A 57,671-nucleotide genomic window follows, 5' to 3' on the forward strand; every position below is an offset into this window, starting at 1 on the left:
GGCGGGCTTCCGGCAGCAGTACGCGCGTCACCAGCTGCCAGGTCGTCGCCCCCATCGCCTGGGTCGCTTCGATGACGCCACGATCCACCTCACGCAGCGCGGTTTCCACCAAGCGCGCGTAGAACGGGGCCGCACCGATCACCAGCGGCACGATCGCGCCCCGCACGCCGAGCGAGGTGCCCATCAGCGCCAGCGTGACCGGGATCAGCACGATCATCAGGATGATGAAGGGCACCGACCGCAGCAGATTCACCACCAGTGCCAGTCCACCATAGGCAAAGGGGCGCCGGCGCATCCGCGGCGCGCCGAACAGATACAACAGCACCCCCAACGGCAGGCCGATGGCCAGCGTCAGCGGCAACGAGCCCGCCAGCATCAGCAGCGTATCCAGCGTGGCCTGGCCGATGTCGGCCCACTTGCCCGCATCGAGATGGCGGAAGAACCCGCCGTTGCTTGCGATGATCATCGACGCAGTTCCTCCACGTGCACGCCCGCCGCACTGAATGCTTGTTGCGCAGCCGCTTGGTCACCGCCGACCAGCGATACGATCAGCTGGCCATACGGGGTGTCCTTGATGCGGTCGATGCGACCGGACAGGATGTTGTAGTCCACCCCCGTCTGCCGGGCGACACTGCCCAGCAGGGGCTGGTAGGTGTCCCCGCCAAGAAAGGTCAGCCGCACGATGGTGCCGCCCACGGTATCGAAATCACGGTGCAGGGTGCCCTCATCCACGTGCTCGGACTCGCTGACGAACCGACGCGTCGTCGCGTGTTGCGGATGCAGGAACACGTCGGTGACTGGACCGGTCTCCACCATGTGCCCCGCATCAAGCACCGCCACCCGGTCACAGACCCGGCGGATCACATCCATCTCGTGGGTGATCAGCACGATGGTCAGGCCGAGCTCGCGATTGATCTTCGCCAGCAATGCCAGCACCGAGGCCGTGGTCTGTGGATCCAGCGCGCTGGTGGCCTCGTCGCACAACAGGATCTGCGGCCGGGTGGACAACGCACGGGCGATACCGACACGCTGCTTCTGTCCCCCGGACAGCTGCGCGGGATACTTGTCGGCGTGATCCTGCAAGCCCACGGTCTGCAGCAGCTCGGCGACGCGCGCATCGATTTCCGCGCGCGGCGTGCCGGCCAGTTCCAAGGGAAAGGCGACATTGCCGGTCACGGTGCGTGAGGACAGCAGGTTGAAGTGCTGGAAAATCATGCCGATGCGCCGCCGCAGCGTGCGCAGCCCCTGCGCATCCAGCGCGGTGACGTCCTCGCCGTCGATCAGCAGGCGCCCACCGGAAGGCTCTTCCAGGCGGTTGATCAAACGGATCAGGGTCGACTTGCCGGCACCGGAGTGGCCGATGATGCCGAACACCTCGCCTGCCTGGATGGTCAGGTCCAGCGGCTGCAGCGCACTGACGGCGCGGCCAGCCACGGCATAGGATTTGTGCAGGCGCTGGAACTCGATCACGGGGTCGACTCACCAAGGGGGCGAACAGGGGGCGTGCAGCCTATCAGCACGGGCGCAGCAGCGCCCGTACCGGCAGATCGAATGATATTCCGTCTGCTTCTAAGCAACCGTGATCGACCGTCGTTTACGGCGCTGCCGGGTACGTCAACGGCCGGTGGCGATCCGCCCGCAATGAAGATATGCGTTGGGCGTCGCTCGCCGGTCGTTGCGGAACTCTTCGCCGGCTTTCTGTCGCGTCACGACCAGCGCTCGTTTGATCGCAGCGTATGCCGGGCCGACGCGCGCGCACTTGGCCGCGAAGATGCGAAGCCGGAGGTCCGGCCGACGCTGCCGGATGCCGCGCCCGCTCCCATCCGCAGCAACATGCTTCGCCTGAGATCACCGTTGGCGGTGGCCATCGGACTGCTGATGGCCAGCCGGGTCGCACCGGCGGCCGCAGTAACCGAGGAGGCCGGCCTGATGACCGTGCAGGCAGCCTCGTCGGCGTCAGGGTCGGCGATGGCCTGCGGGCGGCCGACGCTGGCCACTTTGGTCGGTGCCCGTCTCTACCCCGGTCCGTGGCTGGGTGCGCTGGCCGAACTGGAACTGGGCGGCACGCAGCGACCCGGGCCGGTCCCGACAGCGCTACGAAGCATCCGGCAAAAGCGCAGCGTGTCCGGACCACAGCATCCGATGCGCCCGCGCAGCCGACGTCTCGCCCCCCTGATCGAACAATGCCGGACGATCCGCCCCTTGCAGCAAACGCTGCCCCATGTGGAAAACGCGTTGGCATCCGTTGCCCGGCCCGACGACATCGCCCTCCTGCGGGGCCACAAACTACGCGCGCTGGGCGGATGCCTTGCTGAAGTGCGCAAAAACCTCAACACCATGCAATCGCGACTGCAAGGGCTCAGGCAGACCATTGCCCAGCGCGATCCAACACCCACAGGCATCGATATCCCGCGTATCGCGGCACTTGACCGGCTGATCAAGCGGGTCGAACGACTGTCGACGACGACGGTCGCCACGCTGCACATGGTCAACCAACGCATCCTCGATGCGATGGACTGATCCCGCTGATCGGTTGGGTGGGCCCGATCCACCCCGCTCACGCTGCCTGCGTGGCCGCCTCAGGGATGGTCCAGCGGCATCGGCGGGGCCTGCCGGTTCACCCGCTCCCGGTGCAGCAGGTAAAGCCCGGAGGCGACGATGATCGCCGCCCCACTCCACGTCCAGGCGTCAGGTAACTGCTGCCAGAACAGCAGATCCCAGCCGATCACCCAGACCAGCCCGGTGTACTCCAGCGGGGCGATCATTGATGCCTCGCCCAGCTGGAATGCCCGGGTCAGGGCGATCTGCCCGAGCGCCCCCGCCAGCCCCATCCCCGCCACCAGCGGCGCATCGGCCAGCCGCATCGGCACCCAGTCCGACCAGGCCAGCAAACCGGCACCGAGGGCCATGATGACCAGAAACCACACCACCATGGACTGGGACGTATCGGTACGGGTCAGCAGGCTGACGGTGATCGCCGCAATGGCGTAGGCCGTCGCGGCGACCAGCACCATCAGGCCCGGGATGGAGATGAATCCGTCCACGCCCGGCCGCAGCACCACCACCACGCCCAGCAGGCCGATGCCGATGGCCACCCACCGCCGTGGTCCCACCCGCTCGCCCAGCAGCGGCACCGACAAGGCGGCGATGATCAGCGGCGCGACGAAGTAGATGCTGTAAGCGGTGGAAAGCGGCAGATCGCGCAGGGCGAACACGAAGCAGCCGATCATGACCATGCCCAGCACGCCGCGCAGCAGGTGCAGGCCCCAGCGGCGCGGGATCAGCGAACGCGGGCCGGCGCTGGCCAGCACCCAGACCAGCACGAAAGGCAGCGAGGCGGCACCGCGCAGGAAGGTCACCTGTAGCGACGGATAGCCGGTGGAGAGCTGCTTCATGCCAGCGTCCATCAGCGAGAAACAGGCGACCGCGCCGATCATCCAGGCCACGGCACGCGAAGGAGAGCGTTGCAGGTTCATCGCCCATTATCGCGCCTGTTCCGGCAGGCTTCCAAGGCCGGTAGGTAGAATGGGGGGACTGACTACAGGAGCACCCCATGCCTTCATTCGACGTTGTTTCCGAAGTTGACACACACGAGCTGACCAATGCGGTGGATCAGGCCAACCGCGAGCTGACCACCCGATTCGACTTCAAGGGCGTGGATGCCAAGTACATCCTGGAAGACGAGGTGATCTCGCAGTCCGCTCCCAGCGATTTCCAGCTGCAGCAGATGACCGACATCCTGCGTGCCCGCCTGTCAGCCCGCAAAATCGACACAAAGAGCCTGGAATTCGGCGACGTGGAAACCAACGTGGCCGGAGCACGGCAGAAAATCACCGTCAAGCAGGGCATCGAACAGAAGATCGCCAAGAAGATCGCTGCCACGCTCAAGGAAGCCAAGCTGAAAGTGGAAAGCCAGATCAACGGCGACAAGCTGCGCGTGACCGGCAAGAAGCGCGACGATCTGCAGGATGCGATGGCCCTGCTGAAGAAGACCGACTTCGACCTGCCGCTGCAGTTCGACAACTTCCGCGACTGACGCATAAAAAGGGGACGGAGGGGATTAAGTCGTTTTCGACCAACAACGCTGGCCGAAAACGACTTAATCCCCTCCGTCCCCTTTTTTCCGCAACAATGACGTCCCCCGCCAGCTTGTCGAGCCCGCCATGACCGAGTACGCGTTTCCGGCCGAAGGCCAGCCTTCCGAAGATCCCATCGCGGCCACGCGGCTGTGGCTGGAACGGATCGTGATCGGCCTGAACCTGTGCCCGTTTGCCAAGGCGGTGTACGTGAAGGAGCAGGTCCGCTACGTGCTCAGTGATGCGACCACGCCGGAGGCGCTGGTGGAGCAGTTGGCCGAAGAACTGGTGCTGCTGCGCGATGCCTCGCCGGAGCAGATCGACACCACGCTGATCATCCACCCGGACGTGCTGACCGACTTCCTGGACTACAACGATTTTCTCGACAACGCCGACGCCGCGATCGAAGCGCTCGACCTGCAGGGCATCCTGCAGGTGGCCAGCTTCCATCCGCAGTACCAGTTCGAGGGCGTTGCCGCCGACGATGCCAGCAACTACACCAACCGCGCGCCCTACCCCATCCTGCACCTGCTGCGCGAAGACAGCGTGGCGCGCGCGGTCGATGCCTTCCCCGATCCGGACGTGATCGTGGAGCGCAACATCCAGACGCTGGATCGGATCGGCGTGCAGGGCTGGTGGCGGCGCCTGCGCGGCGAAGACCTGTCGTGAGCATCGTGCCCGCCGTTGCGCCGTGGCCGACCGCCCCGCTCGCGGGCAAGGTGGTGCTGGTCACCGGCGGCGCCAACGGCATCGGCCGCGGGATCGCCCAAGCGGTACTCGGTGCCGGGGGCCAGGTGATGATCGGGGACCTGGATGTGGACGCCGGCAAGGCATGTCTGGCGGAATGGAATCGCCCCGCCGACGCCGCGTTCCGCAAGCTGGACATCACCAGCGAGTCGAGCGTGCGCGGCTTCATCGAAGCGGCGCTGAAGCGTTTCGGACGGATCGACGGCCTGGTCAACAACGCCGGTATCGCCAGCGCGCACGGCACGCCGCTGGCCGACATGACGTGGAGCGAATGGCAGCAGCGTCTGTCCTCGCTGCACGGCGCCTTCCTGTGCAGCAGACACGCGCTGCCCGCCTTGGCAGCCGATGGCGGTGGCGCCATCCTCAACATCGCCTCTACCCGTGCGCAGCAGTCCGAACCGCACAGCGAAGCCTACGCCGCGGCCAAGGGCGGGCTGCTGGCCTTCACCCACGCCCTGGCGATCAGTGCAGGGCCGGCCGTGCGGGTCAACAGCATCAGCCCTGGCTGGATCAGCACGGGCGCATGGCAGGCGCCCGCGCGGCGACGCACGGCCAAGCTCTCCAAGGCCGACCACGCGCAGCACGCGGTGGGCCGCGTCGGCCAACCGGAAGACATCGGTGCCCTTGCCGTCTACCTGCTTTCAGACATGGCGGGTTTCATCACCGGGCAGGACCATATCGTCGATGGCGGCATGACCCGCAAGATGATCTACGTCGACTGAGAAGGAGCGGAGGGGGTCACGTCGAAACTGCCACTGAGGCCAGGCCAACTGCGGCCTGACTGGCCCGAGTACCTTTTTCTGAAAGCAGCGTATCGCGACTTGCACCATCTTGGTTGGCGCAAGGGAAGGCCGCGCTGTGATGTCCACATGCGCGCACCGTGAATGGACCTCCGATACAACGCAGTGATCACTCCATGAATATCGCCCCCCCTTCCCCCACGTCCTCCGCTCCAGACACTGCGGCTGCAGGCACACATGCCTCTGCCCCAGCGGAGGCCCTTGCCGGACGCGGCCAGATCATCGTGATGCCTACCGTCATCCGCAATGCGGAACTGTCCCCGCCTGTGAGATCCGACCACGGCTTCACTGCAGGAGAAGTTGAGCCGGGAATGCGATCCATACCTGACGCACAGCTCGTCCACCAGGCTGCCATGACTGGGGACGTCGACCTGCTCAGGTCAAGCCTGGACCTTGGCGCGGATGTAAATGAAAAAGGCCCACGTAACACTACCCTGCTCATGGTGGCGGCGTCGGCGGGCCAAGCACACAGCGTGAGACTGCTGCTTGATCGTGGTGCAGACCCACATGCCAGATGTGCGCACGGCCTCACCGCCTTTGAATATGCGTCTGATTATCAGCATGAGGCGGTAAAAGCGATGTTGAAACCAGGAGCGCGCCCGACCGCGGTGGTGCACCCAACCGTCCGCATGCGGATTTCGCCGCACCAGTAGATATCGAGCCAGGCCTAGGAGCCTCAGCCATCGCAGATGGTTGCCCACCGGGCTGCCATCTTCGGCAACCTCGCCGTGCTCGAATCAAGCCTGGTGCAGGGCGCGGATGTAAACGAAAGGGACCGCTTAGGCACTACTCTGCTCATGGTGGCGGCGTCCGCCGGCCACGAAGACAGCGTGGAACTATTGCTTGAACGCGGTGCGGATCCACATGCGACGTGCACGCACGGCAATACCGCCTTGACCTATGCCTCGAATTATCAACACGAGGGCGTAAAAGCTGCGTTGGAAAGAGCACTACACAGCGGCCCCGCCTCCTTTCCGTAGGAAACAGTAGGGCATGCAGGACGCGCAAACGCCGGCAGGCATTGGCAGACCTGCCGGCGTGCTTGCTTCTTCTACGGCATTGCAGCTGGCAGTGCGCCGCCCACGCACGTCGCTCGGCCTCATCCAGCCGCCCGCCACGCGTAAGCGGCGAAGCGCGCCACGTAGGTCAGCCTTGCTGCGCCATCCCCGAGTGCCGCAGCAGCGCATCGATACTCGGCGCGCGGCCACGGAACGCGTGGAAGTTCTCCGCCGCACTGCGGCTGCCGCCGCGACCCAGCACTTCGTCGCGGAAACGTGCGCCAGTCGCCGCCAAGGCGTCTGGCGCCTCTTCGAACGCCGCATACGCATCGGCACTCAGCACTTCGGCCCATTTGTAACTGTAGTAACCGGCCGCATAACCGCCGGCGAAGATATGGCTGAACTGATGCGGGAAGCGATTCCACGCAGGCGGATGGTTCACCGCGACTTCCGCGCGAACGCGATCGAGCAGGCTCAGCACCGTGTCCTGTGCCGGTGCGAACTGGCTGTGCAGCAGCATGTCGAACAGGCCGAATTCCAGCTGCCGCACCGTGGTCATACCGCTCTGGAAATTGCGCGCCGCCAGCATCTTTTCATACAGCGCGCGCGGTAGCGGCTCAGCGCTGTCCACGTGCGCGGTCATGGCCTGCAGGTGTGACCATTCCCAGCAGAAGTTCTCCATGAACTGACTCGGCAGCTCGACCGCGTCCCACTCCACGCCGTTGATGCCAGCTACGCCCAACTCGCCGATGCGGGTCAGCAGCTGGTGCAGGCCATGGCCCATTTCGTGGAACAGCGTGGTGACCTCGTTGTGGCTGAAGGTAGCCGGCTTGCCGGCCGTACCACGGCCGAAGTTGCACACCAGGTAGACCAGCGGGGTCTGCACGCTGCCATCGGCACGCACGCGGCGGTTGCGGCAGTCATCCATCCACGCGCCCCCGCGCTTGCCTTCGCGGGCGTACAGATCCAGATAGAACTGTCCGACCAGGGCACCCTGGGCATCCAGCAAGCGATAGAACCGCACATCCTCATGCCACACCGGCGCGACGTCCGCTTCCACGCGCAGGCCGTACAGCTGTTCGATCACCGCGAACAGGCCAGCCAACACCTTCGGTTCGGTGAAGTACTGTTTTACCTCCTGCTCGGCATAGCTGTAGCGTGCCTGCTTCAGCTTGTCGGCAGCGTAGGCAAGGTCCCAGGCCTGCAGGGAGTCGATGCCCAGCTCTTCACGGGCAAAACGCTCCAGCTCGGCTCGATCCTTGGCCGCATGCGGCTTCGCACGCGCCGCGAGGTCACGCAGGAATCTCAGTACATCGGCGGGCGCCTGCGCCATCTTGGTGGCGATGGAGTAATCGGCATAGGAGTCGAACCCCAGCAGCGCCGCCAGCTCGGTGCGCAGAGCGAGAATGCGCTCGATGTTTGCACTGTTGTCCCACCCCGCATCGCCGAATTCGGAGGCGCGCTGCGCACTGGCGCGGTACAGCGTTTCGCGCAGCGTACGGTCGTCGGCGTAGGTCTGCACCGGCAGGTAACACGGCATCTGCAGGGTCAGCTTCCAACCGGCGAGGCCCTCTTTCTCTGCCGCTGCACGCGCGGCCGCACGTACATCGTCCGGCAACCCGGCCAATCGCGCAGCATCTTCAACGTGCAGCGACCACGCATCGGTGGCATCGAGGACATTCTGCGAGAACCTGGCCGAGAGCGAAGACAGTTCTTCCTTGATCGCGCTGAAGCGCTGCTGCGATGGCGCATCCAGTTCAGCCCCGCCCAGCCGGAAGTCTCGCAGTGCGTTGTCCAGCACCTTGCGCTGCGCTTCATCGAGACCCTGCGCCACTGCCGGCACGGCCAACGCTTGGTACTGCTGGAACAGCTTGAGGTTCTGGCCGAGTGCACTGCCGAAGCGTGTCACCCGTGGCAGGTTCTCGTTGTAGGCCTCGCGCAGCGCCGGCGTGTTCATCACCGCCTGCAGGTGGCCCACCTGACCCCAGGCACGCCAGAGTTTCTCGGTGGCATCGTCCAGCGGCACCACGAACGACGCCCAAGTCACCGGATGCACGTTCTCTGCCGCGGTGACGGCGGCCTCCGCCTCGGCCAGCAGCACGTCCAGCGCCGGACCGACGTGTTCCGGGCGGATGGCGTCGAAACGGGGCAGGCCGGAAAAATCGAGCAATGGGTTGGTGGTGGTCATCAACGGCTCCAGGTACGGGCGCCACGCAGCGTGGCATCCCCTCCCATATGGCATCGCCGTGGGCCGATGGCAAGAGCACGGCGAGCGCCGCCGGCATTCCGCCGACGGGCTGCGTGCTTCAGGCCTTCGTCGCTATTCCAGGTGACTGACCGGCAGCACCGGCAGCGATCCACCGGCCATGACGCCTTCCAGCACGGCGTCTGCACCCACCACATCGATACCCATGCGCTCGTACCACGCCCGATCGTAGTAACTGTGCGCGTAGCGCTCGCCGCTGTCGCAGAGGATGGTGACGATGCTGCCGCCGCGCCCCGCATCGCGCATCCACTGCGCGGCCTGCAGTACGCCGATGAAATTGGTGCCCGTGGACCCGCCGACACGGCGTCCCAGGCTGCGGCTGACCTGACGCATCGCCGCCAGCGCCAGGGCATCGGGCACTTTGACCATCGCATCTACGCTGGTCGGAATGAAACTGGGCTCTACCCGTGGCCGGCCAATGCCTTCCACCCGAGAGCCGCCTTCGCAGGTCAGGTGCTTCCACGGCTCACCCGCCAGCGCGGCGCGGTAACCGTCGTAGAACACGGACACTTCCGGATCGGCGCAGAGGATGCGCGTGTTGTGCCGACGGTAGCTGACGTAGCGACCCAGCGTGGCCGCGGTGCCGCCGGTGCCCGGGCTGCAGACGATCCATTCCGGGATGGGATGCGGCTCTTCGGCCATCTGCTTGAAGATGGATTCGGCAATGTTGTTGTTGGCGCGCCAGTCGGTGGCGCGCTCGGCGAACGTGAACTGGTCCATGAAGTGCCCGCCGGTCTCGCGCGCCAGCTGCTCCGACGCGGCATTCAGGCCGCAGGCGCTCTGCACCAGATGGCAGCGGCCACCGTGGAACTCGATCGCCGCGATCTTTTCCGGCGAGGTGGTGGCCGGCATGACCGCAATGAACGGCAACCCCAGCAAGCGCGCGAAGTACGCTTCGGATACCGCGGTGGAGCCACTGGACGCCTCGATCACCGGTCGGCCCTCGCGCAGCCAGCCATTGGTCAACGCGTACAGGAACAGCGAGCGCGCCAGCCGATGCTTCAAGCTGCCTGTGGGATGGCTGGACTCGTCCTTGAAATAGACATCGATGCCGGGAAAACCGGGCAGATCCATCGGGATCAGATGCGTATCGGCCGAACGATTGAAATCGGCCTCGATCTTGCGGATGGCGGCTGCCACCCATTCACGCTGCGACATGGCGGGGTCTGATGTCCGTAGTGGAGCGGTGCGGAACCGACATTCTACGCCGGGCCGTCGTCATCCGCCCGCCGGTAGAATGGGCGTTTCGGCCCTGACCGGCCCGTCTTGATAAGGAGTCCCCATGACCCTCGCTACCCTGCGCACTGTTCCCGGCGTCGCCGCCCAGCCTCCGGCAGAAACAGCCGGCTTCGTCTTCAACCACACGATGCTGCGGGTGAAGGACGCCACGGCATCGTTGGATTTCTATACCCGTGTACTGGGCTACCAACTGCTCGACAAGCGCGACTTCGCCGAAGCGCAGTTCAGCCTGTACTTCCTGGCCCTGCTGCCCGCCGACACGGCGGTTCCGGAAGACGACGCGGCCCGCCGCCTGTGGATGGCTGGCCTGTCCGGCGTGCTGGAGCTGACCCATAACCACGGTACCGAGACCCAATCCGGCCCGGTCTACCACGATGGCAACAGCGACCCGCGTGGCTTCGGTCACATCTGCGTATCGGTGCCGGACATCCAGGCGGCCTGCCAGCGCTTCGACGACCTGCAGGTGCCCTACCAGAAGCGTCTGGAAGATGGCCGCATGAAGCACCTGGCGTTCATCAAGGACCCTGACGGCTACTGGGTCGAAATCATCTCCAACGCCTGACCCCGAAAAAGGGGACGGAGGGGATTAAGTCGTTTCTGGCATAGCGGTGCCAGAAACGACTTAATCCCCTCCGTCCCCTTTTTTTGTTGGCGTCAGTGCGCCGCCAGGTAGATGTCCTGCAGTACGGCTTTCTCGAGCTCCAGCTCACCCAGCAGATTCTTGACGATGTCACCCAGGCTGAGGATGCCTACCAGCGTCGTGCCATCAGTGACCATCAGGTGGCGACGACGCGAGTACGTCATCAGCGACATGGCCTGCTTCAGGGTCGCCTCGGGGGCGATGCCTTCCAGGCCGGTGGAGGGCACGCTCGAGATCACCCGGCGGCCGGCCTGCGGACCATCATCGGCAACGCAGCGCACGATGTCCTTCTCGGAAATGATGCCAACCGGTACACCGTCCTTCATCACCACCAGGGCAGCGATCTTGTTCGCACTCATCTTGTGCGCGGCTGCACCGATGGTGTCTTCCATATCGATGGTGATGACCGTTTCTTTCTTGGATTGCAGAAGCTCGCGAACGTTCATTCTTGTTTCCTGTTGCAGTTCACTGATTCAAAAAATGGGCTCTGCCGGTGCGCCCCCACCGCGGGACCGGACCTTGCAGCGCACGTCTGGTGCAACGCGAACGAGGCAGGTTCAACGACGCGACCCACACCCCGGCCAGCTCGATTCTACGACTGCGACCATCGGTCACTATCGGCTTGGATAGGACTGTATGTCGTGGAGACTTGCCAACAATCCAGAGAATGGCACCGCGGATGAAACCGCCGCTGAATATCGGCGGTGACGTGCACTCAAGATTGGTCGACCGCTGCCGCCATGCGGACAGAACGGTGCTGTTCTGTCCCAGTTCGCGCGCAGTGGACCGCGTGACGCGTCTGGCTCGACGCGGCTGATGCCTGCACCGATGACATGCAGCGTCCTGCCTCCGCCTGCTGCAGCGCCATGGATTACACCTCCGCCGGCCCCCATTGTCTGGGCAGCGCACGGTACGTGATGCCGTTGCTCCCCCTCCTCCCCCGGATTTTTTCCATGTCCCGACTGTTCTCTCCGTTCCAGCTGAAAGGCGTGACCCTGCGCAATCGCATCGCGGTGCCGCCGATGTGCCAGTACTCCGCCGTCGATGGCGTGCCCAACGCATGGCACCTGGCGCATTACACGGGGCTGGCCCGTGGCGGTGCCGGCCTGGTCATCGTGGAAGCGACCGGCGTGTCCGCAGAAGGTCGCATCACCCCCGGCTGCCTTGGCCTGTGGAATGACGCCCAGGCTGACGCACTGGCCCCGATCGCCGCCGCCATCGCCGAGACCGGCGCGGTACCGGGTATCCAGATCGGCCATGCCGGACGCAAGGCCAGCGCCAACCTGCCGTGGGAAGGTGACGACCATATGGCCGAGGACGATGCGCGCGGCTGGCCGACCCTGGCGCCGTCGGCAATCGCTTTCGGTGGTGGCCTGTCCAAGCTGCCGCAGGAAATGACCCTGGACGACATCAAGCGCGTGCAGGCGGACTTCGTATCGGCCGCCGAACGGGCACGCGATGCGGGCTTCAAATGGCTGGAACTGCATTTCGCGCACGGCTACCTGGCGCAGAGTTTCTTCTCCGCCTACAGCAACCAGCGCGATGACCAGTACGGTGGCAACTTCGACAACCGGGCCCGCTTCCTGCTGGAAACGGTCGCTGCCGTACGCGCGGTGTGGCCCGCCGATCTGCCGCTGACCGCACGCATGGGCGTCATCGAGTATGACGGCCGCGATGAAGAGACCGTCGCTGAATCCATCGAACTGGTACGGCAGATGCGCGAACGCGGGCTGGACCTGCTCAACGTCAGCATCAACTTCGTCATCCCGACCGGCGTGGTGCCGTGGGGCACGCCGTCCTTCCTGGCGCCGATTGCCCAGCGCGTGCGCGATGAAGCCGGCATCCCAGTGGCCGTAGGCTGGTGCGTGGATGGCGCCGAAGCGGCCGAAGACATCGTGCAGAAGCAGCAGAGCGACCTGGTGATGATCGGTCGCGCACACCTGGCCAACCCGCACTACCCGTACCAGCTGGCGCAGGAGCTGGGCGTCGAGAACCCCGCCTGGACCACCCTGCCCGCCCCGTACGCCCATTGGCTGGCGCGCTACCGCGGCCCAGGCCGCGCCTCGGCCCAGTAAGCGAACGACAAAAAGGGGACGGAGGGGATTAAGTCGTTTTCGGCCTAGAGGCCGAAAACGACTTAATCCCCTCCGTCCCCTTTTTTATTCGACGGTCACGCTCTTGGCCAGGTTGCGCGGCTTGTCCACGTCGGTGCCGCGGGCCAGAGCGGTGTGGTACGCCAGCAGCTGCACGGGGATCGTGTGCACGATCGGGCTGAGCACGCCGGCATGGCGCGGCGTGCGGATCACGTGCACGCCTTCGGATTCGACGAAATTGCTGTCCTGGTCGGCGAACACGAACAGCTCACCGCCGCGCGCGCGCACTTCCTGCATGTTGGATTTGACCTTCTCCAGCAGGCTGTCGTTGGGTGCGATCACCACCACCGGCATGTCTTCGTCCACCAGCGCCAACGGACCGTGCTTGAGCTCGCCGGCCGGGTAGGCCTCGGCGTGGATGTACGTGATTTCCTTCAGCTTGAGCGCGCCTTCCAGCGCGATCGGGTAATGCAACCCACGGCCCAGGAACAGCGCACTGCTCTTGCGCGCGAAGCGTTCGGCCCATGCAGCGATCTGCGGCTCCATGTTCAGCGCATGCTGCACGCTGCCGGGCAGGAAGCGCAGCTGCTCGAGATACTCCGATTCCTGCGCCGCATCGACGCGACCCTGCAGCTTGCCCAGCACTACGGTCAGCTGGAACAGCGCCGCCAGCTGGGTCGTAAACGCTTTGGTCGACGCCACGCCGATTTCCGCACCGGCACGGGTGTAGCAGACCAGTTCGCTGGCGCGCGGGATCGCGCTTTCCGGGACGTTGCAGATCGACAGCGTATGCAGGTGGCCCAGCGACTTGGCGTACTTCAACGCTTCCATCGTATCCAGCGTTTCGCCGGACTGCGAAATCGTCACGATCAGGTGCTTGGGATCGGCATACGCCGCGCGGTAGCGGTACTCGCTGGCAATCTCCACGCTGCACGGCAGGCCGGAAATGGATTCGATCCAGTAGCGCGCGGTCAGGCCGGCGTAATAGCTGGTGCCACATGCCAGGATCTGCACGCCGGTGATGCCCGACAGCACCGCCTGCGCGTTCTTTCCGAACAGTTCCACCGGGAAGCCACCGGCGTCGATCGCCGCTTCGATGGTGTCACCCAGCGCGCGCGGTTGTTCGTGGATTTCCTTCTGCATGAAGTGACGGTACGGGCCGAGCTCCAGCGAGGCCAGCGACACATCAGACAGGTGGACATCGCGCTGCACGGGAGCATCGTCGTGGCCATACACCTGCACGCCGTCGCGTCGTACGTCGGCGGTGTCGCCCTCTTCCAGGAAGATCACCCGCCGCGTGGACGAGATGATCGCCGATACGTCCGAGGCAACGAAGTTCTCGCCGTCGCCGATGCCGACCAGCAGGGGGCAGCCCATGCGCGCGCAGACGAAGTGATCGGGCTCGGCACGGCTCATCACTGCCAGCGCATAGGCACCGGTCAGTTCCTTCACCGTGCGCTGCAGCGCGGACAGCAGGCTGTCGCCGCCCTTCAGGTGGTGGTGCATCAGGTGGGCGATGACTTCGGTATCGGTCTGCGACTCGAAGACATAGCCGAGCGCACGCAGCTTTTCACGCTGCTCTTCGTGGTTTTCGATGATGCCGTTGTGCACCAGCGCCACGCCCTCGCTGATATGCGGATGCGCATTGGCTTCGGTCACCCCGCCGTGGGTGGCCCAACGGGTATGGCCGATGCCCAGCACGCTGCTGAAGCCCTCTGCATCGGCAGCGGTGGCCATCTCCGAAACGCGACCGGTCCGGCGCACGCGGCGGATATCCGGCTGCTCACCCTGCTGCAGCACCGCGATGCCGGATGAATCGTAGCCGCGGTATTCCAGTCGCTTCAGTCCTTCGATGAGGACAGGCACCACATCACGACCCGCAATCGCACCCACGATCCCGCACATAGACGCACATCCTTTGGTGTTGAGCTCCGCATTCTAGCGTGGCTCTCCCTGCGCCTCTGTGTGTCCGCTTAACGAAAGTGTCCGGCCCGGTGTCCGCGGACAGGCGGACACCGCGGCACAAACCGTAACTCCCTGATCCAAAAGGACCGAACAGTTGGCACGCTCTCTGCTTCCCTGAAGGCAGACCGACCACCCAGGCCCTTCGATGATCCGCGACACTTCCGCCCAGGACCAGATTGTTTCCACCCGTGCGACAAGCGGCCGCGCCGCGCTGGTGCGCCGCTACCGCTGGCCGGCACTGGCCGCCGTCCTGGTGCTGGCCGGGATCGGTTTCGCGGTGCACGGATGGCTCAACGCCAGCCGTTCCTTCGACAGCAGCCGCGTGCGCGTGGCCGAAGTGCAGCGGGGCGACCTGGTACGCGACATCGCCGCCGAAGGCCGGGTGATCGCGGCCAACAGCCCGATCCTGTACGCCATCTCCGCCGGCACGGTGAACCTGAAAGTGGTGGCCGGCGACGTGGTCAAGCAAGGCCAGGAGCTGGCCGTGATCGACAGCCCGGAACTGCGCAGCAAGCTTGCCCAGGAAGAGGCCGCGCTGGCTGGGCTGGAAGCGGAGTCCAGCCGTGCCGCGCTGGATGCCACGCTGACCCGGGCCAAGTCGCGCAAGGACACCGACCAGGCGGGTATCGAAAAGGTCGCTGCAGAGCGCGACCTGCAGCGCTACCAGCGCGGCTTCGATGGCGGCGCGGTGCCGCAGATCGATCTGGCCCGTGCGCAGGACAGCCTGAAGAAGGCCGATATCAGCCTGCTCAACGCGCAGACCGATGCCAGCCTGCAGGGCCAGGGCGCCGACCTGGACGCACGCAACAAACGCCTGCTGGCCGACCGCCAGCGTGCGGTGGTATCGGAAGTGAAACGGCAGGTGGATGCGCTGACCCTGCGGGCGCCCTTCGATGGCCAGGTCGGCCAGGTGCAGGCCGTGCAACACACCAACCTGATCGCCAACGCACCGGTGCTGGGCGTGGTCGATCTGTCCAACTTCGAAATCGAGATCAAGGTGCCGGAGAGCTTCGCACGCGACCTGGCGATCGGCATGCCCGCCCAGTTGACCAGCGGCAGTGGCGAACCCTTCCCCGGCGAAATTTCCGCCGTCTCGCCCGAAGTGGTCAGCGGTGAGGTCAACGCGCGCGTGCGTTTTGCCGACAAGCAACCGGCCGGCCTGCGCCAGAGCCAGCGGATGTCGGTGCGGGTTCTGCTGGACACCCGCAAGGACGTACTGAAAGTAGAGCGCGGCCCCTTCGTCGAGCAAAGCAGCGGACACGCCTACGTGATGGAGGGCAGCACCGCCGTGCGCCGCCCCGTCGAACTGGGCGTGAGCAGCCTGGGCGAAGTGGAGATCCTGTCCGGCGTGCAGCCGGGTGATCGCATCGTGGTCGCCGGCAGCGACCTGTTCAAGGACGCCGAGCGCGTTTCCATCAACTGATCCATCCCCTAATCCTGGAGAGAACCATGCTTGAGATGCGCGCTGTCGCCAAAGTGTTCCGTACCGAACAGGTGGAAACCCATGCCCTGCGTTCGCTGGATCTGAAGGTCAACGAGGGGGAGTTCGTCGCCGTCACCGGCCCGTCGGGGTCAGGCAAAACGACCTTCCTCAACATCGCCGGCCTGCTGGAGACCTTCACCAGCGGCACCTATCTGCTGGATGGCCAGGACGTCAGCCAGCTGGGTGATGATGCACGCAGCCGCCTGCGCAACCAGAAGATCGGCTTCATCTTCCAGGGGTTCAACCTGATCCCCGACCTCAACCTGTTCGACAACGTGGACGTGCCACTGCGTTACCGCGGCATGTCCTCGGCCGAGCGCCGCGAGCGCATCGAAAAGGCACTCGGCCAGGTCGGCCTGGGTTCGCGCATGAAGCACTATCCCAACGAATTGTCCGGTGGCCAGCAGCAACGCGCCGCCATTGCCCGCGCCCTGGCGGGCAGCCCGCGCCTGCTGCTGGCTGACGAACCCACTGGCAACCTGGACAGCCAGATGGCCCGTGGCGTGATGGAACTGCTGGAGGAAATCAACGCCGCCGGCACCACCATCGTCATGGTCACCCATGATCCAGAGCTGGCTGCGCGCGCGCAGCGCAACGTGCATATCGTCGACGGCCAGGTCACCGACCTGCTGCGCGAACCGGTCCTGGCCACCGCCCGGCGCGTGGCCGCGGTCAACGAGTGAGGTCCGCCATGTTTGCTTACTACACCCGGCTGGCCCTGCGCAGCTTCCGTCGTAACAGGGTGCTGACCGCCCTGATGGTGGTCGCCATCGCGCTCGGCATCGGCGCCTCGATGACCACCCTCACCGTATTCCATGTGCTGTCCGGCGATCCCATTCCCGGCAAGAGCGACCGTCTGTTCTACGTGCAGGTCGACCCGCGTCCGCGTGCCGGCTTCGTGCCCGGTGAAGAGCCCGAAGAGCAGATGACCCGGTTCGATGCCGAAGCGCTGTTGCGCGACAAGAAAGGGATCCATCAGGCGGTGATGACCGCCGGCGGCGCGACCATCGTGCCGCAGAACAGTACGCTGAAGCCGTTCTCGCTGGACTCGCGTTACACCTCGGCCGATTTTTTCCCGATGTTCGATGTGCCCTTCCAGTATGGCAATGGGTGGACGGCCACCGACGATGAAGGCCGCAGCCGCGTCGCGGTTCTGTCCAAGACGCTCAACGACAAGCTGTTCAACGGGGCCAACAGCGTGGGCCGCGAAGTCAACGTCAGCGGGCATTCGATGCGCGTGGTCGGCGTACTGAAAGAATGGCAGCCCGAGCCGCGGTTCTTCGATCTGTCCACCGGCGCCTACGGCAACGAAGAAGACGTGCTGCTGCCGTTCTCCACCTCCGTCGAGCTGAAGCTGGGCAGCAGCGGCAACATGAACTGCTTCGGCGAAGGAGCGCCCAATGGCAGCAGCTCGGACCTCAATGCACCGTGTACGTGGCTGCAGTACTGGGTGGAACTGGATCCGGCCAAGGTCGATGACTACCGGCAGTACCTGCTGAACTATTCCGACCAGCAGCGTGCCGCTGGCCGATTCCAGCGCCCGGCCAACGTCAAGCTGTCCTCGGTGATGGAATGGCTGGATTTCAAGAAGGCCGTTCCCAGTGACGTACGGCTGCAGCTGTGGCTGGCGCTGGGCTTCCTGGTGGTGTGCCTGATCAACACGGTCGGCCTGCTGCTGGCCAAGTTCCTGCGCCGCAGTGGCGAAATCGGCGTGCGCCGCGCGCTTGGCGCCAGCCGCGGGCAGATCTTCCTGCAGTGCGTGGTGGAGGCGGGCGCGGTGGGCGTGGCCGGTGGCCTGCTCGGCATCCTGCTTGCGTTGGCCGGGCTGTATGCCGTGCGCCAGCAACCCGTGGAGTACGCAAAGCTCGCTCATCTGGACGGCACCATGCTGCTGCTTGCACTCGGCCTGACCCTGTTCGCCAGCCTCGCCGCCGGCCTGTTGCCGGCGTGGCGCGCCATGCAGGTCACCCCCGCCATCCAGCTTAAATCGCAGTAAGCACGAGACCAAGGAACCTGCATGGACATCCGCCCCATCCTCAGCACCCTGCGCCGGCACAAGACGGCCGCCTCGCTGATCGTGCTCGAAGTCGCCCTGACCTGCGCCATCGTCTGCAACGCGCTGTTCCTGGTCAGCCAGCGCATCGACAAGATCAGCCAACCCAGCGGCGTGGCCGAAAAAGAGCTGATCGTGGTGCGGGTCAGCGGCATCGGCAAACAGACCGATGCCATGGCCCGCACGCGCGAGGACATCGCTGCCCTGCGCGCCGTGCCAGGGGTCACCCAGGTGTCGCGCGCCAACCAGTTGCCGTTCCGCAACAACTCCTCCAACAGCGGCATCGCGCGTACACCCGAACAGGAGCGCCCCACGATCCACGCGGCCATGTACAGCTTCAACGAAGGGGCCCTGTCCACGCTCGGACTGAACCTGATTGCCGGACGCGACTTCCTGCCCAGTGAGTACGTGGACCGCGAGAAAGCGCAGAGCGGCGAAGGCGCGGCTAAGGCGGTGCCGGTGATCATCACCCAGGCGGCCGCTGACGGCCTGTCGCCGGGACAGACGGCACTGGGCAAGACGTTCTATTCCGGCGACCAGCCACTCAACGTGATCGGCATCGTGCAGCACCTGGCCACGCCCACCGGCTGGGGCGACAACACGGCGATGTCGCTCATCATGCCGCTGCGGACCGACTTCACCGAAGGCGTCTATCTGCTGCGGTCCGCCCCGGAGCGTCGCGATGAGGTGCTGAAAGGCGCGCTGGCCGCGTTGGAACGCAACGATCCCAACCGCCTGGTCCGCGAGAAACTGACCTATGAGGACCAGCGCAACGACTTCTTCAAGAATGATCGCGCCATGGTCGGCTTGTTGATCACCGTCTGCGTTGCCCTGCTGGTGGTGACCGCATTGGGCATCGTCGGCCTTGCCAGCTTCTGGGTACAGCAGCGCAGCAAGCAGATCGGCATCCGCCGTGCGCTGGGAGCGACCCGCGGGCAGATCCTGCGCTACTTCCAGACCGAGAACTTCCTGCTGGCCACGGTCGGCATCGTGCTCGGCATGCTGGCGGCGTATGCCATCAACCTGGCCCTGATGAATACCTATGAGCTGCCCCGCATGCCGCTGATCTACCTGCCCATCGGCGCCGTGCTGCTGTGGCTGCTGGGACAGATCGCGGTGTTCGGGCCGGCGCGGCGCGCCGCTGCGGTACCGCCGGCGGTGGCCACCCGCGGCAGCTGAGGCACGGCTGGCGCGGCTTGTATATCCTGCTGCCATGATGTCCGTAGCGCCGCGCCCCGGCCGGCGCCTACGTTCCGCCGAGCACGGCTCGGCGCTACCAGAAGCTGCTCAATGCCTGCGATCCTGATCATCGACGACAACACCAGCGTGGCTACCGCGCTGGACGTGCTGTTTTCCCTGCATGACATCGATACCCTCCAGGCCACCTCGCCCGAACAGGGGCTGGCGCTGCTGCGCGAACATCCGGTGGATCTGGTCATCCAGGACATGAACTTCACCGAGGACACGACCTCGGGCGAAGAAGGCGAAGCCCTGTTCGCGCGCATCCGTCAGGCGCACCCTGACCTGCCGGTGATCCTGTTGACCGCGTGGACCCATCTGGGCAGTGCGGTGGATCTGGTGAAGGCAGGGGCCGCCGACTATCTGGCCAAGCCCTGGGATGACCGCAAACTGCTGACCACGGTAAACAACCTGCTGGAGCTGTCCGAGGCACGCCGCGAACTGGACCAGCGCCGCCAACGGGAGCAACGCCAGCGCACCGATCTGCAGGCCCGCTACCAGCTGTGCGACGCGGTGTTCGCCGATGCCGCCAGCGAGCGCGTCATCGCGCTGGCTTGCCAGGTGGCGCGCTCGACGTTGCCGGTACTGATCACCGGTCCCAATGGCGCAGGCAAGGAGAAGATCGCGCAGATCATCCAGGCCAATTCGCCGGTGGCCAAGGGCCCCTTCGTCACCGTCAACTGCGGCGCACTGCCCGCCGATCTGATCGAAGCAGAGCTGTTCGGCGCCGACGCCGGCGCGTACACCGGTGCCAACAAGGCGCGCGAAGGCAAGTTCGAAGCCGCCGATGGGGGCACGTTGTTCCTCGATGAGATCGGCAACCTGCCCTTGGGCGGCCAGATGAAGCTGCTGCGCGTGCTGGAAACGGGCCGCTTCGAGCGGCTGGGTTCGAACCGCGAACGGCAGGTCAAAGTGCGCGTGGTCAGTGCGACAAACGCGGATCTTGCCGCGATGATCCGCGAGGGCACCTTCCGCGAAGATCTGTACTACCGCCTCAATACGGTCGAGCTGGCGTTGCCGCCGCTGGCTGAGCGGACCGGCGACATCGCACCGCTTGCCGAGCACTTCCTGAGCGATGACAAGCCGCTGTCACCTGCGGCCCTCAGCGCCCTGCAGCGCCATGCATGGCCTGGCAACGTGCGCGAGCTGCGCAACGTGATCCAGCGTGCCGAGCTGCTGGCGACCGGTCCGCGCATCGAGGTAGCCGACCTCAATCTGCCACGCGCAGCGGCCAACGTACGTAGCAACAGCGCGGCGCTTGACCCGGATCGCAAGCGCATCGAAAGCGCGCTTGCCAGCAACCACGGCATCATCGCGCAGGCCGCGGCGGAGCTCGGGCTGAGCCGACAAGCGTTGTACCGTCGGATGGATCGCTACGACATCCCCCGCGAATGAAGCCGCGCTCCCTCACCGTGCGCTTGTTCCTGCGCCTGCTGCCGGTGCTCGCCCTGGCGGCGGCGCTGCCGTGGCTGCTGGCCTACTGGATGGACCACGGCTGGGCCGTCGCGCTGCTCTCCGGCATCGTCCTGCTGTCGTTGATGTGGATCAGCCTCAGCCGCGCCATCGCGCCGGTACGTTCGGTGATGCGCGCGTTGTCCGGCGTGGTCAGCAGCTACAAGGACGGCGAGTTCAATTTCAGCGTGCACTGGTCGGCACAGGATGAGCTGGGCCATCTGGTGCAGGCGCACCGCGAGCTCGGGGATGTACTGCGCGAGCAGCGGCAGTCACTCGTGCAGCGCGAACTGCTGCTCGACACCATGGTGCAGAACACGCCGGTGGCGATGCTGTTGCTTGCCGCAGGCGGTGACGGCGTGCAGCGTGTGGTGTTCTCAAACTTGGCCGCACGCAAGCTGCTGCACGGCGGGTACAAGCTGGAAGGCCAACGTCTGCTGGAACTGTTGGAGCAGATGCCGCTGGCGCTGCGCGACGCCATCTCGCGCGGCGGCGACAGCCTGTTCGCCGTGCGCGAGGAAGAGAGTGATGACGACGATGACGAGCAGATCTACCATCTGTCGCGGCGCGCGTTCCACCTCAATGGGCGACCGCACGACCTGCTGCTGATCCGCTTGCTGACCGCTGAACTGCGGCGGCAGGAAGTACAGACCTGGAAGAAAGTGATCCGGGTGATAAGCCATGAGCTCAACAATTCATTGGCTCCCATCGCCTCGCTGGCGCACTCCGGCGGTGAACTGGTCAGGCGCGAACGCTTCGACCGCCTGCCGGAGATCTTCTCGACCATCGAAGATCGGGCGCGTCACCTGGAAGGCTTCATCCGGGGCTATGCGCGCTTTGCCAAGCTGCCACACCCGCAGCTGCAGACAGTGCACTGGGCGCCGTTCCTGGCCAGCCTGCAGCAGCAGATCCCCTTCCAGATGGATGAGATTCCCGACGACCTGCACAGCCGCGTGGACATCGCCCAGCTGGGGCAGGCGTTGTTGAACCTGGTGAAGAACGCGCATGAGGCGTGTGCCGAGTCTGATCCCCCCAACGACGACGTGCGTGTGCAGCTGACCCGCCTGCCGCAGTGGATGCGGCTGGACGTGCTGGACCGCGGCAAGGGCATGAACGAGGCCGTCCTGCAGAACGCATTGATGCCCTTCTATTCGACCAAGCGCAACGGTACCGGGCTGGGCCTGGCGCTCACGCGGGAGATCATCGAAGCGCACGGTGGGCGTATCGCGCTGCAGAACCGCACGGACGGCGGCCTCTGCGTGTCGCTGCTGTTGCCGGTGAACTGACGGCAAGGGGTTGCGGGCGTGGGGGGAGCCTGGGAGGTGGTGCGTGGATGTGGACGTGGGGCGTGAACCATGGGACGTCACGCTTGGTAGAGCCGACTGAAGTCGGCTCTACCGGGGCTGCCCTGCAGCCGACTGAAGTCGGCTCTACCTGCCTACTTCTTCTGCGGGCGCTGCCAGCCTTCAACCACCTGCTGGCGCACGCGCGCGACGGTCAACTGGCCGTCCGGCGCGGTGCGCGTAATCACCGATCCCGCGGCAATGGTCGCGCCCTCGCCGACGAGCACGGGCGCCACCAATGAGCTGTTGGATCCGATGAAGGCGTTGTCACCGATCGTCGTCTGTGACTTGTTCACCCCATCGTAGTTGCACGTGATGGTGCCCGCGCCGATGTTCACCTTGCTGCCGATCACCGCGTCGCCCAGATAGGTCAGATGGTTGGCCTTGCTGCCTACGCCCATGCGGACGTTCTTGGTTTCCACGAAGTTCCCCACGTGTGCCCCGTCGGCCAGCACGGTGCCCGGACGCAGCCGCGCGAAGGGTCCGATCTGCGCCGCGCCCTCGGTCACCACGCCTTCGATGTCACAGTGCGCGCGCACCTCGGTACCCGGGCCCAGCTTGACGTTCTTCAACCGCGTGAACGGTCCGATGACCACGCCATCTGCCAGCTCGACGCGTCCTTCGAGGATCACGTTGACGTCGATCTGCACATCACGGCCGACGGTCACATCGCCGCGGATGTCCAGCCTTGCCGGGTCCAACACGCGGGCACCCTGCTCGCACAGCGCACGCACCGCACGCTGCTGCCAGGCGCGCTCAAGCTGGGACAGCTGCCACGGATCATTGGCGCCTTCGGCATCCTGCGGATCCGCCACCAGGGACATGTCGGCCGCGGTGTATTCATTGGCAGCGAACGCGAACACGTCGGTGAGGTAGTACTCACCCTGCGCATTGGCGTTGGACAACTGTGAAAGCCAGCGCCGCAGGGCGGTGGATTCGGCGGTGATGATGCCGGTGTTGATCGTACGGATCCGGCGCTGCTCCTCGCTCGCATCTTTCTGCTCCACGATGGAGCCGACCTTGCCCTCTGCGTCGCGCACGATGCGACCGTAGCCGGTGGGATTCTCCATCTCCGCTGCCAGCACGGCCAGCCGGCCTGGCTGCGCCAGCAGGTCGCGCAGGGTCTGCGCACGGATCAGCGGCACGTCGCCGTACAGCACCAGTACCTGCGCGGCGTCAGGCACGTCCGGCATGGCCTGCGCGACCGCATGGCCGGTCCCGAGCTGCTGCACCTGCTCCGCCCAAAACAGGTCGGGCTGGTCGGCGAACCGCGCACGCACGGCGTCCCCGCCATGACCGTAGACGATGTGGATCGCAGCGGGCTGCAGTTCGCGTGCCGTTGCGATCACGTGCGCCAGCATGGGCTGGCCCGCGACCGGCTGCAGCACCTTCGGCAATACCGACCTCATGCGCTTGCCCGCGCCGGCGGCCAGGATGATCACGTGCAGGGCTTGGCTCATGGAATAACGGTGTCCGCAATGGTGTGCCGACATTCTAGAACGCAGCCCGTTAACATGCGTCACGCGCCCTGCATCCCGTGTCCATGTCCCTGCTCCGCCAAGGTGGTTCCTACCTCGTCGTCGGCCTGGTCCAGCTTCTGCTGGACTGGTGTGTGTTCGTGGCGGTGACCGCGATGGGCATGCCGGTGGTGCCGGGCAATGTCATCGGTCGCGCCAGCGGCATGCTGCTGGGCTTCTGGCTCAACGGGCGTTATACGTTCGCCGATCAGGACAGGCAGCGGCTGGGATGGCGGCGCTTCGTGCGCTTCATCGGCCTGTGGGCTGCGGTCACTGCAGTGAGCACGGTGCTGGTCGCCGCCGCCCACGACGCATTGGGACTGCAGTACGCCTGGTTGGCCAAGCCGTTGGTGGAAGGCCTGCTGGCCGCGCTGTCGTTCCTGTTGATGCGTTGGCTGGTGTTCCGCTGAAGCAAGAGTGCTTCCGGCACCGCGTGCAACAGCCGCCGACCATGGGTCGGCGCTACCACGGCGAGGCCCACGCGCAGAGTCCGGTAGCGCCGAGCCGCGCTCGGCGAGCGCACCGCGCGGTGCTTCACCCACCAACGCCAACAGCCGCCGAGCGTGGCTCGGCGCTACCACGGCGAGGCACACGCGCAGAGTCCGGTAGCGCCGAGCCGCGCTCGGCAAGCGCACCGCGCGGTGCTTCACCCACCAACGCCAACAGCCGCCGACCATGGGTCGGCGCTACCACGGCGAGGCCCACGTGCGGATGCGCCCGGGACGCCGAGACGGGACCGCTACCGGCCCAGGCGCGCCGCCAGGCCTTCGCGCCACAACTGCAGGGGGCTGAATCGCAGTGTCACCTCGTGCGTGCCCGCGGGTACGCAGACGGCACGGAACAACCCGTTGGCGCGCAGCACGTCTGTCGCCTCCCCGTTGATCTCCGCCCTCCAGCCCGGGGCGATCACATCGTTCACCACCAGCCACGCGGGCGCGTCAGCGTGCATCCGCACCGTCATCGTGCTCGCCGCGTGGTGCTGTTCCAGCACCTGCAGCACACCGCCTCCGGCCTCCGGGCAGAGGCCCCGCTGCGCACCTTGCGGCAGCCACAGCGCGGCGCCGAAGTCGGTCTCGTTGAAGGCCGCCGCGGGCGGCAGGTCTTCGTCATGCCAGCGCACCTGGCGCGGGTTGAGCAGGCGCGGCAACACGCTGTCACGACGCAGATACTGCAGTTGATCATCGTGGGCGCGCGAGCCGGGGAAGGCACCTGGCGCGAGCACCCACCGCACACCCAGCAGGTCATACAGGGGCGCGTTGAAGTCCGCGGTCCACGGGGTGTCCGGTTTTTCCTGCACGTTCTCCAACGGATCGCCGGGCATGCCGACCATCCGCAGGTAGCGGGCATCCAGCAGCGGGTTATAGCCATTGGCCAACGGCAGCGCGTGCACGGCCGCACCGTTCGTCAACGCACCGATGCCGAAGACCAGGGCACGCTGCGGCCCGGAGGCGGTGCGCTGCGCGGACAACAGCTGGTACGCACTCTGCGCCGCGCCAGCGCGACTGGCGGTAAGGACGGGACGGGTCGCACTGCGTGCGTTGAATGAGGTGCTGACGTTGAACACCAGCAGATCGAGCAGAACCAACCCGAGCACCCAGCGTGCGGGCGCACGATGCCGACGCAGCTGGTGGACGGCCAGCGTCCCCAGCACCGCACTCAGCGCGATCCAGGCAAACCCTGGCAACCGGCCAGTGCTGACGATCAGCCAGCCGCTGGCCACCGCCACCAGACCCGTCACCAGCACCGATGGCCAATGCGGTCGCAGCCCGTGCTGGGCGAGTGCAACCTGCAAGGCGGACGCAGCCAACCATGCCGCTGCGGGCACCGCGAGGAACAGCGCATCGGAGGGTCGACGGAACAGGTCCAGCCCGGGCAGCCACTCGAACAGCAGCGGGAACACCGGCGTCGCGCCCCCCAGGGCGAACAGGACGGCAAAAACGACGACCGCCAACGCGATGCGCGCCTGCGTGGGCGTGCGACGAATGACCTCGCCGCCCCACGCCAGCCAGACCGCCAACGGGACGGCACCTACGTAGAGATAGTCGGTCGTGACATCGCCGAATGCCCAGCTGTCACCACGGCCCTGCGAGAAGATGTTGCCTGAAAGCAGAGTGGCAAGGGACTGCCACTGGATGGCCCCGGGCAGCGCGGTGTCGAGCGTGACGCCATCGCGATTGGTCTGTGCCAGCCACGCGAACGTCGACAGCCACTGCGGTGCGCTGATCAGCGCAGCCACCGCCCCCACCACGGCCAACTGCAGGAGCAGGCGAACGCGCTGGCGATCAGCGACGACAAGCGCGCCCACCGAATAAACCGCGCACGCGAGCACGATCAGATACGTGACCTGGGTCAACTGCAGCGCGCACAGCCCACCCGCGATGCCGGCCAGCACGGCATGCCGCCACTGCAGATGGCGGCGCAGCTGGTCCAGTGCCAGCCACAGCCAGGGCAGCATGCAGTAACTGACGATCATCGGGGTATGCTGCAGGCGCGCCGCCGCGACCCCTCCGAACAGGAAGACCAGGGCGAACATCAGCTGCGGCAAGCGCTGCAATCCCTGGGTTGCCGCAAGTTTCAACGCCCCCATCCCCGCCACCAGCACATGCAGCAGGATCACCACCGTGAACCAGTGCAGGGACGTCGGTGCCAGCAGCATCGGCAGCACCACGGTCGGCTGCAGGGTCATCATCTGCGGATCGGCCAACTGCGGGTATCCACCGTGCAGGTAAGGATTCCACCAGGGTAGGTCGAGCTGCAGCAGCTGCTGCGCGGTGAAGCTCACTGCCGGAAAGAACTGCTGGACCGCATCGAAGGGAATCGTCCAGACGCCAAGCAGCCACGGCAGGCAGAGAACCAGCCAGAGGGCGCTCCATGCCAATCCCGTCGTCTGCCGGAGTCGGGCCCAGCCGCTCGTGGCCGCCGTCGTGCTGATCATCTGCTGCACCCGTGCTTTCCTTGCTTCGTCAGCGCGCGCCGTCAGTTTCGAGGCGACAAAGATCAGTCATGGCCCGCACCAACGCGACATGCCCGAGGGCCTCCTGCCTGCTGCGATCCACTGCCTCGGCAACCGTCTTCGTGCAGCCCGGCTGGCCGCGCTCCGGCGCGATGTCGGGCCATAGCGCCAGCAGCTTTTCGTCTGCCGCGTCGATGAGGCGACGCAACGCCTCCAGCGAAGGCGCGGGCGGTGGCACCTCCCCTGCCGCATAGCGATGGAAGGCGACATGCTGGATCAGCTTGTTGGCCTCGATCAGCTGGCGGTAGAAATGCGCCACCGCTTCCGCGTCCAGGCCCAGCTGGGTCGCGCGGACGCGCTTGTCCTGCAGCACCTGTGCTTCGCGGATGAGATCTTCCACCGGGCGCGCGGCGGGGTACTTGAACGCTGCCACCTCATGCGCAATGGCATTGCGCTCGGCGGCGACGGCAACGAAGCGATCCATCGGGGTGGCCTGCGCGGCGGCAGGCAGCAACGTCGCAAGCAGCACTGCCCGGCAGCAATCGAGAACAGGCATGGCGCACCTTCCGGAAGAAGAAGCACACAGGGTGAGCCCGGTGGGTGGCCAGCACGAGGAACCGGCGCACAGTTCGCGCCGGCATCCTGGACGATGCACGGAAAATACAAACGCCGGCACAAGGCCGGCGCAGGTGAAGCCGTCGCGTACAAGCGCGGCGCCCAATCGGGTCGCCGCCGCCCGGCAGCGGTCAGTGCTTCAAGTTCTTGCGCAGGCGTTCAAGCGCCTGCAGCTGGGCGGTCACTTCGGCCAGCTTCTGCTGGGCTTCGGCGATCTCCATGCCTTCGCCGCGATTGGCCAGCATGCGCTCGGCTTCTTCCTTGGCCTTGCGTACGGCGGCTTCATCGATGTCCTGCGCGCGGATGGCCGTATCGGCCAGCACGGTTACCACCTGCGGCTGTACTTCCAGGATGCCGCCGGTGATGAAGAAGTCCAGCTGCTCGCCATTGGCCTGGGTGACCACGACCTTGCCCGGCTTCAGGCGGGTGATCAGCGGTGCGTGCTTGGGCGCGATGCCCAGCTCGCCCAGCTCACCGGTGGCCACGACCAGGGTCGCTTCACCCCGGAAGATTTCCTGCTCGGCGCTGACGATGTCGCAACGGATCGTGCTCATGCAAATCTCTTCACTGTTCGCGGCGGCACGATGCCACCGGGGAGGAGCCACGGCGCGGGCGGGTGCCCGGCGCCGGTGTCAGGTCGGGCAGGATCGCTCCCGCCCGTCCCGGATCAGGCCTTCTCGGCCATCTTCTTGGCCTTCTCGACCGCTTCTTCGATGCTGCCGACCATGTAGAACGCCTGCTCCGGCAGGTGGTCGAACTCGCCATCGACGATGGCCTTGAAGCCACGGATGGTGTCCTTCAGCGACACGTACTTGCCCGGCGAGCCGGTGAACACTTCGGCCACGTGGAACGGCTGGCTGAAGAAGCGCTCGATCTTGCGGGCGCGGGTCACGGCCTGCTTGTCTTCTTCCGACAGTTCGTCCATGCCCAGGATCGCGATGATGTCCTTCAGTTCCTTGTACTTCTGCAAGGTCTGCTGGACGCGCTGGGCGGTGTCGTAATGCTCGTGGCCGATGACCAGCGGGTCCATCTGGCGGCTGGTCGAATCCAGCGGATCCACGGCCGGGTAGATACCCAGCGAGGCGATCGAACGCGACAGGGTCACGGTCGAATCCAGATGGGCGAAGGTGGTCGCCGGCGACGGATCGGTCAAGTCATCGGCCGGCACGTAGACCGCCTGGATCGAGGTGATCGAGCCGTTCTTTGTGGAGGTGATGCGCTCCTGCAGGACGCCCATTTCCTCGGCCAGGGTGGGCTGGTAGCCCACGGCCGACGGCATGCGGCCCAGCAGTGCCGACACTTCGGTACCGGCCAGCGTGTAGCGGTAGATGTTGTCGACGAACAGCAGCACGTCCTTGCCCTTGCCCGACGCGTCCTTCTCGTCGCGGAAGTACTCGGCCATGGTCAGGCCGGTCAGCGCAACGCGCAGACGGTTGCCCGGCGGCTCGTTCATCTGGCCGTACACCATCGCGACCTTATCCAGGACGTTGGAGTCCTTCATCTCGTGGTAGAAGTCGTTGCCCTCACGGGTACGCTCACCCACGCCGGCGAACACGGACAGACCGCTGTGCGCCTTGGCGATGTTGTTGATCAGTTCCATCATGTTGACGGTCTTGCCGACGCCGGCGCCGCCGAACAGGCCGACCTTGCCGCCCTTGGCGAACGGGCACATCAGGTCGATCACCTTGATGCCGGTTTCCAGCAGCTCGGTGGCCGGGGACTGGTCTTCGTACGACGGCGCGGCACGATGGATTTCCCACGTGTCGCTGGCGGTGACCGGACCGGCTTCGTCGATCGGGCGACCCAGCACGTCCATGATGCGGCCCAGCGTGCCCGCGCCGACCGGCACGGAGATGCCGCGGTTGGTGTTGGTGGCGACCAGGTTGCGCTTCAGGCCATCGGTGGAACCGAGGGCGATGCAGCGGACCACGCCGTCGCCCAGCTGCTGCTGGACTTCGAGGGTGATTTCGGTGTTGTCGACCTTCAGTGCGTGATACACCTTCGGCACCGACTCACGGGGGAACTCGACGTCAACGACCGCGCCGATGATCTGAACGATCTTGCCCTGACTCATTGCTGCATCCTCTAAATGTGTGCTTTGGACGTGCGCGTCAGACTGCTGCTGCGCCGCCGACGATTTCGGAGATTTCCTGGGTGATCGCTGCCTGGCGGGCCTTGTTGTAGACCAGTTGCAGGGTTCCGATCAGCTTGTTCGCGTTGTCGCTGGCCGCCTTCATCGCCACCATGCGTGCCGCATGCTCGGAAGCGACGTTTTCCAGCACGGCCTGGTACACCAGCGACTCGATGTAACGCGTCATCACGTGCTCCAGCACGGTCGCGGCATCGGGTTCGTACAGGTAATCCCAGTCGTGGTGAGCGACCTGCTTCTCAGCCGCCGGCAACGGCAGAAGCTGGTCGAAGCTGGCGGTCTGGGTCATGGTGTTGACGAAGCGGTTGTACACCAGGTACACGCGGTCGACCTTGCCCTCGGTGAATGCATCGAGCATCACCTTGATCACGCCGATCAGCGATTCCAGCCGCGGCACGTCACCCAGATGGGTCACGCTGCCGACCATGTTGACCTTGATCCGGCGGAAGAAGGTGGATGCCTTCTGGCCGATGGTCACCATATCGACTTCAGCGCCCTTTTCCTGCCACGCACGGGCTTCGCCCAGCGTCTTGCGGAACAGGTTGTTGTTCAGGCCACCCGCCAGCCCGCGATCAGACGAGATCACGATGTAGCCCACGCGCTTGACCTGCTCGCGCTCGGCCAGGAACGGGTGCTGGTAGTCGGTGCTGGCCTGCGCCAGGTGACCGATCACCTGCTTCATCGCCTGCGCGTACGGACGCGAGGTCTTCATCCGCTCCTGCGCCTTGCGGATCTTGGAGGCCGAGACCATCTCGAGCGCGCGCGTCACCTTGCGGGTGTTCTGCACGCTCTTGATCTTGGTTTTGATTTCGCGTCCGCTTGCCATCTCTTATTCCCGTATGTTCAACGGTAGAGCGGGGACTGGCCCCGCTCCACGTGCGCTGTTACCAGCTGCCGGTGGTCTTGAACTCGGTGATGCCCTTCTTGAAGGCCTCTTCGATGTCCTTGTCCCAACCGCCGGTGGCGTTGACCTTGCCGATCAGCTCGCCCTGGGTGTTGGCGAAATGGGCGTGCAGGCCTTCTTCGAACGCCAGCAGCTTGTTGACCGGCACGTCGTCGAGGTAACCCTCGTTGACGGCGTAGATCGACAGCGCCTGGTTGGCGATCGACATCGGCGCGTACTGCTTCTGCTTCATCAGCTCGGTGACGCGCTGACCGCGCTCCAGCTGCTTGCGGGTGGCTTCGTCCAGGTCCGAGGCGAACTGCGCGAACGCAGCCAGTTCACGGTACTGGGCCAGCGAGATACGGATGCCGCCGGACAGCTTCTTGATGATCTTGGTCTGGGCCGAGCCACCCACGCGTGACACCGAGATACCGGCGTTGACGGCCGGACGGATACCGGCGTTGAACAGATCGGTTTCCAGGAAGATCTGACCGTCGGTGATCGAGATCACGTTGGTCGGCACGAACGCAGACACGTCGCCGGCCTGCGTTTCGATGATCGGCAGTGCGGTCAGCGAACCGGTCTTGCCGGTCACGGCGCCGTTGGTGAACTTTTCCACATACTCTTCGGACACGCGGGCGGCGCGCTCGAGCAGGCGGGAATGCAGGTAGAACACGTCGCCCGGGTAGGCTTCGCGACCCGGCGGGCGCTTCAGCAGCAGCGAGATCTGGCGGTAGGCGACAGCCTGCTTGGACAGATCGTCGTACACGATCAGGGCGTCTTCGCCGCGATCCATGAAGTACTCGCCCATGGTGCAGCCCGCGTAGGCGCTGATGTACTGCATCGCAGCCGATTCAGAGGCGGTGGCGGCGACGACCACGGTGTGGGCCAGCGCGCCGTTCTCTTCCAGCTTGCGCACGATGTTCGCCACGGTCGATGCCTTCTGGCCGATCGCGACGTACACGCACTTGATGCCGGTGTCTTTCTGGTTGATCACCGCATCGATGGCCAGGGCGGTCTTGCCGGTCTGGCGGTCACCGATGACCAGCTCGCGCTGGCCACGGCCGATCGGGATCATGGAGTCGACCGACTTGTAACCGGTCTGCACCGGCTGATCGACCGACTTGCGCCAGATCACGCCCGGGGCCACACGCTCCACCGGAGCGGTCAGTTCGGTGCCCAGCGGGCCCTTGCCGTCGATCGGCTCGCCCAGCGCGTTCACCACGCGGCCGAGCAGCTCCGGACCAACCGGCACTTCGAGGATGCGGCCGGTGGTCTTGGCCACGTCGCCTTCGCGAAGGTTCTGGTAATCACCCAGCACCACGGCGCCGACCGAGTCGCGCTCCAGGTTCAGGGCGAGGGCGAAGGTGTTGTTGGGCAGTTCGATCATTTCGCCCTGCATCACGTCGGCCAGGCCGAAGATGCGCACGATGCCGTCGGACACGCTGGTCACGGTGCCTTCGTTGCGCGATTCCGCGGCCAGCTTGACCTTCTCGATGCGGTTCTTGATCAGTTCGCTGATTTCGGAGGGATTGAGCGTGGTTGCCATCGTCGAGTCCTAGTGCCGGCGGTAACGCCGGACGTTTAATTGAATTCAGTTAGCGAGTGCGGTCTGCAGACGGGCGAGCTTGCCCTTCAGCGAACCGTCGATGACCACGTCACCGGCGTCGATCACGGCGCCGCCGATCAGCGACGCATCCACCGCGGTGGACACATCCACTTCGCGGCCGAAGCGCTTGCGCAGCGCAGCCTTGATCGCGTCCAGTTCACCGGGCGACAGTTCGTTGGCCGAGGTCACCGTGGCCTTCACCACGTGTTCGGCTTCGGCGCGCAGCTGGTCGTACATGCCGGCGATTTCCGGCAGCAGCGGCAAGCGGCGGGCATCGGCGAGGATGGACAGGAACCGCGAGAAGGTCTCGCTGCGCTGGTCCGGGGCGAGCAGCGCGACGGCGTCGTCGCGGCCCAGCTCCGGGTTGGCGAGCAGGGCCGACACGCGAGGGTCGGCGGCGACATGGGCGGAGAACGCAAGCGCATCCGTCCACGGCGCGAACGCACCTTCGTCACGCGCGGTCGCAAAGGCGGCGCGGGCGTAAGGGCGGGCAAGCGTGAGGGCCTGGCTCATATCAGATCTCCGAAGCCAGCTCGTCGAGCAGCGCCTTGTGGGCGTTGGCATCGATTTCGCGCTTGAGCAGCTTCTCCGCACCGCTTACGGCCAGCGCGGACACCTGCTTGCGCAGCTCCTCGCGGGCACGGTTGGCGGCGAGGTCGATTTCAGCCTGGGCCAGTTCTTTCTGGCGGTTGGCTTCGGCGATCGCTTCATTCTTGGCGGCTTCAACGATCTGGTTGGCGCGCGCGTGGGCCTGGTCAATGATTTCATTGGCCTTGCCGCGTGCATCCTTCAGGGCTTCGTTGACCTTGTCCTGGGCCTGGGCGAGATCTTTCTGGCTGCGATCGGCAGCGGCGAGACCTTCAGCGATCTTCTGCTGGCGCTCTTCGATCGCATTCATCAGCGGCGGCCAGATCTTGGTCGCGATGATCCAGATCAGGGCTGCAAAGGCCAGGGCCTGGGCGATGAGTGTAAAACCGATTTCCATTTTATTCGCTCAGTCGGTGGTGACGGGGTGGAAGTGCCGCCCGGTGGGCGGCACCCCCGAACCTTCATCCGATACCAGGCACCAGCGGTGCCCGGTCGTTTCACAGAGGCTGGATCAGCCAGCCACTGCCGGCAGGCGCGAGACGAACTCGCCGACCAGCGGGTTGGCGAAGGCGAACAGCAGGCCCACGGCGACCGAGATGATGAACGCGGCGTCGATCAGGCCGGCGGTGATGAACATACGGACCTGCAGCACCGGGATCAGTTCCGGCTGGCGCGCGGCCGATTCCAGGAACTTACCGGACATGATGGCCAGACCCAGGCCTGCGCCCAGCGCGGCCAGGCCGATCATGATGCCGACGGCGAGGACGGTGGAGCTCTGGACCTGGGCGAGATTGGTCAGGACGGCGAAGTACATGGTTTTCTCCGGGAACGTGATTGCTAAGGGATATGGAAACTAACGGATGAAGGGTGCAGCGAAACTCAGTGACTGTCTTCGGACAGGCTCAGGTACACGATGGACAGCATCATGAAGATGAAAGCCTGCAGCGGAATCACCAACAGGTGGAACAGCATCCAGCCGAAGCCGGCGAAGGCGCCTGCGAACATGCCGGCGATACCTGCACCGCCCAGCACCCAGATCAGCAGGAAGACGATTTCCCCGCCGAACATGTTGCCGAACAGTCGCATCGCCAGCGAAATCGGCTTGCTCAGCCACTCGACGATGTTCAGGATCAGGTTGAACGGCAGCATCCACTTGCCGAACGGCGCGGTCAGGAACTCCTTGGTGAATCCACCAATGCCCTTGGAGCGCAGTGCGAAGAACAGCATGAGGAAGAACACGCTGATCGACATGCCGAGGGTGGCATTGACGTCAGCGGTCGGGACCGGCTTCCAGTACGGCACACCGAGGGCTTCCAGCGGCATGGCGATGAAATCGGCCGGGATCATCTTGATGAGATTCATCAACAGGATCCAGAAGAAGATCGTGATCGCGATCGGCGTCACCAGCTTGCTGGTGCCGTGGTAGGTGTCCTTGGCCTGCCGGTCAACGAACTCCAGGCAGATTTCCACGAAGGCCTGCCACTTGCCCGGCACGCCGGCCGTGGCATTGCGGGTCGCCATCCAGAAAGCGAAAACCATCACCAGACCCATCAGGACCGACGTGGCGATGGTATCCAGGTGCAGCGCCCACGGGCTGCCATGCCCAACGGTGAGGTTGTGCAGGTGATGCTGGATGTAGGAGGTGGGTGTCAACGCCTCGCCTGCCATGTGTCCGGAACCTTAGTTATTTAGAAATTCGATCAACGCCTGGCCAGAGCCAGGACCTGAAACATCAAGCCAACCGCGATACCGGCCAGGAGTGCCAACGCGGGCAGCCTGAATACCAGAAATCCAACGATCAGCACACCAAACACCACCGCCCACTTGGCCACCACCGCGATGATCAGCCGTGCCATTGCCGAGCCTGCCGCCTGTACACCGCCCCCCAGCGCCATCCGTGCCGCCACCCAGCCACCGGCTGAAACCGCAAGCCCGGACAGCAGTGCGCCCAGCGCATGCTTCGGACTCACCAGCAGGAAGCCAAGGGCCAGGACAATCACTGCCGCCAGCGGATAGACCGCGGCGCGCAGCATCAGTCGCCGACCCGGATCAACGGAATTCAGCACAGAGACGTCCCGCACATTGGAGTGGAAAGGCGTGAGGCAGCAGCGTGGTGCCTCGTCGAGCCGCCAAATTATAGCAATGGGACAATTTGCGAGACAACCGCTGCGTGTTCATACCGGATCGGTGCAAGTTACGGGATGGCCGGGATTTTTCCATCCGGGGGCGGGACAATCAGGCCCAGCGGGGGTCGGGGCCATGTCGCAGTGCACCATTGAACTTTGGTCGCGGACCGGTGTCCAACCCCTCGGCCTGCCCTCTCTCATCCTCGTCGGCGCAGTTTGCAGGTCGGTAACCGAGTCCCGCCACTGCCTGGCGGGACTTTTTTTCTCTGTATCGGTGCCTGCCGGCGACACTCGGGTTCTGTGCATTAAGCCTTTTCTGACGCGTTCTCCACCATACCTTCACGAATGGTGGACGCGGTGTTAGCGATAGTGGCGCAACTTTCGTTGAACCACTGCAAGGATTTCGCCGATGCGCTCCGCTCCCACCCTGCTTGCTCTCTCGCTGGTCGCCGTCGGCGCCGGCTTCGCATCTACCGCGCACGCTGCTGAAGGCGACGACCGCTTCACGCTGCGCCTGGGTGCGATGAACATCGATACCGACAACACGATCCGCGGCAGCACCACCATTGCCGGGCAGGACGTGAATCTGAACGAAGATTTCAGCATGGGCGGTAAGGAATGGGAGCCGCGCGTCGACGGCGTGTTCCGCTTCAGCGACCGCCAGCGCCTGATCTTCGACTACTTCAAGTGGGACAAAGATCGCCGCGAGACCCTGAACGACGGCATCGCCTTCGGCGACATCAGCGTGCCGGAAGGCAGCTTCGTCAAGGCCGAACTGAAGTACCAGGTCGCCACGCTGGTGTATGACTACTCCGTCGTCGACACCGACCGCTTCGACCTGGGCCTGCAGATCGGTGCCGAGTGGGCACAGATCAGCGCCAAGGGCTTCGCGGACCTGGGCACCGTCTACAACGGCCGCTTCCTGGATGAAAAGGAAAACGGCGTGGCCCCGGTGGTCGGCGCGCGCATGACCTTCAATCCGGCGGATCGCTGGATGATCAATCTTCAGGGCCAGTACCTCAACACCAGCTGGGGCAACTTCGATGACTACAAGGGCGACCTGAGCCGCGCCAATGCGATCGTCGAGTACCGCCTGACCGATACGTTCGGCATCTTCGCTGGCTATGACTGGTTCAAGCTGGACGTCGATCAGCGCGGCAGCGACGGCGTGATCGGTCTGAAGCAGGAGTTCAAGGGTCCGGTCGCGGGCGTCAGCCTTTCGTTCTGATCCATTAGTTTGGCGAAATAGAAAACCCCAGGCCTGCCTGGGGTTTTTCGTTTGAGCACGCTACCGCATGCTGCGTGCAGGGTGTTGGTCGGTTATCAGTCGCGGGTTCGCAGCTGCCAGGCAGCCCCTTTCGACAGGATCGCCTTCGTCGACTTCAACATGCTGGAAGGCCGCGGGCTGCCCTACCCGCTGCACGGCTGCTTCGCTCAGGCGAAAGCGCGTGCCAAGTGCTCAAGGCCTGTGCTGATTGGCGTTCACGCATCCATGAACGCGCGCACCGTCCCCAGCCCGCGCGGCCGCACGCTCAATCGCGTCCTTCATAGTCAGCGCCCAGACAACTACATCCACAGGCACGGTATCGCTGACCATTGATACCTCGCACACCCAAAGCTTGGCTCCTGGCACTTGATTCTCACCTTCGGGGTATTGATTGAGGTCTCCGGGGTATTGATTCTGACCGCCCGGGTACTGATTCTGGTCCCCGGCTGCAGCCGCTGTACCTGCCACGCCGGAAAGCGCCAATGCAGCTGCCAGAAGTGTAGCGACGGTGATTGATCTGCTCACGATATTTTCCTCAGATTGACGAATGGGCTGCCATGCGTTGACAGCGAAACCATCTTCGTTTGAGTCGATTCATGACGTAATAAGGAAGAGCCGTACCGGGAGTACTCGGCACTCCGCTTTCCGCGTAGGCGAAACTGCCTCGTGATGTTCCATGAATCACGGCACCAGCCTTTTCTAGCATGCGGATGGACATGCGACCTTCGCTGACGTGTGCGCCCGATTACGCGCCGCATCGAGCGCAATTCCAGGACTTGCGACAAAGACAACAACTGGAGTGTCCCAACCCTCTGCGCGCTGGATGGTGTAATGGCACCCGCCAATGCGATCGCGCCCAAAGAAAAGGCCCAGGCAATGCCCGGGCCTTTTGATGAAGAGCAGATCTAACGAGAGACTACTTCTTCTTCGGCATGTACAGATCGGTGATCGTGCCGTCGTAGATTTCAGATGCCATCGCGACCGATTCGCTGAGCGTCGGATGCGCATGGATGGTGTGGCCGATGTCCTCGGCCTCCGCACCCATCTCGATGGCCAGGCCGATTTCCGCCAGCAGGTCGCCCGCATGCACGCCGACGATGGCGCCGCCGATGATCCGATGGGTCTCTTCGTCGAAGATCAGCTTGGTGAAGCCCTCGGTGCGGCCGATGCCGATGGCCCGCCCGCTGGCGGCCCACGGGAATTTCGCCACGCCGACCTTCAGGCCCTTGGCCTTGGCTTCGGTCTCGGTCACACCCACCCACGCGATTTCCGGATTGGTGTAAGCCACCGACGGAATCACCCGCGCGACCCATTCCTTCTTGTGGCCGGCAGCCACTTCCGCCGCCAGCTTGCCTTCGTGCGTGGCCTTGTGCGCCAGCATCGGGTTGCCGACGATGTCGCCGATCGCGAAGATGTGCGGCACATTGGTGCGCATCTGCCGGTCCACCGGAATGAAGCCCCGGTCAGACACCTGCACACCAGCCTTGTCGGCATCGATCTTGCCGCCATTCGGCGAACGGCCCACGGCCACCAGTACGCGGTCGAAGGTGCCCTTCCGCAGCGCGGGCGTCTCACCCTCTGCGGCCGCATCGAAGGTCACGGTGATGCCGGTCTTGTCGGCGCTGACGCCAGACGCCTTGGTCTTCAGATGGACCTCGACACCCTGCTTCTTCAAGCGGTCGGCCAGCGGCTTCACCAGATCCTTGTCGGCACCCGGCATCAGCTGGTCCATGAACTCGACCACGGTGACCTTGCTGCCCAGTGCGGCATACACCGTGGCCATTTCCAAGCCGATGATGCCGCCGCCCACGACCAGCAGCGAGCCCGGTACCTCGGCCAGTTCCAGCGCGTCGGTGGAGTCCATCACGCGCGGGTCGTCCCACGGGAAGTTCGGCAGCTTCACTGCCTGCGAGCCGGCCGCGATGATGCACTGCTGGAAACGCAGCAACTGCGTGCTGCCGTCTTCGGCAGTGATCAGCAGTTCGTTGGCCGACACGAAGCGGCCCACGCCCTGCACGGTGCGCACCTTGCGCTGCTTGGCCATGCCGGCCAGGCCCTTGGTCAGCTGGCCGACGACCTTTTCCTTGTACTGGCGCAGCTTGTCGAGGGTGATCTTCGGGGCGCCGAACTCGACACCGAAATCACCGGCGTGGGCGACTTCATCGATCACCGCAGCCGCGTGCAGCAGCGCCTTCGACGGAATGCAGCCCACGTTGAGGCAGACACCGCCCAGGCTGGTGTACCGCTCGACCAGCACCGTATCCAGACCCACATCGGCCGCGCGGAAGGCAGCCGTGTAGCCGCCGGGGCCGGAGCCCAGCACGACCATGGCGCATTCGATGTCGGCGGTCTTGCCCGAGGACAGGGCCGGCTTCGGTGCAGCCGGTTCGGCCGGCGCACGATGCGACGGCGTCACCGGCGGCTTGCTGTTCGGTGCGGCGGCGGCGGGTGCGGCGGGTGCGGCTGCCTTGGCCGGTGCAGCGGGGGCTGCGCCCTCGCCTTCGGCGTCCAGCACGACCACGATCGCGCCTTCAGACAGCGTGTCGCCCAGCTTCACCTTGATTTCCTTGACCACGCCAGCGGCCGAGGACGGCACTTCCAGCGTCGCCTTGTCCGACTCCAGGGTAAGCAGGCCCTGGTCTTTCTTCACCGTGTCGCCAACGGCGACCAGTATTTCGATCACCGGCACATCGCTGTAATCGCCGATGTCGGGAACCTTGACTTCAATCGTGGCCATGGTGGTTTCCTTCATGCCCGCGCGGGAAGGCCGGCGGGCGTCTGCTGCAGTTCGTCACGCGGCCGCGCGCATCGCGGCGGCCACACGGAGGGGGCTTGCGGGCTCGATCAGAGCAGCACGCGGCGCATGTCGGCCAGCACCTGCGACAGGTACGTGGTGAAGCGGGCGGCCAGTGCGCCATCGATGACGCGGTGGTCGTAGCTCAGCGACAGCGGCAGCATCAGCTTGGGCGCGAATTCCTTGCCGTTCCAGACCGGCTGGATCGACGACTTGGACACACCCAGGATGGCCACTTCCGGCGCGTTGACGATCGGGGTGAACGCCGTGCCGCCGATGCCGCCCAGCGAGCTGATCGAGAAGCAGCCGCCGCTCATGTCGGCCGGGCCGAGCTTGCCGTCACGTGCCTTCTTGGCCAGTTCGCCGGATTCCTGCGCGATCTGCACCACACCCTTCTTGTCGACGTCACGCACCACCGGCACGACCAGGCCGTTCGGGGTGTCAGCGGCGAAACCGATGTTGAAGTACTTCTTCAGGGTCAGGTTCTCGCCGCTGGCATCCAGCGAGGCATTGAACTCCGGGAATTTCTTCAGCGCCGCAGCACTGGCCTTGACCAGGAAGGCGAGCATGGTCAGCTTGATGCCGGCCTTCTCGTTTTCCTTGTTCAGGGCCACGCGCAGGGCTTCCAGATCGGTGATGTCGGCCTGCTCGAACTGGGTGACATGCGGGATCATCGCCCAGTTGCGGGCCAGGTTCGCGCCGGAGATCTTCTTGATGCGCGACAGCGGCTGGACTTCAACCTCGCCGAACTTGCTGAAGTCGACCTTCGGCCAGGGCAGCAGGTTGAGCCCACCACCGGCGGCGGCCGGTGCAGCGGCGCCGGCAGCAGTACCGCCGGTCAACGCGGCCTTGACGAACTTCTGCACGTCGCCCTTGGTGATGCGCCCACCCTTCTCGGTGCCGCTGATCTGCAGCAGGTCCACACCCAGTTCACGGGCGAACACGCGTACCGCCGGGGTGGCGTAAGGCACCTTGGCCGGCAGCACACTGTCGGCATTGAACTGCACCGGCGGGCTGGTCGGCGCACCGGCAGACGGCGCGCTGGCCATTTCCCGCTGGGCCAGCTTGTCCGGCTGTGCCGACACCGCCACCGGTTCCACCTTGGTGGCGGTTTCGGCGGCTTCGTTGGTGGCGGCATTGGCCTGGGTCGGAGCCGGCGCAGCGCTGGCAGCGCCTTCGGCTTCAATGATCGCCACGACCTTGCCCTGCGACAGGTTGTCGCCGACCTTGACCTTGATTTCCTTGACCACGCCGGCGACCGACGACGGGACTTCCATCGTCGCCTTGTCGCTTTCCAGCGTCACCAGGCCCTGGTCCTTCTTCACCGTATCGCCCACGGCCACCAGGATCTCGATGACCGGGATATCCGAATAATCACCAATGTCCGGCACCAGCGCTTCAACGGCACCACCGCTGGCAGCGGGTGCGGGCGCAGCGGCCTGCGCGCTTTCAGCAGCAGCCGGGGCAGCGCTCTTGGCCGGCGCCGGCGCGGCAGCAGCCTGTGCAGGGGCGGCCTTGGCAGCCGGGGCGGTATCGCCTTCCGCCACTTCGATCAGCGCCACGACCTTGCCCTCGGACAGGTTGTCGCCGACCTTCACCTTGATTTCCTTGACGACACCGGCCACCGACGAGGGGACTTCCATCGTGGCCTTGTCACTTTCGAGCGTGACCAGTCCCTGGTCCTTCTTGACCGTGTCGCCGACGGCGACCAGCACCTCGATTACCGGGATATCGCTGTAGTCACCGATATCGGGGACGAGGGCTTCCTTGATTTCGGCCATGGGGATAACTCCGGCAATCTGGTGTAGGGAATCCTCTATTGTGCGGCCAGCACGCCCCCCTCGCCAACCGTTGATGGCGTTTTCAGTCCGCACTGTCCCGGGACACGCTGTTGTGCCTACGCCGTTGCGTTGTGGCGACACGCTGCACGGTGTCACCAGTCGGTGGCGTACTGTCCGCATCGAGCCAGTCGACCAATGCCCTGACGTCGTCGTTTTCGATGCTCGCCTGGGCCAAGCCGCGCTACCGCAGGGCGTCGGCCACGGGATGCCAGGCCTGCTGCAGTGCGCCCAGCGAGGCGGCCGCATTGGCGGGACTGGTCGATGGCAAGGCCAACACCGGCACCTGCGGATTCCCACCGACCGGCACGATGAAGCGCAGGAACGCGCGGTGGGCCGCAGCGCCGTTGCACGCGATCAGCCGCAGATCGCGCAGTGCCGCCACGGCCGGCCCCAGCGCGTTGGGCACTTCACTGCCGCGCACGATGTCCGCATCCAGGCTGCCCCGGCGTCGACACTCCCCGATCACGTCCCATACGCCGATGCCCGCTTTGTGCAGCTGCTGCAGCCTTTGCGGGTAGGGCGCGGAAGGCTCGACACCCGCCAACAGCGCCATCAGGGGCCAGAAACGGTTGCGTGGATGGGCGTAGTACTGCGCCTGGCGCAGGGACGCTAGGCCGGGCATCGAACCGAGCACCAGCACCCGGCAATCCGCCCCGATCTGCGCGGACAGGCCGGTACAGACGTCGATTTCAATCACATTTCCACCATCTGCATGAACTGAATTGACTGCCGAAAACACGGAATTGCAAGGCTGTACGCGACTTGGCTGAACGCATCCAACTATTTTTTAACGTCCGTAGGAATTGATTCATGTGCGGAGGAATACGTTGATGCCCACCCCGCCACGGGGGCCTTGTAACAGTAATCGAAGGAGATACCCCCATGCGTAAGATCAATATCCTGACCCTGTCCCTGCTGACCAGCGCCGCTTTTGCACCGGCCGCGTTCGCGCAGGACTACACCACCACGGCTGCACCGGCAGACAGCAGCTACTCCACGGGCACCGACACTGCATCGGGCAAGCATTTCGCCGTTGTCGGCGGTGTCGCCCTGCTGCAGCCGAAGAATGACCCGATCGACGGCATCCGCAAGTTCGATGGTGGCCCGGCGCCGACCCTGAGCCTGAGCTACTACATCAACGACAACTGGGCCGTTGAACTGTGGGGCGCAGCAGACAAGTTCAACCACCGCGTGCGCGGCGTCGGCAACGAACGCCTGGGCACGGTCGAACAGCAGCCGATCGCGCTGAGCGGCCAGTACCACTTCGGCCTGGCGGACAACGTGTTCCGTCCGTTCGTGGGCGTGGGTTACTACGAGTCGAACTTCAGCAATGAAGACCTGGTCGCACCGGGCGTCACCCAGCACATCGGGCTGGAAACCGCCAAGGGCGCCATCGGCACCGTCGGCGTTGACATGAACATCAATTCCACCTGGTTTGCCCGTGCGGATGCGCGTTACATGCACTCCCGTCCGGAAGTGAAGGTGGGCGGCCAGGGCACCGGCGCGGATGCCAAGCTGGATCCGTGGACCGTCGGCTTCGGTATCGGCGCACGCTTCTAAGCGTCACGGTAGTAAAGCGTCATAACGCAACGGACCCTTCGGGGTCCGTTGTCGTTTCTGACATGTCACCCGCGACGCATAGCCATATACGTCATATATCAAAAACCCTGCAGCGCAAGGGCTTTGACCCCTGCATGCGGTACGGGGAACGAAAATTTAATCCTCCTTGGAATCGATTCATGTTGCGCGGCTTACCGTTTTCGCCGCGCCCCGCAGAAGGGGGCTCACCCACTTCCAGATTCAGGAGCTACCCCATGCGATCCATCACCACCCTGCCGCTATCCCTGCTGATCAGCGCCGCCCTGGCCCCTGCGGCGTTTGCCCAGAGCCCGTCGACCACGGTCGAGCGCCCGGCCGGCACCGACGCTGTCGCCGCCAATGAAACCGCGTCCGGCAAGCACTTCGCCGTCGTCGGCGGCATTGCGCTGCTGCAGCCGAAGAATGACGCCGTCAAGGGCGTTTCGCAGAAGACGGATGGCGGCTCGGCGCCGACCATCAGCCTCAGCTATTACGTCAATGACAATTGGGCCGTTGAACTGTGGGGTGCTGCCGACAAGTTCGACCACACCGTGAAGGGTCCGGCCGGCACGCGCATCGGTACGCTGCAGCAGCAGCCGATCGCACTGAGCGGCCAGTACCACTTCGGCCAGGCCGACAACGTGTTCCGTCCGTTCGTGGGCGTGGGCTACTTCGAGTCGAACTACAGCAATGAAAAGCTCGCCGTGCCGGGTGCTGTCGGCCACGTCGGCCTGGAGACCGCCAAGGGTGCGATGGGCACCGTCGGCGTCGACATGAACATCAACTCCACCTGGTTCGCCCGCGCGGATGCGCGCTACCTGAATGCCCGCTCGAAGGTCACCGAGAGCGGCGTGGACAGCGGCCGCAAGGCCAAGATGGATCCGTGGACCGTCGGCTTCGGCATCGGCGCACGCTTCTAAGCCTCCCTGCCAGACAGCGTCGCAACGCAACGGGCCTTTCGGGGCCCGTTGTCGTTTCTGCGGCATGACGCGTCAAGGGCACCGGACCCCATGCGCCACTCTCACGCGTATGCGCACCGCGTACAGGCCCTGTCTGTCGGATGGGAGGTTTCTGCCACCGCCGGTGCGCTAGGCTCGCACCACCAAGGCGGAGCGCAGGCAAGGTCACCCGATCATGTTCGATGTGCTGGTGGTGGGCGGCGGCATAAATGGCGTGGGCATTGCCCGTGACGCTGCCGGCCGCGGACTGAAGGTGGCGCTGTGCGAACAGCACGATCTGGCGGCCCACACCTCCAGTGCCAGCTCGAAGCTGATCCATGGCGGCCTGCGTTACCTCGAACACCGCGCATTCGGCATGGTCCGCAAGGCGCTGGCCGAACGCCAGGTGCTGATGCGTCTCGCGCCGCATCTGGTCCATCCCCTGCCCTTCGTGCTGCCCCACGAGCCGCACCTGCGTCCTGCGTGGATGATCCGTCTGGGGTTGATGGTGTACGACCGTCTGGCTCCGCGCTGGGATACGTTGCCACGGTCGCGGCGCGTCCCTCTGCGCGGCACTGCCCTCTGCGCGGCACTGCCCTCGGCGCGCCGCTTCGCGACAGCGTCACCCGGGGCTTCCTGTATGCCGACGCGCAGGTCGCCGACGCACGGCTTGTCGTACTGAACGCGCTGGATGCCCACGAACGCGGGGCGTGCATCTGGACCCGTACCACCTGCCTGCAGGCCTGGCGCGAACCCAGTGGATGGTGCGTCGATCTTCGCGACGAGCGCGGTCAGCTGCATAGCGTGCAGGCCCGCATGCTGGTCAATGCCACCGGCCCTTGGGCCTCGCGCTTCACCGAGGACATCAGCCTCAGTCGCAGCACGCCGCTACGGCTGGTGCAGGGCAGCCATATCGTGGTGCCGGCGCTGCATGACCATGGCCATGCGTACCTGCTGCAGCAGCCGGACGGGCGCATCGTGTTCGTCGTTCCGTTCGAAGATCTCTTCAGCCTGATCGGCACCACCGACGTCGATTTCGACGAAGACCCGGCGCGTGTGCGGATAGACCCGGCGCAGCGTGACTACCTGTGCGCGGCGGTCAACCGCAGCTTCCGGCGGCAGATCGGTGCAGACGATGTCCTGTGGAGTTTCAGCGGTGTGCGGCCCTTGCTGGATGATGCGCATGCCGCTGCCAGTGCAGTGACGCGTGACTATCGCCTGGACCTGGATGTCGAAGGCGCTCCCCTGCTCAACGTGCTGGGCGGCAAGCTGACCACGTTCCGCCGCTTGGCCGAAGAGGCGGTGGACCTGCTGGTGCATGAAGCCGGTACGAGTGCGCCGGCATGGACCGCAGAGGGGCCCGTGTTGCCTGGCGGCGACCTTGGCACGCCGGCCCAGGTGAGGCACTGGTTGGCCACCCGCTGGCCGTGGCTGCCAGCGCCTTTGGCTGCACGCTGGGCGCGCAGCTATGGCAGCCGCGCGGCACGCATCCTCGGCAACGCGGAATCGCTGGACGCGCTCGGCACGCACTTCGGTGCGGATCTGCATGAAGCCGAGGCCGAGTACCTGTATCTGCATGAGTGGGTCCGCCACGTGGACGATCTGCTGTGGCGACGCACGCTGCTCGGGCTGTCGCTGGATGCCGTGCAGCAGCACGACGTGGCGCAGTGGCTGGCCGCCCGCGTGGCGCGCGACCCCACACCCGCACCTCGCTTCGACGTCCCCAGCCCGACGACAAGGAGCACGCCATGACCCGACAACCGCTGATCGGCGAACTGATTTCCGAGGCCATTGCGGTGGCGATCATCATCAGCATCGGCTGTTCGGCCGCCGCGATGTACCTGCTGTACGATCCCAGCCCGTATCAGAACGCCTACTGGGGGCTGTGCATCACCTGGGGGCTTGCCGTCAGCCTGGCGATCTACACCACCGCGTCCATTTCCGGTACCCACGCCAACCCCGCGGTCACCCTCGCATTGGCCCTCTACCGCGGTTTTCCCTGGTCGCGCGTGCTGCCGTACTGGGCAGCGCAGGTGCTGGGCGCGATGGTCGGCGCGGCGATCGTCTACCTGCTGTACGCGCCGGTGATCGACCATTACAACGCGCTGCACGGCCTCACTCGTGCGGAAGGGGGCGCGGCCGGCGTCTTCTTCACCGCACCCGGCCTGGCCGTCACGCCCCTGCATGCGCTGAGCAACCAGGTCATCCTCACCACCCTGCTCGTGTTCGGCATCTTCGCCATCACCGAGCGTTACAACGAGGCCGCTCCGGGCGCCAACAGCGGTGCGCTGATGATCGGCCTGCTGGTCGCCTGCATCGGGGCCTCGATGGGCTATCTGGAGGGCTGGGCCATCAACCCCGCGCGCGATTTCGGCCCGCGTGTGTTCGCGTGGTTGAACGGCTGGGGTGCCGCCGCGTTGCCTGCCGAAGATCACTACTGGTGGATCCCGATCCTGGGCCCGCTGGCCGGCGGCGTGGTGGGTGGTGCGGCTTACCAGTGCCTGATCCTGCCGTTCCTGCCTGCGCGCCAGCGCGCCCGCGACGCGCACGGCGTCGGCACGGACGGCAGCGCACAATGAAACCAGCACACCCTCGCCCATTCCCGCGCCTCGACCAGGAAGCCTGCCATGGAAGCTGATTTCATCCTCGCCATCGATCAGGGCACCACCAGTTCGCGCGCCATTCTGTTCGACCGCCAGGGGCGCATCGCCGGTTCGGCACAGCGCGAGTTCGCGCAGATTTTCCCACAGCCGGGATGGGTCGAACACGATCCGCGCGAGATCCTCACCAGTGTCTATACCACGATCACCGAGCTGCTCAATCGCCAGCAGATCGACCCGCGCCGCATCGCCGGCATCGGCATCACCAACCAGCGCGAAACCACCGTCGTATGGGACAAGGCAACGGGGCAACCGATCCACAATGCGGTGGTCTGGCAGTCGCGCCAGAGTGAGGCGATCTGCGAGCGCCTGAAGGCCGAAGGCCACGAGCCGATGATCCGCGCGAAAACGGGGCTGCTGGTGGATGCCTATTTTTCAGCGACCAAGATCCGCTGGATCCTGGACCATGTGGAGGGCGCCCAGGGACGTGCCGAACGCGGTGAACTGTTGTTCGGCACCATCGACAGCTGGCTGATCTGGAACCTCACCGGCGGCGCGGTGCACGTGACCGACATGACCAACGCCGCCCGCACACTGCTGTTCGACATCCACGCACTGCGCTGGGATGACGAACTGCTGGCGCTGCTGGACATCCCGCGGGCCATGCTGCCGGAGGTGCGCGGCAGCAGCGAAATCTACGGCCACAGCCGTGCGCAGTTCTTCTTTGATCGGCAGATCCCCATCGCCGGCATCGCGGGCGACCAGCAGGCTGCCCTGTTCGGCCAGGCCTGCTTCGAACCGGGCATGGCCAAGAACACCTACGGCACCGGCTGTTTCATGCTGATGCACACCGGCAACAAGGCGGTGACATCACGCAATGGCCTGCTGACGACCATTGCCTGGAACGTCGATGGCAAGGTCGAATACGCGCTCGAAGGGTCGATCTTCGTCGCCGGATCAGTGGTGCAGTGGCTGCGCGACGGGCTGCGCATGTTCGGCAAGTCCGGTGATTGCCAGGCGTATGCCGAACGCGTGCCAGACACGGGCGGGGTGTATCTGGTGCCCGCGTTCGTCGGCCTCGGTGCACCGTACTGGCGAAGCGACGTACGCGGCGCCATGTTCGGCGTTACCCGCGGCACCACCAAGGAACATTTCATCCGTGCTGCGGTGGAATCGATGGCCTACCAGACACGTGACGTACTGGCTGCGATGCAGGCCGATGCCGGCATCGAGCTGAAGGAGCTGCGCGCTGATGGCGGTGCCATCGCCAATGACTTCATGGCGCAGTTCCAGAGCGACATGCTCGGTTTACCCGTGCTGCGGCCCCAGGTGGCAGAGACGACGGCATTGGGTGCGGCCTACCTGGCAGGGCTTGCCACCGGATTCTGGGAAAGCAGAGAGCAGATCGCCGCGTTGTGGGGCGTGGACCGGCGCTTCGAACCGACGCTGGATCCGCAGCGCCGTGAAGCGCTGTATGCCGGTTGGCAGCGGGCCGTCAACGCGACCCTGGCCTGGTAACGGCGGATGCCGCGCGTGCGCCGAGCCCTGCTCGGCGCACGCAGCGGCGATGGTGCGATCAGAACGCCGGCAGGACGGCGCCCTTGTACTTCTGCGCGATGAATTCCTTCACCTGCGGGCTGGTCAGCGCCGCTGCCAGCTTCTGCACGCGGGCGTCGTCCTTGTTATCCGTGCGCGCGACAAGGAAGTTCACATAGGGCGAATCCTTGCTCTCGATCGCCAACGCATCCTGGGTCGGGTTCAGACCCGCATCCAGCGCGTAGTTGGTGTTGATCAACGCCAGATCCACCTGGTCCAGCACCCGCGGCAACATCGCCGAATCGAGCTCGCGGAACTTGAGGTGCTTCGGGTTCGCGGTGATGTCACGCTGGGTCGCCAGCGCGTTCTTCGGATCCTTCAACTGGATCACGCCGGCGTTGTGCAGCAGGATCAGCGCACGGCTGTTGTTGCTGGGGTCGTTCGGAATCACCACGTCGGCACCATCACGCAGTTCGTCCAGCGATTTCACGTTGCGCGAATAGGCACCGAACGGCTCGATGTGCACGCCGACCACGGTGACCAGGTCGGTCTTGCGGTCGCGGTTGTAGGCATCGAGGTAGGGCTCGGTCTGGAAGTAATTGACGTCCACCTGCTTCTGCACCAGCTGGTCGTTCGGCTGCACGTAGTCGTTGAACACCCGCACGTCCAGCTCCACGCCCTGCTCTTTCAGCATCGGCTTCACCACGTCCAGGATTTCCGCGTGCGGCACGGCCGTCGCGGCCACCACCAGCTTCTGCGACGCATCGCCGGATTTGCCACAGGCACTCAGGGCCAACGCGGCGACAAGGGACAACAACAGGGTCTTCTTCATCGTATGCGGTATCTCGGGGGGAGGGTCATTCGTAGTTGCTGAGTGCCAGCGCCAACAGGCTCTTGGCCTGCTCGCGCAGCATCACCGGTTCGATGATTTCGGCATCGGACCCATAGTGCAGCACATCCATCAACAATTCGCGGGAAACGCTGTACGGCACTTTCAGCTCATAGCGTCCATCGGCCAGGTAGCGGCCCTGCTGGTTGGCGTGCCAATGCTCGTCGGCCACCCAGCGTGCGGCCTTGGCGCTGAAAAGGATCGTCGCCCAGCCCTTCGGCGCGCCGGAAAAGATGCCATAACTGGCACCCAGCTGGGCGTCCAGCTCGTCGTCGTCGACATCGGTGGCCGGTGCATCCACGACCCGCGCCTTGTTGATGCGGTCCACGGCGAAGCTGCGCAGCGCCTCGCGGTCGTGGTCCCAGGCATCCAGGTACCAGTTGTCGCGATAGTGGGTCAGCCGCTGCGGCGATACGATGCGGCGGGTCGGCTGGTCCGTGGAGCGGGCGCGGTACTCAAAGGCCAGCTGCCGGCGTTCCAGTACCGCCGAGGCCACGCTGCGGAAGCTGCCTTCATCGAACTTGCGCACCCGGTGCGGAATCACCCGCACCCGGTCCACCGGCCACGTGGATACGCCGGCCTGGGCGGCAAGCAGGCCCTCTATCCGCTGCTGCAGCGGGGCCAGCACCGACGACAGGACGCCGCCGCCGGTGCGCGCCAGCAGGTGCTGCGAGGCCAGCAGCGCGTGCAGTTCTTCCGAACTGAGCCACAACCCCGGCAGCTCGAACCGGTCGCTCTCATCGGCCATGTAGCGGAAGCCGGCTTCGCCGTCACCTTCGATCGGCGCCATCAAGGCGTCGCGCAGGAACGCCAGGTCGCGGTAAACAGTCGCGCGGGAACAGCCAAGCTTGTCCTGCAGCGTGGCCACCGTCACCGGGTAGCGGGCAGACTTCAGCAGACGATGCAGGGCAGTGATGCGTTCGTATCGGTCCATGGCTCCGATTATGTCCGAGTCGCGGCCGTTGTGGCGGCCATGATCGGCTATCGTGTCGGTCCCCCACGCCCCGGTCGGCCCCGTATGCGCGCTCAGCTCCCCCTCGTCGCGTCCTTGGCAGCCGCTCTGCTGCTGCTCAGTGGCTGTGAGCAGCCCTCGCCGCCTGCCGATGCTGCGCTCCCGGGCGCCGTGCCCGCCGCGCCGGCCCAGGCGCCTGCGGTGGATGCGGACCCGGCACAGGCCGTGCTGCGGGCGAGCCAGCGGTTTGCTGCGCTGCGCAGCTTCCACGCTGAGATGCGTCTGCACGGCGCGCAGGCCGGCCAGGTGGTGCATACCACCATGGACTTCGTCGCCCCGGACCGCTACCGGCTGGAAGGGCCCGGCGGCGTACAGACGATCATCGGCAACACCTTCTTCCTGCAGTCCGAGGGTCGCATCGAACAGGTGCCGGTACCCGACGGGCTGCTGCAGCAGTGGCGCAGTCCGCTGCCTTCCGAGGCGGGCCTGCAGGGACTGACGGTCCAAGATGGCGGTACGGCCGATATCGACGGCACGGCAACGCGCCTGTACCGGGTGGAGGGGCCGACGGGTAGTGGCGAGACCCTGCAGTACTGGATCGGCGCTGATGGCCTGCCGCGGCAGGTGCAGCGCGATGGTTTCAACAAGGACCAGCCCTACCGGATCACGCTGCGCTATTCGCGCCTGGACGACTCCACGCTGCAGGTGCCCCTGCCCTGACGTCGGGTGAGTGCAAGCACTGAATGGGCGACAGCAGAAACGCTGACTGAAGCACGCGTTGGACTGCGGTCGAGACGCGCGCGGGTTGACGTTATCATCACGCCCTGCGTTCCACGCCCGCCCCCCGGAGAATCCTGATGTCCCTGCGTGTTTACCTGCTGTTTCCCCTGTTGCTGGTCGCCCCTGCGGCATTCGCCCAGGATCCCGCCGAACTGGCGGCGATGACCTCCCCGTGGAGCGGCAGTGGCGGCGAACTGGGCTTCGCGTCCGCACGTGGCAACAGCACCACCGAAAGCGCCAATGGCCGGCTGCGCCTGCGTTACACCGACGATGACTGGGTGCACAGCATGGACCTGTTCGGCCTGCGTTCGCGTTCCGAGTCGATCCAGACCAGTGACGACGGCACCGAAACCAAGGTCAGCAACACTACCGCCAACCGCTATACCGGCAGTGCCGGCAGCGCGTTGCAGCTGGGCGAACACCGGCAGATCACCGCGACGGTGCGTTACGAGCGCGACGACTTCGCCACCTACGACCGGCAGAGCTCGTTCGGTCTGGGTTACGGCACCCGGCTGTGGGGCAACGACCGCTTCTCGCTGGATGCGCAGATCGGCCCCGGTGTGCGTCGCACCCATAGCACCGAAGACGATGAAACCCGCACGGGCCTGATCGGCCGTGGCTTCTTCGACATCAAGTACTCGTTGACCCCCAACACCGACCTGGTCAACACGCTGCTGGTGGAATCGGGTTCGTACAACACCTTCGCGCAGAACGATTTCGGCGTATCGGTCAGCATGAACGAACACCTGGCGCTGAAGGCGGCATGGCAGGCGCGCCACAACAGCGACGTCGGCATCGACAAGCAGAAGACCGACACGCTGACCACGATGAACGTGGTCTACAAGTTCAAGTAAGGCCGGCCGGATGGCCGATCGGGATTTCCGGTATCGCCGAGCCACGCTCGGCGAGCGCGAAGCGCGGCCTGCGTGCGGATCGGTATTCCCGGTAGCGCCGAGCCACGCTCGGCGAGCGCGAAGCGCGGGCTGCGTGCGGATCAAGATTTTCAGCGCGGCAGAAGCAGCCGACTGAAGTCGGCTCTACCGGAGCATCGCACGACCCGAGCGCATTGCGCGGCCGGGGCATCACATGACCCGGGCACATCGCACGACCCGGGGCATCACGCGACGGGGGACATCACACCGCCAGCAGTTCGCCTGCGCCGCCATCGAGCAGCATCTGCGCTACCTGCTGTCCCAACGCCTCGGGGTCGGCGCCCGGGCCCACGGCCTCGGCGCGCACTGCGCGGCCATCGGCCACACCGCCGACCAGCCCCTGCAGATGCAGATCGTCGCCCTGCCACACGGCAATGGCCGCCACCGGCACATGGCAACTGCCGTGCAGCGCGCGGTTCATCGCCCGCTCGGCCTCGACGCAGCTGCGCGTGGTGGCATCGTCCAGCGCTGCGAACAGCTGCATCACCGCCGGCTTGCCGCCATCACACTCCACCGCCACCGCGCCCTGCGCAGGCGCCGGCAACCACTGCGGTGCCGTCAGGCGCGCCATGATGCGCTGCCCCAGCCCCAGGCGCTCCAGCCCCGCTACCGCCAGCACGATTGCGTCGTAGCCGCCGTTGTCGAGCTTGGCCAGCCGCGTATTGACGTTGCCGCGCAGGTCCAGCAGCTCCAGATCCGGGCGCAACGCGCGCAACTGGGCCTGGCGGCGCAGCGACGACGTGCCGACGCGTGCGCCCAGCGGCAGGGCATCCAGCGATGCGTAAAGATTGGAGACGAAGCCATCGGCGGGATCATGCCGTGGCAGGATCGCCGGCAGCACGAACGGCGCATCGAGTTCCATCGGTACATCCTTCAGCGAGTGCACCGCGCAGTCGGCTTCACCGCGCAGGATGGCCAACTCCAGTTCTTTCAGGAACAGGCCCTTGCCGCCGATGGCCGCGAGCGAGCGATCCAGCACTTCATCGCCGCGGGTACTCATGGGTATCAGTTCGACGTGCAGGCCGGGATGGGCGGCCTGCAGGCGCTCGGCGACGTATTCGCTCTGCCACAGGGCGAGCGGGCTTTTGCGGGTAGCGATGCGAAGGGTTTCCATGACGTCATTATCGCGCATCGGGAAATGGGGCGAACGGGTGTGACCCCCTCGCGGCTGGCTGCTTCAAGGCTGCTGCGAGAGGGCCGGGCGGTGGGACTGTGCGGGGGACGGCAACAACCGCATCCATGCGGGCCTCGTTTCGCGCCATCCATGGCGCTCAACGCCCCCGCCCAGTCCCACCGCCCGGCCCCCTGACAAGTTCCGTGGCCGCCCGCCGCGTATGAAAAAAAGAAGAAAAGCGGTAGCGCCGACCCATGGTCGGCGAGCGCAGCGGGCCGTTGGCGGGGAAATTCCGCCGACCATGGGTCGGCGCTACCGATCCGCATGCCCCGACAGGTTCCGCGGCCACCATGGACCTGTCGAAGGCGGGGCGGGGTGGGTTGGCGGGGGCGTTGAGCGCCATGGATGGCGCGAAACGAGGCCCGCATGGATGCGGCCCTTGCCGTACCCCGCCAACCCACCCCGCCCCGCCAGCAAGGAGCCCTGCGGCTTTTGACGTTGACGTTCTTACAGGTGACGCAGGTCCTGGCGCAGGGTCGCCACGCAGCGTCGGCTCACTTCCAGCGGTTGCTTGCCATGCCGCAGCACCGCCTGCACCTGGCCGGCTACGCCGCGGCGCAGCTCGATCAACTCGTGGCGGGCGACCAGGCAGTTGCGGTGGATGCGGATGAAGCGGCTGGCGAACTCTTCCTCCAGCGATTTGAGCGATTCCTCGATCAGGTCTTCGCCCCGCGCGTGATGCACCACGACGTACTTTTCTTCCGCCTGCAGGTAGTGGATGTCTTCCACCGGGATCAACCGCAGGCCGCCGCGCAGCCGTGCACAGAGCACGGTGCGGGCACGGCCATCGCCGTTGGCCTGCGACTCGCCCCGGCCGGCCAGAAAGACACGCGCACGCTCCACAGCCGATGCCAGCCGTTCGGGCCGCACCGGCTTCATCAGGTAATCAATTGCCGCGGCCTCGAAGGCGGACAGCGCATGCGCGTCGTAGGCCGTGCAGAACACCACCGCCGGTCGTGGCTCGAAGGTGGCCAGGTGGCGCGCCGTCTCCAGCCCGTCCAGGCCGGGCATGGCGATATCCAACAGCACCAGGTCCGGCTGCAGTTCCGCGCAGGCATGCAGGGCCTGCTCACCGTTGGCCGCCTCGGCCACCACCGAAACACCGGGAAGCTCGGCCAGCAGCGACTGCAGGCGCTCGCGCGCCAGCGGCTCGTCATCGGCGATCACTACCCTCACGTGGCTCCCCTCTGGTGGACCGGAATCAACGGACCGGTATGGTGATGCGGCATTCATAGTAGCCCCCGCTCCAACCCGCCGTCATCCGCGCCCCGGCACCGAAGCGCCAGGCCAGCCGGTGGGCGATGTTGTGCAGGGCATGGCCGGCGCCTTGGGTCAGTGCCAGCGACGGCGCTTCCGGGTCCGGCGCCGGGTTGCGGATCAGTATCTGCAGCAGCCCCTCCGCACAGGCAATGTCCAGTTCAATCGTGCCCCCTTCCGGCAGCCGCGAGATGCCGTGCAATACGGCGTTTTCCACCAGCGGCTGCAGCACCAGGCGCGGCATCGGATGCTGCCAGGGCAGGTCGTCCGGACGCTGCCAGCGTACCTGCAGCCGATCCCCCAGGCGCAGCGTTTCGATGGAGAGGTAGCGTTCGGCCAGCTCGCACTCGCCCTGCAGCGTGGAATCGCCGTCGCCGGCACCCAGTGCAGCGCGGAACAGGTCGGATAGATCAAGCACCGCACGCTCGGCGACCACCGGGTCGCGGCGCACCAGGCTGGCGATCAGGTTCATGCTGTTGAACAGGAAATGCGGGCGGATCCGTGCCTGCAACGCATCGGCCTCGGCACGGGCCTTGGCCTGCACCTGTGCCGCCCAGCGGTCACTGACGTAGAAATAGCGCAGCGCCACGGCGCTGATCAGCGCCGTGGTGGCCGCACTGCCCAAGGTGAAACGCCAGAACCCGATGCCGCGGGTAAAGCTGTCGCCGAGTACGGCGTACAACGCATGGATGATGCCCGCGCCGAGCACGGCGATCACCGCCGTCAGGCCGATGGCGGCCAATGATCCGGCCACGGGAGGCAACCGCGAAAGCACGCGGCGCAGCACGCACAACGCCCCACTGACCGCCAATGCCAGCCACAGCGCAAAACCACTGGCAGACACCAGCCGCCCCATGCTCCAGTGGCGGCTGCCGTCGGGGGCCAGCGCCAACACGACCACCACCAGCAGCGCCAGCCCACACATCGCCGCCAGCCGCGGCAGCCGGCACAGCTCGGGCATCCAGGGCGTGGCGGCGGGCGCGTTCATGGCTCAGGCGGCCTGCAGCCGTAGTTGCAGCCAGTCGCCCAAGGCAGTGAGTTCTTCCGCGCAGACCTGGTGGGCCATCGCGTAGGACTGCCATTGCAGCTCCAGCCCCATCGCGCGCACGGCGGCGGCGCTGTGTTCGGCGATCTGCAGGGGGATCACCGGGTCCTGCGTGCCATGGGCCATGAATACCGGCACCTGGACCGCATTGTCAGCACGACGGGCCGTCTCGGCTTCAGGCAGGTACGTCGACAGCGCGATCAAGCCGGCCAGCGGCGCGGTGCGCTGCAGGGCCGCGGTCAGGATCACGGCACCGCCCTGCGAGAAACCCGCCAGGAAGATGTGCTCGGCCGGTACGCCGCGCTCGATCTCCCGATCGATCAGCGCATCGAGTTCAACCACCGATGCGCGTACGCCGTCCATGTCCGCCCGCGAGCGGAAATCCATGCCGACGATGTCATACCAGCCGCGCATCGGCACGCCGTTGTTGATGGTGATCGGGCGCACCGGGGCATGCGGGAACACGAAGCGCAGGGCGGGCCAGCCCGGACGCACCAGCTCGGGCACGATCGGCGCGAAATCATGGCCATCCGCGCCCAGCCCGTGCAGCCAGATGATCGACCACTGGGGTGATGCGCCGGTTTCCTGTTCCACCGTCTGCAGCATGTTGCGGCTCCTTCAATACGAGGCCGCATTATGCGCGACTCAGTACAGCCGCGGCTTTTCCATCGCCTCGCGACGCAGCTGCGCGGCGCGCACCAGCACCTGCGGCGGATCGCGCTCTTCGGGGATGTCCATCAGCCGCAGCCGGCGCAGCCAGCTGCCCGGCCCGCGGGAGGACGTCAACGCCACCACCGGGATGGACAGCATCATGCCGATCACCACCGGGGCCATCCACGCGGCCAGTGCCGGCGACACGGCCCAGGCCAGCAGGCCCATGAACGCACCAAACAGGCTGAGGCCACCGTAGGCCTTGATCAGCGCGAACCAGTCCACGCCGCCATCGTCACGCTGTTGCGCGTCCCAGCCGGAATCCCGGCCTGACAGCACTTCGGCGACACCGCGGGACTGCACGTACATCACCACCGGCGCCATCAGGGCGGCCAGCACGGTTTCCAGCAGCATCGCGATGAACATGCGGACCGTGCCACCGCAGCCACGGCGATCGCCCGGTTCCAACAAGGTGGCCAGGTAGCCGAGCACCTTGGGCGTCAACAGCACCGCCATGGTGGCGGCGAACAGCCGCACGACATGGATCTCGTCCTGCGTGCGCCAATAGGTGCTGGGGGAAAGATGCAGCACCCCGTTGAGATCGATGCCTTCCTGGAACAACGGGATGGCGATGCCGATCAGCATCAGCATCCCCCACATCGGGGCGGTGAAATAGTGGCCGATGCCGATCAGCATGTGCACGCGGCTGATCCAGTGCAGGCCGCGGCTGCCGACGATCTTGCCGTGCTGCAGGTTGCCCTGGCACCAGCGACGGTCGCGCACCATCATGTCGGTCAGGGTAGGCGGGCCTTCTTCGTAACTGCCTTTCAGATACGGCACCATGTGCGCCGCCCAGCCACCGCGACGCATCAGCGCCGCCTCGACGAAGTCATGGCTGAGGACGTGGCCGCCAAACGGTTCGTGACCCGGCAGCGCCGGCAGGCCGGCGTTCTCGGCGAAGGCCACGGTGCGGATGATCGCGTTGTGGCCCCAGTAATTGCTTTCCGCGCCATGCCACCATGCCACGCCACGCGCGATCACGGGACCGTACACGCGGCCGCCGAACTGCTGCATCCGCGAAAACAGGGTCCGGCCACCGACCACCACGGGCAGGGTCTGGATGATGCCCACGTCCGGGTTGTGCTCCATGCCGGCGGCCAGGCGCACGATGGTGTCGCCGGTCATCAGGCTGTCCGCATCCAGGATCAGCATCTGCGGATAGTTGCCGCCGAAGCGGCGTACCCAGTCGGCGATGTTGCCGGCCTTGCGTCCGCTGTTGTCGGCACGACGGCGATAGAACAGGTGGTCGTGCGCGCCCAGCGTCTCCCGCAGTTCAGCGAACACCTGCTCTTCGGCATGCGAAATGTCTTCGCGACGGGTATCACTGAGCACGAAGAAATCGAAGTTGGCGATCTGGCCGGTCGCTTCCACCGATTCGTAGATCGCCTGCAGGCCAGCCAGCAGGCGGCGCGGATCTTCGTTGTAGGTGGGCATCAGCAGCGCGGTGCGCGTGTGCAGCTCAGGCAGCGGCTCGTCCGGATCAATGCCAAGCCGGTAGCCCCGATCGAACACGGCGGTCAGGAACCCGGCGACGGCACTGGCGAAGGCCAGCGCGATCCAACCGAACAAGCCAACGAACAGGACCAGCAGGCAGGCCTCCAGCACGCTCACCCCGTTCGGGGAGAGCACTCGCCACATCATGATCGTGGCCGCTGAGGTCATCAGCGCGGTGCCACCGAACAGGTAGGCACGGCGCAGGCCGATCAGCCGGGGCGATGTGCGGTGACGACGGATCTTCAACTCGCCCTGATGCAGTTCCTGCTCAGGCATCGGCAAGGGCGAACCACCCGGCAGCGTCGCCAGGCCTGCATCCAGCCTGACGCTATCAAGGGTCTCACTCATCCAGATTACCTCGCGTCAACGCGCAGTCCAGGTGCACGGTCAGCGCAGGGCGCAGCACCGTACACGTCAGCGTCGCGCACGACGTTGTCCAGGGCCCGCAGATGCTTGCTCTCTTTACAGGAACCCACGAACGCTCACCCGGTCGATTCAAAAATTGCACCTCAGTCTAGGACGATGCGTGTAAGTCGAGCGCGAAAGGGGGGCGATAGCGTTTCCCCCCATTCAGGATACTCCCGCAGGGGGCGCCGCGCACGCATGCGGCGTACAGCCCGCCGGGTTATGCGCCGGGTGAGGCGGAACCAGGCGCGCAGATCCGTTCGCCGCGCGGTAGGTGCGCGGACGGGGCAAGGCATGCGGATGGGGGCGACGACCCAGGGGTCGTCCCGGCCTCAGCGCGACAGTACGGCTTCGCGCTGGGCGATATCGGCGTCGGCGGCATGACGTGCACGCTCCATCGCCACCGCGATCTGCTGGCGGGCGAGCAGGTGCTGTGCCTGTTGTACTTCCGGGGTGGACAACAGCACCGGACCGGGAGTGGTTTCCACTGTAGCGGACTTGCTCATGCATCCCTCCAAGGACAATCCGCCGACGCTGGCCTGGGAGGGCTGGGTCGACGGATTGCGCACCCTACCTTAAAACCATGTCAACTGTGTGTAGGGAGTAATGACGATCGCTGGCCGTCATTGGCGGCTTCCCGGTAG

50 protein-coding genes and 1 pseudogene (1 of these 51 cut by a window edge) are annotated in these 57,671 nt (G+C 65.5%); 21 read left to right on the top strand and 30 right to left on the bottom strand.

What is annotated here, in order from left to right; translation table 11 throughout:
- Together ICJ04_RS15330 and ICJ04_RS15335 are read right to left on the bottom strand one after the other, a co-directional pair.
- Positions 1–466 carry the 5' portion of a methionine ABC transporter permease gene (locus ICJ04_RS15330; RefSeq protein WP_188325036.1) on the bottom strand. It extends 224 nt beyond the left edge of the window, so the window shows 466 of its 690 coding nt (coding positions 1–466); the start codon lies at positions 464–466; its stop codon lies beyond the left edge, outside the window.
- Positions 463–1,470, bottom strand: coding sequence for a methionine ABC transporter ATP-binding protein (locus ICJ04_RS15335; RefSeq protein WP_188325037.1), 1,008 nt, complete (start codon positions 1,468–1,470; stop codon positions 463–465). Before ICJ04_RS15335 ends, ICJ04_RS15330 begins: the two co-directional genes overlap by 4 nt.
- Positions 1,471–1,503: 33 nt before the next feature.
- On the opposite strand from ICJ04_RS15335, the gene ICJ04_RS15340 reads away from it, so the two are divergent.
- The gene (locus ICJ04_RS15340; RefSeq protein WP_188325038.1) at positions 1,504–2,520 is read left to right on the top strand and encodes a hypothetical protein; all 1,017 of its coding nucleotides are present in this window, start codon (positions 1,504–1,506) and stop codon (positions 2,518–2,520) included.
- 59 nt (positions 2,521–2,579) lie between these two features.
- Here ICJ04_RS15340 and ICJ04_RS15345 read toward each other — a convergent pair whose 3' ends face one another.
- Complete coding sequence (locus tag ICJ04_RS15345; RefSeq protein WP_188325039.1) at positions 2,580–3,476, bottom strand: DMT family transporter; 897 nt, start codon at positions 3,474–3,476, stop codon at positions 2,580–2,582.
- A gap of 77 nt (positions 3,477–3,553) precedes the next feature.
- On the opposite strand from ICJ04_RS15345, the gene ICJ04_RS15350 reads away from it, so the two are divergent.
- The 3 genes from ICJ04_RS15350 (at position 3,554) to ICJ04_RS15360 (ending at position 5,545) form a co-directional block, all read left to right on the top strand.
- The gene (locus ICJ04_RS15350; RefSeq protein ID WP_188325040.1) at positions 3,554–4,036 is read left to right on the top strand and encodes a YajQ family cyclic di-GMP-binding protein; all 483 of its coding nucleotides are present in this window, start codon (positions 3,554–3,556) and stop codon (positions 4,034–4,036) included.
- Between the two features lie 127 nt (positions 4,037–4,163).
- Positions 4,164–4,745 (top strand): DUF1415 domain-containing protein, encoded by a 582-nt coding sequence (locus ICJ04_RS15355; protein ID WP_188325041.1) that lies wholly within the window; start codon positions 4,164–4,166, stop codon positions 4,743–4,745.
- The gene (locus tag ICJ04_RS15360) at positions 4,742–5,545 is read left to right on the top strand and encodes an SDR family oxidoreductase (RefSeq protein ID WP_188325042.1); all 804 of its coding nucleotides are present in this window, start codon (positions 4,742–4,744) and stop codon (positions 5,543–5,545) included. Before ICJ04_RS15355 ends, ICJ04_RS15360 begins: the two co-directional genes overlap by 4 nt.
- Before the next feature lie 1,224 nt (positions 5,546–6,769).
- Here ICJ04_RS15360 and ICJ04_RS15375 read toward each other — a convergent pair.
- Together ICJ04_RS15375 and ICJ04_RS15380 are read right to left on the bottom strand one after the other, a co-directional pair.
- Entirely contained in the window at positions 6,770–8,809 is a 2,040-nt protein-coding gene (locus ICJ04_RS15375; RefSeq protein WP_188325045.1) for a M3 family metallopeptidase, read from the bottom strand.
- A 132-nt stretch (positions 8,810–8,941) separates the two neighbouring features.
- Entirely contained in the window at positions 8,942–10,045 is a 1,104-nt protein-coding gene (locus tag ICJ04_RS15380; RefSeq protein WP_188325046.1) for a PLP-dependent cysteine synthase family protein, read from the bottom strand.
- Positions 10,046–10,169: 124 nt separating this feature from the next.
- Here ICJ04_RS15380 and gloA point away from each other — a divergent pair, with 124 nt between their 5' ends.
- Complete coding sequence (gene gloA, locus ICJ04_RS15385) at positions 10,170–10,688, top strand: lactoylglutathione lyase (protein ID WP_188325047.1); 519 nt, start codon at positions 10,170–10,172, stop codon at positions 10,686–10,688.
- A gap of 92 nt (positions 10,689–10,780) precedes the next feature.
- On the opposite strand, the gene ICJ04_RS15390 is transcribed toward gloA, so the two are convergent.
- Positions 10,781–11,212: a CBS domain-containing protein gene (locus ICJ04_RS15390; protein ID WP_188325048.1), complete on the bottom strand. Its 432-nt coding sequence runs from the start codon at positions 11,210–11,212 to the stop codon at positions 10,781–10,783.
- Between the two features lie 507 nt (positions 11,213–11,719).
- On the opposite strand from ICJ04_RS15390, the gene ICJ04_RS15395 reads away from it, so the two are divergent.
- Positions 11,720–12,841 carry an NADH:flavin oxidoreductase/NADH oxidase gene (locus ICJ04_RS15395; protein WP_188325049.1) on the top strand — a complete coding sequence of 374 codons (1,122 nt, stop codon included), beginning with the start codon at positions 11,720–11,722 and terminating at the stop codon, positions 12,839–12,841.
- Positions 12,842–12,925: 84 nt separating this feature from the next.
- On the opposite strand, the gene glmS is transcribed toward ICJ04_RS15395, so the two are convergent.
- Positions 12,926–14,764, bottom strand: coding sequence for a glutamine--fructose-6-phosphate transaminase (isomerizing) (gene glmS / locus ICJ04_RS15400; RefSeq protein WP_188325050.1), 1,839 nt, complete (start codon positions 14,762–14,764; stop codon positions 12,926–12,928).
- A gap of 205 nt (positions 14,765–14,969) precedes the next feature.
- On the opposite strand from glmS, the gene ICJ04_RS15405 reads away from it, so the two are divergent.
- The 6 genes from ICJ04_RS15405 to ICJ04_RS15430 all read left to right on the top strand — a co-directional run bounded on the left by ICJ04_RS15405 (position 14,970) and on the right by ICJ04_RS15430 (position 22,337).
- Positions 14,970–16,247, top strand: coding sequence for an efflux RND transporter periplasmic adaptor subunit (locus ICJ04_RS15405; RefSeq protein ID WP_188325051.1), 1,278 nt, complete (start codon positions 14,970–14,972; stop codon positions 16,245–16,247).
- Between the two features lie 26 nt (positions 16,248–16,273).
- Positions 16,274–16,990, top strand: a complete 717-nt coding sequence (locus ICJ04_RS15410; RefSeq protein WP_188325052.1) for an ABC transporter ATP-binding protein — start codon at positions 16,274–16,276, stop codon at positions 16,988–16,990.
- 8 nt (positions 16,991–16,998) lie between these two features.
- On the top strand, positions 16,999–18,303 hold the full coding sequence (locus ICJ04_RS15415) for an ABC transporter permease (RefSeq protein WP_188325053.1): 1,305 nt from the start codon (positions 16,999–17,001) through the stop codon (positions 18,301–18,303).
- A 21-nt stretch (positions 18,304–18,324) separates the two neighbouring features.
- Positions 18,325–19,539, top strand: a complete 1,215-nt coding sequence (locus ICJ04_RS15420) for an FtsX-like permease family protein (RefSeq protein ID WP_188325054.1) — start codon at positions 18,325–18,327, stop codon at positions 19,537–19,539.
- 111 nt (positions 19,540–19,650) lie between these two features.
- Positions 19,651–20,994 carry a sigma-54 dependent transcriptional regulator gene (locus tag ICJ04_RS15425; protein ID WP_188325055.1) on the top strand — a complete coding sequence of 448 codons (1,344 nt, stop codon included), beginning with the start codon at positions 19,651–19,653 and terminating at the stop codon, positions 20,992–20,994.
- Entirely contained in the window at positions 20,991–22,337 is a 1,347-nt protein-coding gene (locus ICJ04_RS15430; RefSeq protein ID WP_188325056.1) for an ATP-binding protein, read from the top strand. The genes ICJ04_RS15425 and ICJ04_RS15430 overlap by 4 nt, the downstream gene beginning before the upstream one ends.
- 152 nt (positions 22,338–22,489) lie before the next feature.
- Here the strand turns inward: ICJ04_RS15430 and glmU are convergent, their stop codons facing one another.
- The gene (glmU, locus tag ICJ04_RS15435; protein WP_188325057.1) at positions 22,490–23,854 is read right to left on the bottom strand and encodes a bifunctional UDP-N-acetylglucosamine diphosphorylase/glucosamine-1-phosphate N-acetyltransferase GlmU; all 1,365 of its coding nucleotides are present in this window, start codon (positions 23,852–23,854) and stop codon (positions 22,490–22,492) included.
- An 83-nt stretch (positions 23,855–23,937) separates the two neighbouring features.
- On the opposite strand from glmU, the gene ICJ04_RS15440 reads away from it, so the two are divergent.
- Positions 23,938–24,321, top strand: a complete 384-nt coding sequence (locus ICJ04_RS15440; protein ID WP_188325058.1) for a GtrA family protein — start codon at positions 23,938–23,940, stop codon at positions 24,319–24,321.
- A gap of 329 nt (positions 24,322–24,650) precedes the next feature.
- Here the strand turns inward: ICJ04_RS15440 and ICJ04_RS15445 are convergent, their stop codons facing one another.
- From ICJ04_RS15445 to ICJ04_RS15495, 11 genes are all read right to left on the bottom strand, one after another.
- The gene (locus ICJ04_RS15445) at positions 24,651–26,846 is read right to left on the bottom strand and encodes a YfhO family protein (protein WP_223203083.1); all 2,196 of its coding nucleotides are present in this window, start codon (positions 26,844–26,846) and stop codon (positions 24,651–24,653) included.
- 28 nt (positions 26,847–26,874) lie between these two features.
- Positions 26,875–27,348, bottom strand: coding sequence for a gamma subclass chorismate mutase AroQ (gene aroQ / locus ICJ04_RS15450; RefSeq protein ID WP_188325060.1), 474 nt, complete (start codon positions 27,346–27,348; stop codon positions 26,875–26,877).
- Between the two features lie 262 nt (positions 27,349–27,610).
- Positions 27,611–28,033: a F0F1 ATP synthase subunit epsilon gene (locus tag ICJ04_RS15455; RefSeq protein ID WP_188325061.1), complete on the bottom strand. Its 423-nt coding sequence runs from the start codon at positions 28,031–28,033 to the stop codon at positions 27,611–27,613.
- 113 nt (positions 28,034–28,146) lie between these two features.
- Positions 28,147–29,553 (bottom strand): F0F1 ATP synthase subunit beta, encoded by a 1,407-nt coding sequence (gene atpD / locus ICJ04_RS15460; RefSeq protein ID WP_188325062.1) that lies wholly within the window; start codon positions 29,551–29,553, stop codon positions 28,147–28,149.
- 37 nt (positions 29,554–29,590) lie between these two features.
- Positions 29,591–30,454: a F0F1 ATP synthase subunit gamma gene (atpG, locus tag ICJ04_RS15465; RefSeq protein ID WP_188325063.1), complete on the bottom strand. Its 864-nt coding sequence runs from the start codon at positions 30,452–30,454 to the stop codon at positions 29,591–29,593.
- Positions 30,455–30,512: 58 nt separating this feature from the next.
- On the bottom strand, positions 30,513–32,060 hold the full coding sequence (gene atpA / locus ICJ04_RS15470; RefSeq protein WP_188325064.1) for a F0F1 ATP synthase subunit alpha: 1,548 nt from the start codon (positions 32,058–32,060) through the stop codon (positions 30,513–30,515).
- 45 nt (positions 32,061–32,105) lie between these two features.
- Positions 32,106–32,633 (bottom strand): F0F1 ATP synthase subunit delta, encoded by a 528-nt coding sequence (locus ICJ04_RS15475; protein ID WP_188325065.1) that lies wholly within the window; start codon positions 32,631–32,633, stop codon positions 32,106–32,108.
- Position 32,634: 1 nt separating this feature from the next.
- Positions 32,635–33,105 (bottom strand): F0F1 ATP synthase subunit B, encoded by a 471-nt coding sequence (locus tag ICJ04_RS15480; RefSeq protein ID WP_188325066.1) that lies wholly within the window; start codon positions 33,103–33,105, stop codon positions 32,635–32,637.
- 114 nt (positions 33,106–33,219) lie between these two features.
- On the bottom strand, positions 33,220–33,522 hold the full coding sequence (gene atpE / locus ICJ04_RS15485) for a F0F1 ATP synthase subunit C (protein ID WP_188325067.1): 303 nt from the start codon (positions 33,520–33,522) through the stop codon (positions 33,220–33,222).
- A gap of 65 nt (positions 33,523–33,587) precedes the next feature.
- On the bottom strand, positions 33,588–34,376 hold the full coding sequence (atpB, locus tag ICJ04_RS15490; RefSeq protein ID WP_188325068.1) for a F0F1 ATP synthase subunit A: 789 nt from the start codon (positions 34,374–34,376) through the stop codon (positions 33,588–33,590).
- A gap of 32 nt (positions 34,377–34,408) precedes the next feature.
- The gene (locus ICJ04_RS15495) at positions 34,409–34,774 is read right to left on the bottom strand and encodes a hypothetical protein (RefSeq protein WP_188325069.1); all 366 of its coding nucleotides are present in this window, start codon (positions 34,772–34,774) and stop codon (positions 34,409–34,411) included.
- A gap of 469 nt (positions 34,775–35,243) precedes the next feature.
- On the opposite strand from ICJ04_RS15495, the gene ICJ04_RS15500 reads away from it, so the two are divergent.
- A complete protein-coding gene (locus ICJ04_RS15500; protein WP_188325070.1) occupies positions 35,244–36,062 on the top strand; it encodes a hypothetical protein in 819 nt (272 codons plus the stop codon).
- A 955-nt stretch (positions 36,063–37,017) separates the two neighbouring features.
- On the opposite strand, the gene lpdA is transcribed toward ICJ04_RS15500, so the two are convergent.
- The 3 genes from lpdA to ICJ04_RS15515 form a co-directional block, all read right to left on the bottom strand.
- Positions 37,018–38,838: a dihydrolipoyl dehydrogenase gene (gene lpdA, locus ICJ04_RS15505; RefSeq protein WP_188325071.1), complete on the bottom strand. Its 1,821-nt coding sequence runs from the start codon at positions 38,836–38,838 to the stop codon at positions 37,018–37,020.
- Positions 38,839–38,945: 107 nt separating this feature from the next.
- On the bottom strand, positions 38,946–40,676 hold the full coding sequence (aceF, locus tag ICJ04_RS15510; RefSeq protein ID WP_188325072.1) for a dihydrolipoyllysine-residue acetyltransferase: 1,731 nt from the start codon (positions 40,674–40,676) through the stop codon (positions 38,946–38,948).
- Positions 40,677–40,917: 241 nt separating this feature from the next.
- Positions 40,918–41,433 (bottom strand): DNA-deoxyinosine glycosylase, encoded by a 516-nt coding sequence (locus ICJ04_RS15515; RefSeq protein WP_188325073.1) that lies wholly within the window; start codon positions 41,431–41,433, stop codon positions 40,918–40,920.
- 185 nt (positions 41,434–41,618) lie between these two features.
- Between ICJ04_RS15515 and ICJ04_RS15520 the strand changes: the two genes are divergently transcribed.
- From ICJ04_RS15520 to glpK, 5 genes and pseudogenes are all read left to right on the top strand, one after another.
- On the top strand, positions 41,619–42,296 hold the full coding sequence (locus ICJ04_RS15520) for an OmpW family outer membrane protein (RefSeq protein WP_188325074.1): 678 nt from the start codon (positions 41,619–41,621) through the stop codon (positions 42,294–42,296).
- Between the two features lie 254 nt (positions 42,297–42,550).
- A complete protein-coding gene (locus ICJ04_RS15525; protein WP_188325075.1) occupies positions 42,551–43,234 on the top strand; it encodes an OmpW family outer membrane protein in 684 nt (227 codons plus the stop codon).
- A gap of 214 nt (positions 43,235–43,448) precedes the next feature.
- Positions 43,449–44,896 (top strand): annotated as a pseudogene (glpD, locus tag ICJ04_RS15530) (glycerol-3-phosphate dehydrogenase); the annotation flags it as partial.
- A 104-nt stretch (positions 44,897–45,000) separates the two neighbouring features.
- Positions 45,001–45,831 (top strand): MIP/aquaporin family protein, encoded by an 831-nt coding sequence (locus tag ICJ04_RS15535; protein WP_188325076.1) that lies wholly within the window; start codon positions 45,001–45,003, stop codon positions 45,829–45,831.
- 48 nt (positions 45,832–45,879) lie between these two features.
- Complete coding sequence (gene glpK, locus ICJ04_RS15540; protein WP_188325077.1) at positions 45,880–47,370, top strand: glycerol kinase GlpK; 1,491 nt, start codon at positions 45,880–45,882, stop codon at positions 47,368–47,370.
- 58 nt (positions 47,371–47,428) lie between these two features.
- Here glpK and ICJ04_RS15545 read toward each other — a convergent pair whose 3' ends face one another.
- Both ICJ04_RS15545 and ICJ04_RS15550 read right to left on the bottom strand, forming a co-directional pair.
- On the bottom strand, positions 47,429–48,220 hold the full coding sequence (locus tag ICJ04_RS15545; protein WP_188325078.1) for a MetQ/NlpA family ABC transporter substrate-binding protein: 792 nt from the start codon (positions 48,218–48,220) through the stop codon (positions 47,429–47,431).
- A gap of 25 nt (positions 48,221–48,245) precedes the next feature.
- Positions 48,246–49,211: a YafY family protein gene (locus tag ICJ04_RS15550; protein ID WP_188325079.1), complete on the bottom strand. Its 966-nt coding sequence runs from the start codon at positions 49,209–49,211 to the stop codon at positions 48,246–48,248.
- Between the two features lie 114 nt (positions 49,212–49,325).
- On the opposite strand from ICJ04_RS15550, the gene ICJ04_RS15555 reads away from it, so the two are divergent.
- On the top strand, positions 49,326–49,949 hold the full coding sequence (locus ICJ04_RS15555) for a hypothetical protein (RefSeq protein ID WP_342589179.1): 624 nt from the start codon (positions 49,326–49,328) through the stop codon (positions 49,947–49,949).
- 137 nt (positions 49,950–50,086) lie between these two features.
- On the top strand, positions 50,087–50,863 hold the full coding sequence (locus ICJ04_RS15560; RefSeq protein ID WP_188325081.1) for a DUF481 domain-containing protein: 777 nt from the start codon (positions 50,087–50,089) through the stop codon (positions 50,861–50,863).
- Between the two features lie 280 nt (positions 50,864–51,143).
- On the opposite strand, the gene hemC is transcribed toward ICJ04_RS15560, so the two are convergent.
- The 6 genes from hemC to ICJ04_RS15590 all read right to left on the bottom strand — a co-directional run bounded on the left by hemC (position 51,144) and on the right by ICJ04_RS15590 (position 57,533).
- The gene (gene hemC / locus ICJ04_RS15565) at positions 51,144–52,055 is read right to left on the bottom strand and encodes a hydroxymethylbilane synthase (RefSeq protein ID WP_188325082.1); all 912 of its coding nucleotides are present in this window, start codon (positions 52,053–52,055) and stop codon (positions 51,144–51,146) included.
- 507 nt (positions 52,056–52,562) lie between these two features.
- The gene (locus tag ICJ04_RS15570) at positions 52,563–53,348 is read right to left on the bottom strand and encodes a LytTR family DNA-binding domain-containing protein (RefSeq protein WP_188325083.1); all 786 of its coding nucleotides are present in this window, start codon (positions 53,346–53,348) and stop codon (positions 52,563–52,565) included.
- Positions 53,317–54,360, bottom strand: coding sequence for a sensor histidine kinase (locus ICJ04_RS15575; RefSeq protein ID WP_223202912.1), 1,044 nt, complete (start codon positions 54,358–54,360; stop codon positions 53,317–53,319). The genes ICJ04_RS15570 and ICJ04_RS15575 overlap by 32 nt, the downstream gene beginning before the upstream one ends.
- A gap of 3 nt (positions 54,361–54,363) precedes the next feature.
- Positions 54,364–55,023 carry a dienelactone hydrolase family protein gene (locus tag ICJ04_RS15580; protein ID WP_188325084.1) on the bottom strand — a complete coding sequence of 220 codons (660 nt, stop codon included), beginning with the start codon at positions 55,021–55,023 and terminating at the stop codon, positions 54,364–54,366.
- 39 nt (positions 55,024–55,062) lie between these two features.
- Positions 55,063–56,970, bottom strand: coding sequence for a glucans biosynthesis glucosyltransferase MdoH (mdoH, locus tag ICJ04_RS15585; RefSeq protein ID WP_188325085.1), 1,908 nt, complete (start codon positions 56,968–56,970; stop codon positions 55,063–55,065).
- 389 nt (positions 56,971–57,359) lie between these two features.
- The gene (locus ICJ04_RS15590; RefSeq protein ID WP_188325086.1) at positions 57,360–57,533 is read right to left on the bottom strand and encodes a hypothetical protein; all 174 of its coding nucleotides are present in this window, start codon (positions 57,531–57,533) and stop codon (positions 57,360–57,362) included.
- Positions 57,534–57,671: the final 138 nt, after the last annotated feature.

Source organism: Stenotrophomonas sp. 169 (assembly GCF_014621775.1).
GTDB lineage: Bacteria > Pseudomonadota > Gammaproteobacteria > Xanthomonadales > Xanthomonadaceae > Stenotrophomonas.

Coding starts and splice junctions, on each gene's coding strand:
- ICJ04_RS15345 (WP_188325039.1), bottom strand. CDS start 3,476: ATGAACCTGCAACGCTCTCCTTCGCGTGCCGTGGCCTGGATGATCGGC.
- ICJ04_RS15350 (WP_188325040.1), top strand. CDS start 3,554: ATGCCTTCATTCGACGTTGTTTCCGAAGTTGACACACACGAGCTGACC.
- ICJ04_RS15355 (WP_188325041.1), top strand. CDS start 4,164: ATGACCGAGTACGCGTTTCCGGCCGAAGGCCAGCCTTCCGAAGATCCC.
- ICJ04_RS15375 (WP_188325045.1), bottom strand. CDS start 8,809: ATGACCACCACCAACCCATTGCTCGATTTTTCCGGCCTGCCCCGTTTC.
- ICJ04_RS15380 (WP_188325046.1), bottom strand. CDS start 10,045: ATGTCGCAGCGTGAATGGGTGGCAGCCGCCATCCGCAAGATCGAGGCC.
- gloA (WP_188325047.1), top strand. CDS start 10,170: ATGACCCTCGCTACCCTGCGCACTGTTCCCGGCGTCGCCGCCCAGCCT.
- ICJ04_RS15390 (WP_188325048.1), bottom strand. CDS start 11,212: ATGAACGTTCGCGAGCTTCTGCAATCCAAGAAAGAAACGGTCATCACC.
- ICJ04_RS15395 (WP_188325049.1), top strand. CDS start 11,720: ATGTCCCGACTGTTCTCTCCGTTCCAGCTGAAAGGCGTGACCCTGCGC.
- glmS (WP_188325050.1), bottom strand. CDS start 14,764: ATGTGCGGGATCGTGGGTGCGATTGCGGGTCGTGATGTGGTGCCTGTC.
- ICJ04_RS15405 (WP_188325051.1), top strand. CDS start 14,970: ATGATCCGCGACACTTCCGCCCAGGACCAGATTGTTTCCACCCGTGCG.
- ICJ04_RS15410 (WP_188325052.1), top strand. CDS start 16,274: ATGCTTGAGATGCGCGCTGTCGCCAAAGTGTTCCGTACCGAACAGGTG.
- ICJ04_RS15415 (WP_188325053.1), top strand. CDS start 16,999: ATGTTTGCTTACTACACCCGGCTGGCCCTGCGCAGCTTCCGTCGTAAC.
- ICJ04_RS15420 (WP_188325054.1), top strand. CDS start 18,325: ATGGACATCCGCCCCATCCTCAGCACCCTGCGCCGGCACAAGACGGCC.
- ICJ04_RS15425 (WP_188325055.1), top strand. CDS start 19,651: ATGCCTGCGATCCTGATCATCGACGACAACACCAGCGTGGCTACCGCG.
- ICJ04_RS15430 (WP_188325056.1), top strand. CDS start 20,991: ATGAAGCCGCGCTCCCTCACCGTGCGCTTGTTCCTGCGCCTGCTGCCG.
- glmU (WP_188325057.1), bottom strand. CDS start 23,854: ATGAGCCAAGCCCTGCACGTGATCATCCTGGCCGCCGGCGCGGGCAAG.
- ICJ04_RS15440 (WP_188325058.1), top strand. CDS start 23,938: ATGTCCCTGCTCCGCCAAGGTGGTTCCTACCTCGTCGTCGGCCTGGTC.
- ICJ04_RS15445 (WP_223203083.1), bottom strand. CDS start 26,846: ATGATCAGCACGACGGCGGCCACGAGCGGCTGGGCCCGACTCCGGCAG.
- aroQ (WP_188325060.1), bottom strand. CDS start 27,348: ATGGATCGCTTCGTTGCCGTCGCCGCCGAGCGCAATGCCATTGCGCAT.
- ICJ04_RS15455 (WP_188325061.1), bottom strand. CDS start 28,033: ATGAGCACGATCCGTTGCGACATCGTCAGCGCCGAGCAGGAAATCTTC.
- atpD (WP_188325062.1), bottom strand. CDS start 29,553: ATGAGTCAGGGCAAGATCGTTCAGATCATCGGCGCGGTCGTTGACGTC.
- atpG (WP_188325063.1), bottom strand. CDS start 30,454: ATGGCAAGCGGACGCGAAATCAAAACCAAGATCAAGAGCGTGCAGAAC.
- atpA (WP_188325064.1), bottom strand. CDS start 32,060: ATGGCAACCACGCTCAATCCCTCCGAAATCAGCGAACTGATCAAGAAC.
- ICJ04_RS15475 (WP_188325065.1), bottom strand. CDS start 32,633: ATGAGCCAGGCCCTCACGCTTGCCCGCCCTTACGCCCGCGCCGCCTTT.
- ICJ04_RS15480 (WP_188325066.1), bottom strand. CDS start 33,105: ATGGAAATCGGTTTTACACTCATCGCCCAGGCCCTGGCCTTTGCAGCC.
- atpE (WP_188325067.1), bottom strand. CDS start 33,522: ATGTACTTCGCCGTCCTGACCAATCTCGCCCAGGTCCAGAGCTCCACC.
- atpB (WP_188325068.1), bottom strand. CDS start 34,376: ATGGCAGGCGAGGCGTTGACACCCACCTCCTACATCCAGCATCACCTG.
- ICJ04_RS15500 (WP_188325070.1), top strand. CDS start 35,244: ATGCGCTCCGCTCCCACCCTGCTTGCTCTCTCGCTGGTCGCCGTCGGC.
- lpdA (WP_188325071.1), bottom strand. CDS start 38,838: ATGGCCACGATTGAAGTCAAGGTTCCCGACATCGGCGATTACAGCGAT.
- aceF (WP_188325072.1), bottom strand. CDS start 40,676: ATGGCCGAAATCAAGGAAGCCCTCGTCCCCGATATCGGTGACTACAGC.
- ICJ04_RS15520 (WP_188325074.1), top strand. CDS start 41,619: ATGCGTAAGATCAATATCCTGACCCTGTCCCTGCTGACCAGCGCCGCT.
- ICJ04_RS15525 (WP_188325075.1), top strand. CDS start 42,551: ATGCGATCCATCACCACCCTGCCGCTATCCCTGCTGATCAGCGCCGCC.
- ICJ04_RS15535 (WP_188325076.1), top strand. CDS start 45,001: ATGACCCGACAACCGCTGATCGGCGAACTGATTTCCGAGGCCATTGCG.
- glpK (WP_188325077.1), top strand. CDS start 45,880: ATGGAAGCTGATTTCATCCTCGCCATCGATCAGGGCACCACCAGTTCG.
- ICJ04_RS15545 (WP_188325078.1), bottom strand. CDS start 48,220: ATGAAGAAGACCCTGTTGTTGTCCCTTGTCGCCGCGTTGGCCCTGAGT.
- ICJ04_RS15550 (WP_188325079.1), bottom strand. CDS start 49,211: ATGGACCGATACGAACGCATCACTGCCCTGCATCGTCTGCTGAAGTCT.
- ICJ04_RS15560 (WP_188325081.1), top strand. CDS start 50,087: ATGTCCCTGCGTGTTTACCTGCTGTTTCCCCTGTTGCTGGTCGCCCCT.
- hemC (WP_188325082.1), bottom strand. CDS start 52,055: ATGGAAACCCTTCGCATCGCTACCCGCAAAAGCCCGCTCGCCCTGTGG.
- ICJ04_RS15570 (WP_188325083.1), bottom strand. CDS start 53,348: ATGAATGCCGCATCACCATACCGGTCCGTTGATTCCGGTCCACCAGAG.
- ICJ04_RS15575 (WP_223202912.1), bottom strand. CDS start 54,360: ATGAACGCGCCCGCCGCCACGCCCTGGATGCCCGAGCTGTGCCGGCTG.
- ICJ04_RS15580 (WP_188325084.1), bottom strand. CDS start 55,023: ATGCTGCAGACGGTGGAACAGGAAACCGGCGCATCACCCCAGTGGTCG.
- mdoH (WP_188325085.1), bottom strand. CDS start 56,970: ATGAGTGAGACCCTTGATAGCGTCAGGCTGGATGCAGGCCTGGCGACG.
- ICJ04_RS15590 (WP_188325086.1), bottom strand. CDS start 57,533: ATGAGCAAGTCCGCTACAGTGGAAACCACTCCCGGTCCGGTGCTGTTG.